The 48,376-nt window shown below is 72.1% G+C and carries 47 protein-coding genes; 21 read left to right on the forward strand and 26 right to left on the reverse strand.

Annotated features, from left to right (window positions below; all coding sequences use genetic code 11):
* Positions 1–256: 256 nt before the first annotated feature.
* Genes L2C96_RS35300 through L2C96_RS35315 form a run of 4 tightly spaced genes read right to left on the reverse strand, consistent with a single transcriptional unit; the run spans position 257 to position 5,298 of the window.
* Positions 257–583 (reverse strand): putative quinol monooxygenase, encoded by a 327-nt coding sequence (locus L2C96_RS35300; RefSeq protein WP_237339267.1) that lies wholly within the window; start codon positions 581–583, stop codon positions 257–259.
* On the reverse strand, positions 580–2,235 hold the full coding sequence (locus L2C96_RS35305) for a long-chain fatty acid--CoA ligase (RefSeq protein WP_237339268.1): 1,656 nt from the start codon (positions 2,233–2,235) through the stop codon (positions 580–582). The genes L2C96_RS35300 and L2C96_RS35305 overlap by 4 nt, the downstream gene beginning before the upstream one ends.
* Positions 2,236–2,268: 33 nt before the next feature.
* Positions 2,269–3,897 carry a tannase/feruloyl esterase family alpha/beta hydrolase gene (locus tag L2C96_RS35310; protein ID WP_237339269.1) on the reverse strand — a complete coding sequence of 543 codons (1,629 nt, stop codon included), beginning with the start codon at positions 3,895–3,897 and terminating at the stop codon, positions 2,269–2,271.
* A 12-nt stretch (positions 3,898–3,909) separates the two neighbouring features.
* The gene (locus L2C96_RS35315) at positions 3,910–5,298 is read right to left on the reverse strand and encodes an MFS transporter (protein ID WP_237339270.1); all 1,389 of its coding nucleotides are present in this window, start codon (positions 5,296–5,298) and stop codon (positions 3,910–3,912) included.
* A 141-nt stretch (positions 5,299–5,439) separates the two neighbouring features.
* Between L2C96_RS35315 and L2C96_RS35320 the strand changes: the two genes are divergently transcribed.
* Complete coding sequence (locus tag L2C96_RS35320; RefSeq protein ID WP_237339271.1) at positions 5,440–7,230, forward strand: helix-turn-helix domain-containing protein; 1,791 nt, start codon at positions 5,440–5,442, stop codon at positions 7,228–7,230.
* An 18-nt stretch (positions 7,231–7,248) separates the two neighbouring features.
* Here the strand turns inward: L2C96_RS35320 and L2C96_RS35325 are convergent, their stop codons facing one another.
* From L2C96_RS35325 to L2C96_RS35335, 3 genes are read right to left on the reverse strand one after another with little or no spacing between them, the layout of a single operon-like run.
* Positions 7,249–7,473 carry a hypothetical protein gene (locus L2C96_RS35325; protein ID WP_237339272.1) on the reverse strand — a complete coding sequence of 75 codons (225 nt, stop codon included), beginning with the start codon at positions 7,471–7,473 and terminating at the stop codon, positions 7,249–7,251.
* Positions 7,474–7,480: 7 nt separating this feature from the next.
* Positions 7,481–7,939: a cupin domain-containing protein gene (locus L2C96_RS35330; protein WP_237339273.1), complete on the reverse strand. Its 459-nt coding sequence runs from the start codon at positions 7,937–7,939 to the stop codon at positions 7,481–7,483.
* Entirely contained in the window at positions 7,939–8,601 is a 663-nt protein-coding gene (locus L2C96_RS35335; RefSeq protein ID WP_237339274.1) for a hypothetical protein, read from the reverse strand. The genes L2C96_RS35330 and L2C96_RS35335 overlap by 1 nt, the downstream gene beginning before the upstream one ends.
* A gap of 143 nt (positions 8,602–8,744) precedes the next feature.
* Between L2C96_RS35335 and L2C96_RS35340 the strand changes: the two genes are divergently transcribed.
* On the forward strand, positions 8,745–11,351 hold the full coding sequence (locus L2C96_RS35340) for a LuxR C-terminal-related transcriptional regulator (protein WP_237339275.1): 2,607 nt from the start codon (positions 8,745–8,747) through the stop codon (positions 11,349–11,351).
* A 20-nt stretch (positions 11,352–11,371) separates the two neighbouring features.
* Here L2C96_RS35340 and L2C96_RS35345 read toward each other — a convergent pair whose 3' ends face one another.
* The 10 genes from L2C96_RS35345 to srlA all read right to left on the reverse strand — a co-directional run bounded on the left by L2C96_RS35345 (position 11,372) and on the right by srlA (position 19,588).
* Positions 11,372–11,704: a hypothetical protein gene (locus L2C96_RS35345; RefSeq protein ID WP_237339276.1), complete on the reverse strand. Its 333-nt coding sequence runs from the start codon at positions 11,702–11,704 to the stop codon at positions 11,372–11,374.
* 7 nt (positions 11,705–11,711) lie between these two features.
* On the reverse strand, positions 11,712–12,440 hold the full coding sequence (locus tag L2C96_RS35350) for an IspD/TarI family cytidylyltransferase (protein WP_237339277.1): 729 nt from the start codon (positions 12,438–12,440) through the stop codon (positions 11,712–11,714).
* Positions 12,437–13,705 (reverse strand): dihydrolipoamide acetyltransferase family protein, encoded by a 1,269-nt coding sequence (locus tag L2C96_RS35355; RefSeq protein ID WP_237339278.1) that lies wholly within the window; start codon positions 13,703–13,705, stop codon positions 12,437–12,439. Before L2C96_RS35355 ends, L2C96_RS35350 begins: the two co-directional genes overlap by 4 nt.
* Positions 13,705–14,709, reverse strand: coding sequence for an alpha-ketoacid dehydrogenase subunit beta (locus L2C96_RS35360; RefSeq protein WP_237339279.1), 1,005 nt, complete (start codon positions 14,707–14,709; stop codon positions 13,705–13,707). Before L2C96_RS35360 ends, L2C96_RS35355 begins: the two co-directional genes overlap by 1 nt.
* Entirely contained in the window at positions 14,706–15,668 is a 963-nt protein-coding gene (locus tag L2C96_RS35365) for a thiamine pyrophosphate-dependent dehydrogenase E1 component subunit alpha (protein WP_237339280.1), read from the reverse strand. The genes L2C96_RS35360 and L2C96_RS35365 overlap by 4 nt, the downstream gene beginning before the upstream one ends.
* Positions 15,669–15,679: 11 nt before the next feature.
* Positions 15,680–16,981, reverse strand: a complete 1,302-nt coding sequence (locus tag L2C96_RS35370; protein ID WP_237339281.1) for an NAD(P)H-dependent oxidoreductase — start codon at positions 16,979–16,981, stop codon at positions 15,680–15,682.
* Positions 16,982–17,156: 175 nt separating this feature from the next.
* Positions 17,157–17,546: a transcriptional regulator GutM gene (locus tag L2C96_RS35375; protein ID WP_237339282.1), complete on the reverse strand. Its 390-nt coding sequence runs from the start codon at positions 17,544–17,546 to the stop codon at positions 17,157–17,159.
* Positions 17,543–17,920: a PTS glucitol/sorbitol transporter subunit IIA gene (locus tag L2C96_RS35380; protein WP_237339283.1), complete on the reverse strand. Its 378-nt coding sequence runs from the start codon at positions 17,918–17,920 to the stop codon at positions 17,543–17,545. The genes L2C96_RS35375 and L2C96_RS35380 overlap by 4 nt, the downstream gene beginning before the upstream one ends.
* Before the next feature lie 10 nt (positions 17,921–17,930).
* Positions 17,931–18,956 carry a PTS glucitol/sorbitol transporter subunit IIB gene (gene srlE, locus L2C96_RS35385; protein ID WP_237339284.1) on the reverse strand — a complete coding sequence of 342 codons (1,026 nt, stop codon included), beginning with the start codon at positions 18,954–18,956 and terminating at the stop codon, positions 17,931–17,933.
* Positions 18,953–19,588 (reverse strand): PTS glucitol/sorbitol transporter subunit IIC, encoded by a 636-nt coding sequence (gene srlA, locus L2C96_RS35390; RefSeq protein WP_223843126.1) that lies wholly within the window; start codon positions 19,586–19,588, stop codon positions 18,953–18,955. Before srlA ends, srlE begins: the two co-directional genes overlap by 4 nt.
* Before the next feature lie 128 nt (positions 19,589–19,716).
* Between srlA and L2C96_RS35395 the strand changes: the two genes are divergently transcribed.
* Genes L2C96_RS35395 through L2C96_RS45260 form a run of 4 tightly spaced genes read left to right on the forward strand, consistent with a single transcriptional unit; the run spans position 19,717 to position 23,315 of the window.
* On the forward strand, positions 19,717–19,980 hold the full coding sequence (locus L2C96_RS35395) for an HPr family phosphocarrier protein (protein ID WP_237339285.1): 264 nt from the start codon (positions 19,717–19,719) through the stop codon (positions 19,978–19,980).
* Complete coding sequence (locus L2C96_RS35400) at positions 19,980–20,921, forward strand: sugar-binding transcriptional regulator (RefSeq protein WP_237339286.1); 942 nt, start codon at positions 19,980–19,982, stop codon at positions 20,919–20,921. Before L2C96_RS35395 ends, L2C96_RS35400 begins: the two co-directional genes overlap by 1 nt.
* Before the next feature lie 12 nt (positions 20,922–20,933).
* Positions 20,934–22,535: a phosphoenolpyruvate--protein phosphotransferase gene (gene ptsP, locus L2C96_RS35405; protein ID WP_237339287.1), complete on the forward strand. Its 1,602-nt coding sequence runs from the start codon at positions 20,934–20,936 to the stop codon at positions 22,533–22,535.
* Positions 22,536–22,538: 3 nt separating this feature from the next.
* A complete protein-coding gene (locus L2C96_RS45260) occupies positions 22,539–23,315 on the forward strand; it encodes a colicin immunity domain-containing protein (RefSeq protein ID WP_237339288.1) in 777 nt (258 codons plus the stop codon).
* Between the two features lie 248 nt (positions 23,316–23,563).
* On the opposite strand, the gene L2C96_RS35420 is transcribed toward L2C96_RS45260, so the two are convergent.
* The gene (locus L2C96_RS35420; RefSeq protein ID WP_237339289.1) at positions 23,564–25,039 is read right to left on the reverse strand and encodes a glutamate-cysteine ligase family protein; all 1,476 of its coding nucleotides are present in this window, start codon (positions 25,037–25,039) and stop codon (positions 23,564–23,566) included.
* A gap of 121 nt (positions 25,040–25,160) precedes the next feature.
* On the reverse strand, positions 25,161–25,553 hold the full coding sequence (locus L2C96_RS35425) for a hypothetical protein (RefSeq protein WP_020418598.1): 393 nt from the start codon (positions 25,551–25,553) through the stop codon (positions 25,161–25,163).
* 240 nt (positions 25,554–25,793) lie between these two features.
* Between L2C96_RS35425 and L2C96_RS35430 the strand changes: the two genes are divergently transcribed.
* Together L2C96_RS35430 and L2C96_RS35435 are read left to right on the forward strand one after the other, a co-directional pair.
* Positions 25,794–27,038 (forward strand): molybdopterin-dependent oxidoreductase, encoded by a 1,245-nt coding sequence (locus L2C96_RS35430; protein WP_237339290.1) that lies wholly within the window; start codon positions 25,794–25,796, stop codon positions 27,036–27,038.
* Positions 27,035–27,436 (forward strand): hypothetical protein, encoded by a 402-nt coding sequence (locus L2C96_RS35435; RefSeq protein WP_237339291.1) that lies wholly within the window; start codon positions 27,035–27,037, stop codon positions 27,434–27,436. Before L2C96_RS35430 ends, L2C96_RS35435 begins: the two co-directional genes overlap by 4 nt.
* On the opposite strand, the gene L2C96_RS35440 is transcribed toward L2C96_RS35435, so the two are convergent.
* The 3 genes from L2C96_RS35440 to L2C96_RS35450 are packed head-to-tail and all read right to left on the reverse strand — an operon-like array spanning position 27,420 to position 29,325.
* Positions 27,420–28,028, reverse strand: a complete 609-nt coding sequence (locus L2C96_RS35440; protein WP_237339292.1) for a class I SAM-dependent methyltransferase — start codon at positions 28,026–28,028, stop codon at positions 27,420–27,422. The two genes, L2C96_RS35435 and L2C96_RS35440, sit on opposite strands and share 17 nt — an antisense overlap.
* The gene (locus L2C96_RS35445) at positions 28,025–28,687 is read right to left on the reverse strand and encodes a TIGR04282 family arsenosugar biosynthesis glycosyltransferase (protein WP_237339293.1); all 663 of its coding nucleotides are present in this window, start codon (positions 28,685–28,687) and stop codon (positions 28,025–28,027) included. The genes L2C96_RS35440 and L2C96_RS35445 overlap by 4 nt, the downstream gene beginning before the upstream one ends.
* Positions 28,684–29,325, reverse strand: coding sequence for a glycosyltransferase family 2 protein (locus L2C96_RS35450; protein WP_202961431.1), 642 nt, complete (start codon positions 29,323–29,325; stop codon positions 28,684–28,686). The genes L2C96_RS35445 and L2C96_RS35450 overlap by 4 nt, the downstream gene beginning before the upstream one ends.
* Positions 29,326–29,491: 166 nt before the next feature.
* On the opposite strand from L2C96_RS35450, the gene L2C96_RS35455 reads away from it, so the two are divergent.
* From L2C96_RS35455 to L2C96_RS35465, 3 genes are read left to right on the forward strand one after another with little or no spacing between them, the layout of a single operon-like run.
* Positions 29,492–30,844, forward strand: coding sequence for a hypothetical protein (locus tag L2C96_RS35455; protein WP_237339294.1), 1,353 nt, complete (start codon positions 29,492–29,494; stop codon positions 30,842–30,844).
* Positions 30,845–30,878: 34 nt separating this feature from the next.
* Positions 30,879–31,550 carry a response regulator transcription factor gene (locus L2C96_RS35460; RefSeq protein ID WP_372491301.1) on the forward strand — a complete coding sequence of 224 codons (672 nt, stop codon included), beginning with the start codon at positions 30,879–30,881 and terminating at the stop codon, positions 31,548–31,550.
* Entirely contained in the window at positions 31,547–32,593 is a 1,047-nt protein-coding gene (locus L2C96_RS35465) for a sensor histidine kinase (protein WP_020418606.1), read from the forward strand. Before L2C96_RS35460 ends, L2C96_RS35465 begins: the two co-directional genes overlap by 4 nt.
* Positions 32,594–32,595: 2 nt before the next feature.
* Here the strand turns inward: L2C96_RS35465 and L2C96_RS35470 are convergent, their stop codons facing one another.
* Positions 32,596–33,645, reverse strand: a complete 1,050-nt coding sequence (locus L2C96_RS35470) for an NAD-dependent epimerase/dehydratase family protein (RefSeq protein ID WP_237339296.1) — start codon at positions 33,643–33,645, stop codon at positions 32,596–32,598.
* Positions 33,646–33,994: 349 nt separating this feature from the next.
* Positions 33,995–35,620, reverse strand: coding sequence for an FAD-binding oxidoreductase (locus tag L2C96_RS35475; protein ID WP_237339297.1), 1,626 nt, complete (start codon positions 35,618–35,620; stop codon positions 33,995–33,997).
* A 136-nt stretch (positions 35,621–35,756) separates the two neighbouring features.
* Here L2C96_RS35475 and L2C96_RS35480 point away from each other — a divergent pair, with 136 nt between their 5' ends.
* Positions 35,757–36,455 (forward strand): response regulator transcription factor, encoded by a 699-nt coding sequence (locus L2C96_RS35480; RefSeq protein ID WP_237339298.1) that lies wholly within the window; start codon positions 35,757–35,759, stop codon positions 36,453–36,455.
* Positions 36,452–37,246, forward strand: coding sequence for a sensor histidine kinase (locus tag L2C96_RS35485; protein WP_237339299.1), 795 nt, complete (start codon positions 36,452–36,454; stop codon positions 37,244–37,246). Before L2C96_RS35480 ends, L2C96_RS35485 begins: the two co-directional genes overlap by 4 nt.
* Positions 37,247–37,249: 3 nt before the next feature.
* On the opposite strand, the gene L2C96_RS35490 is transcribed toward L2C96_RS35485, so the two are convergent.
* On the reverse strand, positions 37,250–38,683 hold the full coding sequence (locus L2C96_RS35490; RefSeq protein ID WP_237339300.1) for a carboxylesterase/lipase family protein: 1,434 nt from the start codon (positions 38,681–38,683) through the stop codon (positions 37,250–37,252).
* A 26-nt stretch (positions 38,684–38,709) separates the two neighbouring features.
* A complete protein-coding gene (locus tag L2C96_RS35495) occupies positions 38,710–39,627 on the reverse strand; it encodes an MBL fold metallo-hydrolase (protein WP_237339301.1) in 918 nt (305 codons plus the stop codon).
* Between the two features lie 101 nt (positions 39,628–39,728).
* Between L2C96_RS35495 and L2C96_RS35500 the strand changes: the two genes are divergently transcribed.
* The 8 genes from L2C96_RS35500 (at position 39,729) to L2C96_RS35535 (ending at position 48,321) form a co-directional block, all read left to right on the forward strand.
* On the forward strand, positions 39,729–40,655 hold the full coding sequence (locus L2C96_RS35500; RefSeq protein ID WP_237339302.1) for a helix-turn-helix transcriptional regulator: 927 nt from the start codon (positions 39,729–39,731) through the stop codon (positions 40,653–40,655).
* A gap of 1,061 nt (positions 40,656–41,716) precedes the next feature.
* Positions 41,717–42,802, forward strand: coding sequence for an LLM class flavin-dependent oxidoreductase (locus tag L2C96_RS35505; RefSeq protein WP_237339303.1), 1,086 nt, complete (start codon positions 41,717–41,719; stop codon positions 42,800–42,802).
* A 2-nt stretch (positions 42,803–42,804) separates the two neighbouring features.
* On the forward strand, positions 42,805–43,758 hold the full coding sequence (locus tag L2C96_RS35510) for a 3-carboxyethylcatechol 2,3-dioxygenase (RefSeq protein WP_237339304.1): 954 nt from the start codon (positions 42,805–42,807) through the stop codon (positions 43,756–43,758).
* An 8-nt stretch (positions 43,759–43,766) separates the two neighbouring features.
* Complete coding sequence (locus L2C96_RS35515) at positions 43,767–44,516, forward strand: dienelactone hydrolase family protein (protein WP_237339308.1); 750 nt, start codon at positions 43,767–43,769, stop codon at positions 44,514–44,516.
* Positions 44,517–44,548: 32 nt separating this feature from the next.
* On the forward strand, positions 44,549–45,358 hold the full coding sequence (locus tag L2C96_RS35520; protein ID WP_237339305.1) for an alpha/beta fold hydrolase: 810 nt from the start codon (positions 44,549–44,551) through the stop codon (positions 45,356–45,358).
* Between the two features lie 132 nt (positions 45,359–45,490).
* Positions 45,491–45,988, forward strand: a complete 498-nt coding sequence (locus tag L2C96_RS35525; protein WP_237339306.1) for a flavin reductase family protein — start codon at positions 45,491–45,493, stop codon at positions 45,986–45,988.
* Positions 45,988–47,082, forward strand: a complete 1,095-nt coding sequence (locus L2C96_RS35530; RefSeq protein WP_237339307.1) for a 3,4-dihydroxy-2-butanone-4-phosphate synthase — start codon at positions 45,988–45,990, stop codon at positions 47,080–47,082. The genes L2C96_RS35525 and L2C96_RS35530 overlap by 1 nt, the downstream gene beginning before the upstream one ends.
* A gap of 150 nt (positions 47,083–47,232) precedes the next feature.
* On the forward strand, positions 47,233–48,321 hold the full coding sequence (locus L2C96_RS35535; protein WP_020418623.1) for an AraC family transcriptional regulator: 1,089 nt from the start codon (positions 47,233–47,235) through the stop codon (positions 48,319–48,321).
* Positions 48,322–48,376: the final 55 nt, after the last annotated feature.

Consider the following 48,376-nt stretch of genomic DNA (forward strand, 5'->3'; position numbering starts at 1 on the left):
CGCCGCGGGTGAGGCCGGTTCTGCGTGGCTGCCGGGTCGAGCCGGTGTTGAGGTGGGGCGGCTTCGCGGGTGAGGCCGGTTCTGCGTGGCTGCCGGGTCGAGCCGGTGTTGAGGTGGGGCGGCTTCGCGGGTGAGGCCGGTTCTGCGTGGCTGCCCGGTCGAGCCGATGCTGAGCGCCGCTTCCGCCGGTGAGGCCGGTTCCGCGTGGCTGCCGGGTCGAGCCGATGCTGAGCTGAGTGCCGCCCCACCGGCAACGTCAGTCCCGCACGGCCATCTCGCCGAGCGGGGACCAGTCGTCCTGGTCCAGGACCGTGTTCACGATCCGCGGTGTCGCGGCGAGGTGCCGGGGAAGCGTCTCCTGAGCGGCCCGGAAGTGCGTGGACCGCACGTGCCTGGCCCCGGCGTCGGCGTCCCGGAACGCCTCCACCAGAACGTACTCGGCCGGGTCGTCGAGGCTGCGAGACCACTCGAACCACAGGCACCCCGGCTCGGCGCGGGTCGCCGCGGTGAACTCCCGCGCGATGTCCGGCCACCGGTCGGCGTGCTCATCCTTGACGCGGAACTTGGCTGTGATGAAGATCATTCGTTGCTCCTTCGTGCCACAGTGTCCCGGTTGGTGTAGCACCCGGAACTCCCGCGAGCTGTCTCGATCTGAGACCGGAGCCGTTGCTTGGCGAACTTCCCGGTCGCCGTCTTGGGGATCTCGTCGCAGAAGAACACCTCGTCGGGCAGCCACCAGGACGCCACGCGGCCCCGCAGGTGGTCCCGGACCTCCTCGGCGGTGAGCGTGGCCCCGGCGGCCGGCACCACGCAGGCCAGCGGGCGCTCGCCCCACTTGTCGTCGGGCACTCCGATCACCGCGGCTTCGGCGACCCCGGGGTGCGCCATGATCGCGTTCTCCAGCTCCACCGAGGAGATCCACTCGCCGCCCGACTTCACGAGGTCCTTGGTGCGGTCGACGATCCGCACGTAGCCGTGCCGGTCGATCGTCGCCACGTCCCCGGTGCGCAGCCACCCGTCGGCGGTGAAGGCGTCCGCCCCGTCGCGCGACCCGAAGTAGCTCGCGGCGATCGTCGGGCCGGCGGCCTGCAACTCGCCCGGCGTCTGCCCGTCCCACGGGGCCTCCTGCCCGTCGTCGCCGATGATGCGGACCTCCGTCAGCGGCACGGCGGGCCCCGGGGTGGCGAGCAGCGCCCGCCGCTGTTCGCCCGGGTCGTCGTCGTGCACGGTGGCGATCCGCGAGGTGGTGACCACCGGGCTGGTTTCGGTCATCCCCCAGGCGTTGGTCAGCGGCAGCCCGATCGCGTCCTGGTAGGCGCGGGTGAGCGCCTCGTCGACCGCGCCCCCGCCGGACACGATCTGGCGGACCGCGGAGAAGTCGTGCTCGCCGAGCAGGGGCACCAGGCCACGCCAGATCGTGGCGACCGCGGCCCCGAACGTGACCCGGTGGCGGGCGAGCATCCCCGCCAGTTCCGGCGGGGACATCGCCGGCCCGGGCAGCACCAGATCGGCCCCGCACAGCATGGCCGCGTAGGGCAGGCCCCACGCGTTGACGTGGAACATCGGCACGATCGGCATCACCACGTCCCGCTCGCTGATGCCGAAGGTGTCCACCATCAGCAACAGCGCGGCGTGCAGGACCACCGACCGGTGGCTGTAGAGCACGCCCTTGGGATCGCCGGTGGTGCCCGAGGTGTAGCACAACGCGGCCGCGGTGTTCTCGTCGTCCACAGTGAACTCGCGGCCGGTGTCGCCGGCCCGGGCCAGGAGCTCCTCGTAGTCGTGGATGCGGTCGTCGTCGGGGATTTCGGCGTCGCTCCCGTCGTCCATCACCACCACCGCCCGCACCGTGGTGAACGTGCCCACCAGCGGCCAGACGGCGGGCAGGATGGAGCGGTCGACGAACAGCACGTCGTCGGCGGCGTCGTTGACGATGTAGGTGATCTGCTCGCCGAACAGCCGGTGGTTGATCGTGTGCAGCACCCGCCCGGTGCAGGGCACGGCCAGGTAGAGCTCGACGTGCCGGTGGCTGTTCCACGCGAACGTGCCCACCCGGGCGCCGGCCGGGACGCCGAGCTCGTCGAGGGCGGCGGCCAGCCGCCGCGTCCGCGCGCACACCTGCGCCCAGGTCGTCGTGGTCTCGCCGCCGACCCGCCCGGACACCACGGTCTTGTGCCCGAAGAGGCGTTCGACGCGCCGGAACACGTGCGGCAGGGACAGGGGACGGTCTTGCATCAAGCCGAGCATGGGGATCTTCCTGTGTCGGGGTCAGCGGGTGCAGGCGAAACTCGACGCGCGGTCCGGGTCGCCCGCGCGGTACTCCGGCCACTCCGGGTACTCGCACAGGGGACGGGTGCGCTGGTGGCGTGTGTCGGTGACGACCGGGTCCACCGGCGACTGTCCTCTTTCGACCCAGCGTTCGAGCGCGGACAGCGAGTCCCAGCCCGCGGCGAACGCCGGCGTGCCCGCGTTCGCGTGGTTGGCTCCGGGCACCACGTAGTACCGCAGGAACCCGTCCGTGGTCCGCGGGCCGAGTTCCGCGCGCACCCGCCGGTAGTAATCGCTCGTCGACCGGTCCGAGACCAGCTCGTCCGCCGCGCCGTGCAGCAGGATCAGCTTGCCGCCGCGGGCCGCGAAGCGGCGCAGGTCCACGTCGTTGCGGTCCTGGATCGTCGACAGCCTGCTGATCCGGTCCAGCCACGGCCCGGGGTCGCGGGGGTCCACGGCGAGCGGGTCGTGGCCGGGGTCGCGGGTCAGGAAGTACTTGACCCACTGGTCCCAGTACTGCATGCCGTAACCGCTGGTCAGCGGCATCGGGTTGGCCGGCGCGGTGGTGCCGAACCCGAGGAACGGGGTGCGCATGTCCGCGCCGGAGAGGAACGGGAAACCGGGGTAGCCGGTTTCGCCGCTGGCGATCCGGTACGGCCACTCGAACCGGGTGGACATCGCGGTCACGGCGGCGATCTGCGCATCCGACAGGCACCCCGGCCCGGTGTCCGCGCCGTCCGGGCAGCGCAGCGTGCGCGGGTCGAAGTGACAGCCGCCCGGGTTCGACACGACCCCGTCCGCGACGCCGTCCAGGCCGTCGCACGCGCCGATGACGCTGGTGTAGAGGAGCGTCTGCTTGTCCGGCCCGGGAAACGCGCCGGGCCGGGACAGGATCTGCGTCAGGTGCCCCAGGTACAGGACCTCGGCGAGGTTGTTCCAGGCGGGGTAGGCGGAAATCACGCCGTCGAAGGCTTCCGGCCACCGTTGCGCGACGACGAGGGCTTCACGGCCGCCGGTGGAACCTCCGGCGAAGTAGACCTCGGCGGGCTTCGCGCGGTAGGCCTGCCGGATGAGGTACCGGCTGGCGTCGTGGGTCTTCTTCAGCGCGTCGCCGGCGGCGAAGTTGCGCAGCGCCTCGTCGTTGACGCCGAACGACCCGTCCAGCGACGGCAGCGCGGCCGGGCCCTGCTGGTGGCCGGAGTCGCTGGCGAACGTGGCGTACCGCCGCGCGAGTGGCGCCGGCTGGTCGGCGGGGCCGAACGGCACGTTCGCCGTCAGGTCCGGGATGGTGCCGTTGTAGCCGCCACCGCCGAACATGATCGCCTTGTGGTTCCAGCCGGACGGCAGGGCCACGCGCATCTTGATGGCGGGCGCGGCGGGGTCGACGGGGAAGATGTCGGCGTCGACCCGGCAGTACTCGATCGTCTCGCCGCTGACCACGCTGGTCGTGGCGGTTGCGGCCGTGACGCGCCCGCCGGAGGTCGGCAGGCTCATCGCCGAGGCCGGGATGTCCATTCCTGCCAGCGGCGCGCACACCGGCGTCGACGGCGGGGCGGCGGCCGCCGCGGGGGATCCGGTCGCCAGCAGCACGAGGGCCGCGGGCACGGCTGACCAACGCGAGGTTTTCATGCCGTCCTCGTTTCAGCGGTAGAGGTGCGCGCCGGGCACGGCGTGCGGATCTTCGCGGACCTGGGCGGGGTTCGTCTCGGGCAGGAACCACGCGCTGACGAAGGTGATCAGGCCCATGAGCGCGATGTAGGCGGCGACCGGCAGGGTGCTCCCGGTCTGCGCGATGAGCGCGGTCATGAGGAACGGCGTGCCACCGCTGACGATGATCGCGGAGAGCTGGTAGGCCAGCGACGCGCCGGAGTAGCGGACGTTGGGCGCGAACAGCTCGCCGAGGAAGCTCGCGATCGGGCCGTAGGTGAGGCACTGGAACACGAAACCCACCACCACCGCGACGAAGATCAGCGGCAGCGACGCGCTGTCGACGAGCCAGAAGTACGGGAAGGCCCAGACCGCGACCCCCAGCCCGCCGATCAGGATCAGCGGCCGCCGCCCCACCTTGTCCGAGAGGTGGCCGGACCACGGGATGGTCACCAGCATCGCCACCGAACTGGCCAGCACGACCGCGAGCAGGGGGTTGCGCTCCAGCCCGAGCGAGCCGGTGCCGTAGCTCAGCAGGCCGGAAATGCTGACGTAGAACAGGCTGTTGGTGGCCGAGAGGATCCCGCAGCCGAGCAGGATGGTCCCCCACTTGGTGCGCACCACCTGCGCCAGCGGCGCCCGGACCACCGCTTTTTCGGGCCGCGACGCCCGCTGCTGCAACTCGCGGAACTCCGGCGTGTCCTCCACTTTGGTCTGGATGTAGAGGACGACCACGAACATCACGACGCTCACCAGGAACGGGATGCGCCAGCCCCAGCTGAGGAAAGCGTCGTCCGGCATCAGGCTGCTGGCCGCCACGAAGATCAGGTTCGAGATGATCACCGCGACGGGCACGCTGGTCTGCCCGAAGGTCCCGGCGAAGCCGCGCCGCTTCGCGCCCGCGGATTCGGTGAGCAGCAGCACGATCCCGCCCCACTGGCCGCCCGCCGCGAGCCCCTGGACGAACCGCAGCACGACCAGCAGCGTCGGGGCCAGCGCGCCGATGCTGGCCGCGCTGGGCAGGCACCCGATCAGGAAGGTCGCCGCGCCCATCAGCGCGAGGCAGGTGACCACCACCGGTTTGCGCCCGTACTTGTCGCCGAGGTGCCCGGCGAGCACCCCGCCGATGGGGCGGGCCACGAAGCCGGCCCAGAAGGTGCTGAAGGCGAGGAGGGTTCCGGTCAGCGCCGAGGAGTGCGGGAAGAACACCTTGGGGAACACCAGCGCCGCCGCGGTGCCGTAGAGGAAGAAGTCGTACCACTCGATCGAGCTGCCGATGAGCCCCACCGCCAGCAGTTTGCGGAAGGACCGGCGCGGGGCCGTGGGCGTGCCGGAGCCGAGTTGTCCGGGCTGTCCGTCGGGTTGCGCGAGCGGGGTTGCCATACATGCCGCCTTCGTTGGGAGCACGGGTGATGGCGGTCAGGTTAGGTGCGTCACTGCCGGGTGGTTGAGGTGTGTATCATCCACACCTCACGCCGTTCTGGTGGTTCTTTCTTCCCTCTGGCGCGGAGGAGGTATGGCACTGTGGCCGGCGACCCCGCGGGCGAATCGCACCCGCTCATGCGCCGTCAGCGCGAACTGACGTCCCTGTACGCGACCGCCAAGTCGCTCACCGCGCTGGGCGAGCTCGACGAGGTGCTCCGCTCGATCGTCCGGCACGCCCACGACCTGATCGGCACGGACTTCACGTACCTGTCGCTGGTCGGCGCGGACGGGAGGCTGTCGGCCAGGGCGTCGGAGGGGACGATCTCCGCGTCGTTCCTGGCCGCGTCCATTCCCGCGAACGTGGGGCTGGGCGGCAAGGTGCTGGCGTCCCGGAGCCCGCACTGGGTGCGCGACTACGCCGCGGCCACCAGCATCGCCCACGACCCGGACTTCGACCGTGTGGTCGGCCCCGAGGGGCTCGTCGCGCTGCTCGGTGTGCCGCTGGTGATCCGGGGCGAGGCGGTGGGCGCCCTGTTCGCCGCGGACCGGTCCGAGCGGTCCTTCCAGGCCGAGGAGATCGCCCTGCTGAGCGCGTTCGCCGATCACGCCGCGGTCGCGCTGGACAACGCCCGGCTCTACGACGCCAGCCGGACCGCCCTGCAGGAGCTGCGGATCGCGTACCGGAAGATCGAGGAGCACGTGGCCGTCATGGAGCGGGCGCAGGCGAGCCACGAAGCCCTCACCGGCGTGGTGCTGGAGGGCGGGACGCCCGGCGACGTCGTTCAGCTCCTCGCCGATCAGCTCGGCGGCAGTGTCACGCTCCTCGACCGGGCCGGCGTCGCGGTCGTTCGCGGGGACTCGGCGGCGGACCCGTGCCGGGCTCCCGCCGGGGACGACCTGGCCGAGGCTTTCCGGAACGCACAGCGATCGGGCCGGTGCACCACGTCGGTCGACGGCGCGGGCGTCGCCCACAGCGTCGCGTCGATCCAGGCCGGCGACAGCTTCCTCGGCGCGCTGGCGTGGAGCCGGGCGGCAGGCGGCGACCGCGGTGTCCGGGACGACATGGACGTGCGCACCCTGGAACGGGCCACCCACATCCTGGGGCTGCTCATCCTCAAGGAACGGGCCGTCGCCGAGGCGAGCGAGCGGCTGAGCGGGGAGCTGCTGACCGAGCTGATGGTCGGCAGCCCCGGGACCAGCGCGGCCCAGCGCACCCGCGCCCGGGCCCGCAACATCGACGTCGACCGGCTGGACCTGGTCCTCGTCGCCGACTCCGCCGCGCTGTCGTCCACCGAGCTGTCGCGGCACCTGCACGACATCGCCAGGGACCGCGCCGGACTCGCCGGTGAGCACCTGGGCCGGGCCACCATGATCCTGCCCAGCGCCGACGACGACCGGACCGTCGAGGAGGTCCACCGGCGCCTGCGCCGCGCGGCGGGCGCGCCGGTCACGGTCGTGGGGGAGCGGGCGGTCAACCAGGACTGGGCCCGCGCCTTCTCACTGGCCGGCCGCTGCAGCGCGGTGGTGCGCGCGCTGGGGCACACGGACCTGGGCGCCACCACGGCGCGCTACGCCCTCTACGCCATGGTTTTCGACACCGAACGGGTCCGCGACCTCGACCGGTTCGTCGCGGGCACGATCGGCCCGCTGCTGGACTACGACCACCGGCGCGGCACGGACCTCGTCGGCACGCTCGACGCGTACTACGCCAACCGCGCCAACGTCGCGGCGACCGCGCGGGCGCTGCACCTGCACGTCAACACCCTGCTGAAGCGGCTGGACCGGGCCGGCGAGCTGCTCGGCGTCGACTGGCGCCAGGAGGACAACCTGGAACTCCAGCTCGGGCTGCGGCTGCACCGGCTGCGAGCGGTCACGCCCGGCCCGGCGTGAGGCGCCGCCGTTGGCGAGTCATGCGTCCTCGTCGAGCAACGTGCCGAGCTTCGCTTCCGCGATCACGAAGAGGGCGTCCAGCGACTGGGGTTCCACCCGCAACCGGGCAGCGATCCGTGACCGCGGAACGCCGGCGTCGCGCAGCCGCAGCGCCTGGGCGTAGACCTCCGGCAGCCGCGCGATCGCCGCGTCCCGTGTGGACGGTCGCCCGCCCGCACGGGATCCCCTCGCGGCGTTGTCCACTGCCGGCTCAGCTGCCCGGTTCGGCGATGCTCACGCCGTGCCGGCGGGTCACCTCCAGCAGCCGGGGCAGGACCTCCTCGAGGGGCCGGTCCGCCGGGACGGTCGCGGCGAAGTCGGCGAAGAACCGGCCCGCGCCGTCGCCGGTGGTGACCGCCAGCAGCCGCGCGTTCTCGGTGGTCACTTCGAAGGTGAAGGCGCACTGCGCGGGGATCGTGACGGCCGCGCCCGGCCCGAGGTCGTGGGTCTCGCCATCGGCGTGCACCGTGACCGCGCCGTCGAGGACGTACATCGTCCCCGCCCACGGCGACCGGTGCGGCGGCGCCGCGGGCGCCCGGGGTGCGTCGACCTCGAACACCTCGTACACACCACCGGTGTGTTCGGCTCCGGCTTTGACCGTGTGGATCCCGTCGCTCATGGCGAGGGGGAGGCCCTCACCGGGCCCGGACAGGTGGATCTTGCCGTTCATCACGCCTCCCGGCCGGTGATCAGTGCCAGGGCGCACCCGGCGAACCCCGCGGTCAGGACGAGCCAGGCGATCAGCGCCGCGACCCCGGAGCCGGAGAACCACGAGACCGGGATGGCCACCGCCGCCACGACGAGCGCGACACCGGCCCACGGCGGGGCCGCGTGCCCGCGCACGATGGCGGCGCCGAGCAGGATCAGCCCGAGGAGCCCGGCGAAGAAGACGAAACCGAGAATCCCCGACGGGATGTCGTCGGCCGTGTCCATCATGGTCACCGCGGTCGGCACCGGCACGCCGCTCTTGAGCGCGACGTAGGCCAGCGCCTCGGTGTCCAGAGCGCTCGGGATCGCCGTGCCGAACGCGAGCACCGTGCCCGCCAGTCCGAGCCTGGGCGAGTTGCGCCGGGCCACGCGGCCGGCGGTGAGCACGGCAGGCGCCCACAACAACGCCGACACCGCGCCCAGCCAGGCCTGCGTGGGGTAGCCGTCGAGGTCGGCGGCGATCCGCTGCGCGATGGCGGTGTTGCTGGTGCCGGTGATGTCCAGGTCCAGCGCCAGGCCGGCGGCGATCAGCAGCGGGGCCAGCACCGCGGCCACACCCATCAGGTACCTCGCCACCGGCGGCAGGTACAGGCCGAACCGGGGCTCGGTGTTCACCGCAACCATGACGTCCCTCCTTTCGGGAACGCGGAACCATGCCGCGCCCAGCCTGATCCCCGCGCCGGCGGAGCACACGAGTAGTGCGCTACTCGGATATCGCCCGCCGGGTGGAAGACGCCGGGGACGGTGAGCGTCTACCGTCCCGTGTCGTGGGCCTGAACTGGCCGTTGACCGGCCGGGCTGAGGAGCTGCGGTTCGTCGACGCCGTGGTGCGGCGCGGCGCGGGGAACGGCGTGGTGCTGGCCGGTGCGGCCGGGGTCGGCAAGACCCGCCTGGCACGGGAGGCGCTGGCCGCCGCCGGCAGGCGGCACGCCGGAACGGTGTGGATCGCGGCGACCGCATCGGCCCGTGCCGTGCCGCTCGGGGCGTTCGCCCCCGTGCTGACCGGGGTGCGCGGCGACGCGACCCAGCTGCTCCGCCAGGCCACGGAGGCGCTCACCGGGACCGGCCGTGGCGGTGTCGTGCTGGGCGTGGACGACGCCCATCTCCTGGACGCGCTGTCCGCGTCGCTGGTGCACCAGTTCGTGCTGCGCCGCGTCGCCACGGTGGTGCTCACGGTCCGCAGCGGTGAACCGGCGCCGGACGCGGTGACCGCGCTGTGGAAGGACGGTCACCTGGAGCGGCTGGAGGTCCAGCCGCTGTCGGAGGCCGAGACCGTGGCCCTGCTGGAGGCGGTGCTCGGCGGCCCGGTGGACAGCGCCGGCGCGGCCCGGCTGTGGACGCTGTGCCGCGGCAACGCGCTCTACCTGCGCCAGCTCGTCGACGGCGAGGTGGCCGGTGGTGGCCTGCGCGTGGTTCGCGGGGTGTGGCGCTGGTCGGGCCACCCCGCCCTGTCGCCGGGCCTGGCCGACCTGGTGACCACCCGCATGGGCCGGCTGTCCGGCGCGGTCCGCGACGTGGTGGACGTCCTCGCGCTCGGCGAGCCACTCGGCGTCCCCCTGCTCACCGCCTTGACCAGCGCCGCGGGCGTGGAGCAGGCCGAAGCGGAGGGCCTGGTCGCCGTGGAACCGGACGGGCGCCGGCTGGAGGCCAGGCTCGCGCACCCGCTCTACGGCGAGGTGCGCCGCGAGGCGCTGGGCGTGCTGCGGGCGCGGCGGCTGCGCGGCCGGATCGCCCAGGCGATCGAGGACACCGGAGCCCGGCGCGCCGACGACACGATGCGGCGGGCGGTGCTCGTCCTGGACTCCGACCTCGATCCGGACCCCCGGCTGCACACGCTCGCCGCGCAGCGGGCCATCGCGCTGCTCGACGTCCCGCTCGCCGCCCGGCTGGCCCAGACGGCCGTGGACGCCGGAGGCGGATTCGAGGCGCGGCTGACGCTCGGCTTCGCACTGTCCTGGCTGACCCGCGGGGACGAGGCGGAGGCCCGGTTGTCCGCGCTCGCCCCGCTCGCCGCCGACGACTCCCAGCGCAGCGTGGTCGCCGTGGCCCGCGCGGGGAACCTGTTCTTCTCCTGCCGCCGCCCGGCCGACGCCGAGGCCGTGCTGGACCGGGCGGAGGTCGCCGTCGGCCGGTCCGAGGCCCTGGCGCCGATCCTGGCGATCCGCGCGCTCTTCCGCGCGGCCGCGGGACGATCGCGGGAGGCGATCGAGACCGCGGCCGCGGCGCGGGCGGCCGGCGCGCTGCCGCCGCACGCGATCCTGCTCGCGGCGTGGGCGGCGGTCGGCGGGCTGGGACCCCTCGGCCGGGCGGGTGAGCTGGAGTCCGCCGCCGCACCCGGCTACGCCGCCGCCGAGCGGTCGTTCGACGCGGTCGTTCCGTCGTTCGGGCTGTGCGAAGCCCACCTGTTCGGCCTGCGGCTCGCCGGGGAGCTGCGCGGCGTGGAGGACCTCGCGCGGACCCGGTACCGGCAGGGCACCGAGATCCCCGGGCCGCTGCAACTGCTCGGCGTGGCGCTGCTCGGATACGCCGCGCTCTACCGGGGCCGGTTGCGCACGGCCATCCGCAGGCTCCGGGAGGCCGAGGCAGGCCTGGGGCCGGTCCGGCAGCAAGGGCCGGGTTTCGGCAACCTCCTCGCGCTGACGCAGGCGCTGGCCATGGCGGGGGAGGCCGGCCAAGCGGCGGTGGCGCTGGCCGCCGCGGAGGTCGAGCGGCACCCGTCGACCGCGTTGTTCGACCCCGAACTCCTGCTCGCCCGCGCGTGGGTGCGGGCGGCCGAAGGAGCGGTCAGCGCCGCGATCCGGGGCGCCCGCGAAGCCGCCCGCCTCGCGGCCGAGCGCGGCCAGCCCGCGTTCGAGGTCTACGCGCTCCACGTCGCCGTGTGCTTCGGCGACCGGGGCGCCGCGCCGCGGCTCGCCGAGCTGGCGGACCAGGTGGACGGTCCCCGGGCGGCGGCCGCCGCCACCCACGCCGCCGCGCTCGCCCACGACGACGCCGACGCGCTGCTCGCCGTCTCCCGGGCGCTGGAGGACATGGGGGATCAGCTGGCCGCCGCCGACGCCGCCGCCCAAGCCGCCGCCGCGCACACGCGGGGCGGTCGCACGGCGGCGGCCCGTGCCGCCGCCACACGCGCGCACCATCTGGCCCAGGCCTGCGAAGGCGCGCGAACACCCGCCCTGGCGTCAGCGGAGCAACCCTTGCCGCTCACCGATCGGGAGCGTGAGATCGTCACGCTGGCCGCGCACGGGCTGTCCAACCGCGAGATCGCCGACCGGCTCGTCGTCTCGGTCCGCACCGTGGAGGGCCACCTCTACCGGGCGGGCGCGAAGCTCGGCGTAACGGAGCGGAAGGCGTTCGCGGCGCTGCTCGGCATGTGAGTTCCCGCCCGCGACGAGGTTCAGTGGCCGCCCCGCGGCCGCCGGTTCTTCCCGGAGTGCCACACCACCCGGATCTCCGAGAGCAGTTCCAGCGGTTTGGCCGGCACGGTCTTCGGCAGTGAGCTCGCGAACCGCAGCGGGTCCTTGCGCAGGCGGCGCAGCATGCGCTTCGGCTTGCTGACCAGCCGCTGGCGCAGGTCGGCCAGGTAGTCGGCGCGCACGTCGCGGCCGTAGGTCCGCCCGCAGGCGGTGCAGGTGACCTCGGCGAGGAGCCGCCCGGCGTAGACGACCTCGTGCACGGTGTCCGTGCCGCACCGGGAGCAGGTCAGTTCCGCGTGCCGGACAGTGCCCATCGCTGCCTCATCTCCGGTAGTTCGCCGAGGCCAGGACCTGCTCGGCGATCACCAGGTCGTGTGCGTAGGTGACCTTGATGTTCTCCTGCTCCCCGGCCACCCAGTGGATGGGCAGCCCGGAGAAGCGCTCCATGACCGACGAGGTGTCGGTGCCCTCGAACCGCTGCCGGGCAGCCTCTTCGTAGGCGTCCAGCAGCGGGCGGGCGTGGAACGCCTGCGGGGTCTGCGCGCGGATCGCCGTGCCGCGCGGCAGGTTCGCCAGCCCGCCGTCCGCGACGGCCATGATGTCGTCGGCCGCGAGGCCGGGCACCGCGCCCCCGTGCCGCCGCGCCGCCTGCAGGACTCCGGCGATCAGCGCCGGGCTGGCCAGCGGACGGGCGCCGTCGTGCAGGAGCACCGTGTCGATCGCGCCGCTGTCGATGCGTTCGGCGAGGTGCCGCAACGCGCGCAGCTCGGACTCCTGCCTGCTGCGGCCGCCGTGCACCACCTCGGCCTCGGCGCCGTCGACCTCGCGTTCCAGCACCCACTCGACGAGTTCGTGGTCCTGCGGCCGGGTGACCAGGACGAGCACGCCGATCCCGGGCACCCGCGCGAACGCGCCGAGCGACCAGGACACCAGCCGCCGCCCGGCGAGCGGCAGGTAGACCTTGTTGACGTCGGCCCCGACCCGGGTCCCGGACCCGCTGGCCAGCACGACGGCGGCGGCGTGAGCACGTCGATCCATCCCGCCGATCATAACGTCAGCAGCTCCTGCACCGAGGCCAGCAACCGGGCGGCATCCGCGCCGTCGCCGACCCGGTGGTCGACCGTGAGACCGACCGTGCACCGCAGGGACAGGCCGATGCCGCCGGGCACCGGGACCACCTTCTCCTGCACCCGGCCGACGGCCAGCGCCGTCGCCTGCGGCGGGCTGAGCAGCGCGTGGAAGGCGTCCACCCCGAACCCGCCGAGGTTGGACAACGTGGTGGTGCCGCCGGACATCTCGGCGAGCGTGAGCTTCCCGGCGCGGGCGCGCCGGACCAGGTCGCGGACGCGCTCGGCCAGCCCGTCGTCGAGGTCCGGGTCCCGCAGCACCGGGGCGAGCAGCCCGCGCCCGGTGTCCACGGCGAGCGCGACGCCCACGTGGTCGTGCCGCCGCACGTCGCCGTCGGCCCATTCGGCGTTCAGCTCCGGGTGCCGTCGCAACGCTCCGGCGAGGGCGCGCAGGAACACCGTGGTCCAGTCGCCGCGCGCCGGCACGTCGAGGTCGCGGTAGACGACGAACTGGGGGACCTGCGCGCTCGCGGACATCCGCCGGGCGATCACCGCGCGCGGGCTGCGCCGCGGTGCCGGCGGCGGGAGGTCGGCGAGCCGGATGGTGGCGGCGGGCCCGGTGGGGGTGATGGTGGCCAGGTCGATGCCACGCTCGGCGGCAACCCGCCGGGCGGCGGGCACGGCGGCGACCCGCCTCGGTGGTGTGGCCGTGGGTGCGGTCGCGACGCGCGCTGGCGCCGCGAGCGCGGGTTCGGGTTCGGCCGCGACGCGCGTCGGCGCCGCGGGCCCCGGCTCGGATTCGGCCGCGATCCGCCTCGGCGCTGCGGCCGCGGGTGCGGGTTCAGCCGTGACGCGCGCTGGTGCCGCGGATGTGGGGCCGGGCTGTGGCTCGCGCGCTGCGGGCGCAGGCTTGGATTCGGCCGCGACCCGCATCGGCGCCGCGGGCACGGGTTCCGGTTCCGGTTCCGGTGCGGGACCGTCGAACAGGCCCGCCAGCAGGTCCTCGGCCGCGGTGGCGAGGTAGGCGATCGGCTCGCCGACGGCCACCACGTCGTCCGGCTGCGCGACGATCCGGGCGAGGGTGCCGTCGGCGGGCGCCTCGACCTCCATGTCGACCTTGTCGGTGGCCACCTCGCACACGACCTCGCCCGCGCGGACCTCGTCGCCCTCGGCCTTGTGCCACGTGACGAGCGTGCCCTCGGTCATCGTCATGGACATCTTCGGCATGACCAGCGGCGTTTCCTTCATCACCACCTCCGCACCAGGTCCGTCGCTTCCCGCACGATGTCGCCGGCCTGCGGCACCGCGGCCCGTTCCAGCTGGGGCGCGTAGGGGATCGGTACGTCGAGCCCGCAGAGCCGGGCGATCGGCGCGCGCAGGTGCCCGAACGCGGGGGACTCGCCGATCGTCGCGGCGATCTCGGCCATGAACCCGGCCGTCTTCGGCGCCTCCTGCACCAGCAACGCGCGCCCGGTGCGGATCACGTCGTCCACGATCGGCTGCGCGTCGAGCGGTTTGAGCGTGCGCGGGTCGATCACCGACACTTCGACCCCGTCCGCAGCCAGCTGCTCCGCCGCCTCCAGCGCACGCGACACCATCACCCCGGTGGCCACGATCGTCAGGTCCGCCCCGGTCCGGCGCACGGCTGCCTCGCCGAGCCGGGCGGGCGTGGCCGCCTCCGGCACGGGACCGCTCTGCTTGTAGAGCAGCTTGTGCTCCAGCACGATCACCGGGTTCGGATCGTCGATCGCCGCCAGCAGCAGGGTTTTCGCGTCGGCCGGGGTGGCCGGCATGACCACCTTCAGCCCGGGCACGTGCGCGAACCACGCCTCCAGGCTCTGCGAGTGCTGCGCGGCGGCGCCGGTGCCGGACCCGGTGGGCGCGCGCAGCACCATCGGCACGGTCGCCGCGCCGCCGAGCATGAAGTGGATCTTCGCGGCCTGGTTGACGATCTGGTCCATGGCCTGGGCGGTGAAGTCGGAGAACTGGATCTCCACCACCGGCCGCATCCCGGCGAGCGCGGCTCCCACCGCCGCGCCCACGATGCCCAGCTCGCTGATCGGGGTGTCCCGGATCCGCTCCACGCCGAAGCGGTGCACGAGATCGCCGGTGACGCCGAAGGCGCCGCCGTAGGTGCCGACGTCCTCCCCGAGCAGGAACACCCGCTCGTCGGCCGTCATCGCCTGGGCCAGCGCCTCCCGCACGGCCTCGGCGTAGGTCAGGGTGCGGGTCTGTTCCGCCACCGCGGTCATTTCGCGTACACCGCCTCGGTCAGCGAGTCCGCCGAGGCGTCCGGCGCGGCGTTGGCGGCGCGGATCGCCGCCCGCACCCGCTCGCGGGCTTCGTCCCGGCAGGCCTGGATTTCCTGGTCTCCCAGCGTGTTCGCGACCCGTTGCTCGAACCGGGCGATCGGGTCGCGTTCGCGCCACTGCTCGATCTCTTCGCGGGTGCGGTAGAGGTTCTTGTCGCTCTTGGAGTGGCCCTTCCAGCGGTAGGTGGTCGCCTCGACCAGTGTCGGGCCCTCGCCCGCGCGGGCCCGCGCCACCGCGTCGGCGACCGCGTCGTGCACGGCCTGCGGGTCGTTGCCGTCCACGGTCACCCCGGGGATGCCGTAGGCGGCGGCCCGTTCGGACAGCTGCTTGACCCGGAACGCGCGGCTCACCGACATCGACATCCCGTAGTGGTTGTTCTCGCACACGAACACCACCGGCAGGTCCCAGATCGCGGCCAGGTTGACGCCCTCGTGCCAGGCGCCCTCGTTGACCGCGCCGTCGCCGAAGAAGCTGACCACGACCTCCTGCCCGCCACGCATCCGCACCGCCAGCCCGGCGCCCGCCGCGATCGGCACCCCGCCGGCGACGATGCCGTTCGCGCCGAGGTTGCCGGTCGCCACGTCGGCGATGTGCATCGACCCGCCCCGGCCGCGGCAGTACCCGGTCTCCTTCGCCAGCAGCTCGGCCATCATCTCGTCCAGCCGCGCGCCCTTGGCGATGCAGTGCCCGTGGCCGCGGTGGGTGGAGGTGATGTAGTCCCCTTCGGACAGTGCCAGGCAGGCGCCCACCGGCACCGCCTCCTGTCCGATCGACAGGTGCATGGTGCCGTGCATGAGCCCGCGCGCGAACAGGTCGTCCACCGCTTCTTCGAAGCGCCGGATCGTCCACATGGTGACCAGTGCTTCGCGGGCCGGGCCGGCGTCGCCGATCAGATCCATGGTCGTCCCCCTCACGCCGGAACCAGGTCCCGCACCGGCTCGCCCTGCAGGAGCCGGTCCTGCAGGCGCCGCAGGGACGCGATCGTGGTGGTCTCGTCGACGGCGACGTCCGCGGCGGTCAGCACCGTGCCGGCGGCCACGTCGCGCAGCACGCGGGCGCCGCTGACCAGGCCGAGCGGCACGTGGCCGCCCGCGCGGGCGGCCTGGGCGGAGTCGGTGACGCCGTAGACGGTCTCGCCGCCGATGCCGTCGACCAGTTCGCCCTTCGCCAGGTCCCGCTTCGCCACCGCCAGCACCTCCGCGTTCCACGCCACGGGCGCGAGGCTCGGGGTGCGGTCGAGCACCGCCTGCGCGACGGACAGCGGCGCTTCCACGCTCGCCAGGTGGTAGGGCCGGTAGAAGGTGTAGTACGGGCCAGGTCCCATGCCCAGGTAAGCCATTTCCTCCACTACCACCGGGTCGTCGCTGTGGCCGACGACGAACACGCCCGGCGCGACCGGCCCGGTGCAGTAGTCGACCACGCCGGGTTCCGGCAGCTGCCCGCCGTCGGACTCCGGGCGGAAGATCCGGTTCAGATCGTCCACAGTGGAGTACGGTCCGGTCATGCCGCGGCGGCTCACCTTCAGGTCCACCCCGTTGGCGAGGGCGGCCATCTCGATCATGGTCTTCGAGCCGTCCACGAAACTGGCGAGCATGTGCGGATTCATGCCCTTCGCGGCGGCCTCCGCGGCGACCGAATCCGGCGTGGCGGCCGGGTCGAGCGGGTTGTTCTTGCCCTTCCCGGCGCACACGACGGTGAAGCCGATGTCGCGGGCGTAGTCGACGAGCGCCTTGCACTCCACGGGTTCGTCGCCGCGGCACACGGTGTAGACGCGGCCGAGTCCGGTGGCCATCTTCGACAGCAGCAAGCCGACCGTGACGTCGCATTCCACGTTGAGCAGCGCGATGTCCTTGCCCGCCAGCAGCCCGGCGAACGCGACCCGGGCGCCGACCTCGGGCACGCCGCTCGCGTCCACGATCACGTCGACCGGCAGGCGGGTCAGCGCCAGCGCGTCGTCCACCACGACCGCCTGTCCCAGCTCCACCGCGGCCGCCAGGTCCCCGCCGGTCCGGACGTCCGCGCGCCCGGCCCGCTCGAAGGCCCGCACCCCGCGCTCCGGGGCGATGTCGGCGATCGCGGCGACCTCCATGCCGTCGATCCGGGCGGCCTGCACGACGAAACCCAGCCCCATCTGGCCGGCGCCCACCAGTCCGATGCGCACCGGGCGGCCCAGTTCGCGTTCGCGGGCTCGCAGCCGATCGGCGTAGCTCATCTCGACACCTTCCCCGTCTGCACAAATGTGCACTCCATGTGCACTTCAGTGATTTCTTCGTACCACGCTGGCGATAACCAGCACAACCCTTCACGTTGTTTGCACATTTGTGCACGACGGAGAATGAAAAAGGGCCGGCTCCCACAATGGAAGCCGGCCCTTTCCGCGCCGGAATTCAGGCGGCCGCGCGTTGTCCCGCGGTCAGCCGGGACACCATCGTCAGCGCGTCGGCGGCGGCCTTGGCCACGGCCTTCGACGGCGCCCGTTCGGTGAGCGTGCCGAGTGGCCCGGCCAGCTCCGGGCGTTCCCGGAACCGGGCGAACACCGACGCGCCCTCCATGACCAGTGCCCTGGTCACCGCGTTCCGCCGCCGGTCGACCACCAGCAGCACCACCGCGCCGCGCAGCTTGCCCTTGGCCCGCCCGGTCACCAGCAGCACGCCGCCGCGGTTCTCCTCCGCCGCGACCTGGTTGACCACCCGGGCGTACCGCATGTGCTGGCGGTAGCTGAAGAAACCCGCCACCGCGAACCCGGCGACCAGGATCGCGGCGGCCTGCCAGGTCACGTCGTGCTCCCGCCGCTGAGCGTCAGCGTCGCCCCGGCGGCGGGCAGCGACACCGTCCCCCTGCCGTGCACCGCGCCGGGCAGCAGCGTGGTGCCCTCGTCCGGGTTGAGGTAGACCACGATGTGCCCCAGCGTCTGCAGGTTCTCGTGGGCGCGCTCGCCGACCGCGGTCAGTTCGACCTCCGCGTCGCCGAGCCGGAAGATGTCGCCGACGCGCACCTCCCGTTCCGGCTTCGCGGCGGGGGAATGCACGACGCTGACGCTTTCCAGCGCGTCCGGGATGGGATCGGCGTAGAGGATCACCACACCGCCGTCCACCATGTCCTGCGCCTCCTCGCCGGCCCGCAGGATCGTGCTCTCGTAGTACACCGTCATCGTCGACACCTCACAGTCCGAAGCTCGCGCCCCAGGCGATGATGACCGCCAGCGGCGCCGTGATCAACCGGCTGATCAGCACCGCGGGGGTGCCGACCGCGACGGTCTCGGGTTTCGCCTCGCCGAGCGCGAGGCCGACCGGGATGAAGTCGCAGCCCACCTGCCCGTTGATGGCGAACAACGTCGGCAGGGCGTACTGCACGGGCAGCGCGCCGATCGCGATCTGGCTGCCCATCAGCGTGCCGACCACCTGCGCGATCGCCGCGCCGGGCCCGAGGATGGGGGACAGGAACGGCAGCGACACCACGAGCGAGATCACGACCAGCCCGAGCGGGTTGCTCGCGATCGGGGACAGCACGTTCGCGATCCCGCGGGCGATCCCGGTGTAGTTCACGATGCCCAGCAGCAGGCTGACGTAGGCCATGAACGGCAGGATCGTGGTGAGCGTCAGCTCGACCGTCTGCCTGCCCGAGGCCAGCATCGTGTTCACGAACGAGCCGACGCCCGAGCCGAACTTCACGAACACCCCGGACACCGAGTCGAACGCGCGCCCGAACCCCGTCGACTGCCCGCCGGTGACCGTCGCCGCGACGTCCCGGGCCGACGGGCGTTCGTCCCGCGGCGGCACCTTCGGCGGCGCGGTGCCCGTCTCGCCGTCCGCCTCGGTCACCTCCTTGACGCCGACGGCGGAGACGAACAGCTCCTCGGTGATGAACTTCGCCAGCGGACCGCCCGGCGCGCCGGGGTAGACGTCCACAGTGGGCAGTCCCTTGCGCGGGTACACGCCGATGCGGGCGGTGCCACCGCAGTTGATCACCGCGGCGACCACCTCGTCGTCCGGCACGGAGGTGTGGAACCCGTCCACCGCCTCGGCGCCGGTGAGCTCCGCGATCCGCGCCGCCACCGGGTGGATGCCGCCGCCGGTCACGGACAGGACCTTGTCGCGCTTGCCGTCGACCCGCAGCAGCAGGCCCTTGCCCCAGCCGCCTTCGCCGGGGCGGACGAACACCGCGCGGGTGGTGTGGGTCTCGGTCATTTCGCACCCGCCTTGGCCGCCTCGAACTGCCGGTCGAAGTCCGCGAACACCTCGGTCCGCCCGGTCCGCTTGATCATGAACGCGGTGATCCGCTCGGTGACCACGCCGCGGATGAAGATCACCACGATGCCGACCAGGAAGTACCGCAGCGCCAGCGGCACCGTCGACTGCCCGAGCTGGGCCACGCCGTTGGCCACGCCCAGCCAGACGAACAGCTCGCCGGCGTTGGCGTAGGGGAAGAACGTCGTCACCGGGTGCACGAACGACACCGCGGAGTCGTAGAACGCCGGCTTGTGCCGCTCCGGCAGGAACCGGCCGAACGAGTAGGCCATCGGGTTGGTCAGCATGAGCACGGCCAGCACCGGCATGATCGTGTAGCGCGTGATCCACCACCGCGCCGACCACCGGACGGCTCTGGTGACGCGCTGCTCGCCGATGAACGTGGTGATCGCGTACATCGCGGTCAGCAGGACGATCAGGGTGGGCAGAATGCCGGTCACCAGGCTCACGAACTGCTCGCCGGAGGCGTTGAACAGCCCGATGAAGTGGCTGCCGAGCCACTCGAGGACACCGAGGGGACCGGAACTGGACCCGGTGTCCGCCTGCTGCGCCATTACAGCAAGCTCCTCCATATTTTCCTCCTTGTCGGCCCCCTGAGCCAAACGCGTCTGCACATAAGTGCAAAGCTTCTTCACGTTTGACAGTGATGTGTGTAACATGCCGGTCCAGCGGGTCACAACCCCCGACGCGAAGGAGCGACATGCCTGAGATCAGAGTCCGGATCGCCTCGCCGGTCGGCCTGCACGCCCGGCCCGCGAGCCAGTTCGTCAAGGCCGCGGCCCGGCACGGCGGACCGGTCTCCATCGCGCGGCCGGGCGCCGAACCCGTCGACGCCCGCAGCATGCTTTCGGTGCTGAGCCTGGCGATCGGGCACGGCGAGGAGGTCGTGATCAGCGCCGAAGGGGACGACGCCGACGCGACGCTCGCCGAGCTGTCCCGGCTGGTGTCCACCGCGGACGCCTGATGCCGCCGCCCCGCGAACAACAGCTGCTCGTCAAGGCGGCGCGGCTGTACTACGAGGAAGGCCGGTCGCAGCACCAGATCGCCGAGACACTGGGCGTCAGCCGTTCCAGCGTGTCCCGGATGCTGACCGCGGCGCGGGAGCGCGGCATCGTGCAGATCCGCATCAACGACCCCGCCGGGCGGGACCTGGACACCGAAGGCGAGCTGGCGGCGCGGTTCGGGTTGCGGGACTGCCGGGTCGCGGAGAACGCCGCGGGGGAGCGGCCGCTGCCGCGCGTCGGTGAGCTCGGCGCGCGGTGGCTGCTGGAGAACGTCCACTCCGGACAGCGGGTCGGGGTGTCGTGGGGCCGCAGCCTGCAGGCGGTCGTGCAGCACGTGCCCGAGGAGAGCGCGCTCGACGTCGAGGTGCTGCCGCTCGTCGGCGGCCTGTCGTCGGTGGAATCGGCGATCAGCGGCGAGGAGCTGGTCCGCGACCTGGCCGCGCGACTCGGCGGCCGGTTCCAGCTGCTGCACGCACCCGCGTTGCTGACTTCCCGGGCAGGTCGGGACATCCTGCTCGCCGAACCGTCCATCCGGGACGCTCTGGACCGGGCGCGCAAGGTGCACGTGGCGGTCGTCGGCATCGGCAGCGTCGGGGTCGGGTCCTCGGCGGCCCTGCTCACGGCGATGGAGCTGACGCCGGAGGAACGCGCGAAGTTCGAGGGACACCACCCGGTGGGGGACTTCTGCGCGCGGTTCTTCGACGCCGACGGGCGCCCGGTGCCGGGGCCGGTCGACGACCGGGTGATCAGCACGACGTTCGCCGACCTGGCAGGCATCCCCACGGTGGCGGGTGTCGCGGCCGGGGCGGAAAAGGCGCGCGGCACGCTGGGCGCGCTGCGCACCGGTGTCCTCGACGTCCTGATCTGCGACCAGTCGCTGGCCGGCGCCCTGCTCGACTGAAAGGTGTTGCGCATGCTGGGAACGAGGTTGTCCGGGGTCGCGGTGAGCCCGGGACGCGCGAGTGGCCCGGTGGTGCGGGTCGCCGAGCCGCTGGGCGAACCCCCGCGCACCCCGGCGCCCGCCGATCCCGCGGCCGACGCGGCGCGGATCGCGCCCGCCGCGGCGGCCGTCGCACGGCGGCTGGAGGAGCTTGCTGGCAGCGCGGAGGGCGAGGCGGCGGACATCCTGTTCACCACCGCGGCGATGGCGAACGACCCCGGGCTGGTCGCCGAGGCCGAGCGGCTGGTCACCGTCGAAGGCGTGCCCGCGCCGCGCGCGGTGCACGAGGCCGCGGACGGGTTCGCCCGCTCGCTGGCCGCCGCCGGCGGGTACCTCGCCGAGCGCGTGCGGGACATTCAGGACGTGCGGGACCGCATCGTGGCCGAACTGCTCGGCGTCGAGCCGCCTGGGGTGCCGGAGCTGGCGTCGCCGAGCGTGCTGGTCGCCCGCGATCTCGCGCCTGCCGACACCGCCGGGCTCGACCCGGCGAAGGTGCTGGCGCTGGTGACCGAGCAGGGCGGGCCGACCAGCCACACCGCGATCCTGGCGCGGGCGCTGGGAATCCCCGCCGTCGTCGCGGTGCGCGGCCTGTTGGCCTGCGAGGCCGAGGCGCTTGTCGTCGACGGCGACACCGGCGTCGTCGAGCCGGCCGACCCGCGCGGGCCGGTGGTGGCCGCGGACCGGCGGGCGGCGGCGGAGTGGAACGGGGTGGGCGCGACGGCGGACGGGCGCCGGGTCCGGATCCTCGGCAACGTCGGTTCGGTGGCCGACGCCCGCGCTGCCGCGGAAGCGGGCGCCGAGGGGATCGGCTTGTTCCGCACGGAGTTCTGTTACCTGGACGCGCCGTCCGAGCCTTCGGTGACCGAGCAGCGTGCGGCGTATGCGGCAGTGCTCGCGCCGTTCGCCGGGAAGCCCGTGGTGGTGCGGACGCTGGACGCGGGGGCGGACAAGCCGCTGGCGTTCCTGGCCCCGGAGCCCGAACCGAACCCCGCGCTGGGGGTGCGGGGCGTGCGCGTCGCGTTCGCCCGGCCGGAGGTGCTGGACCGCCAGCTCGAAGCGATCGCCGCCGCGGCCGCCGAGTCGGGTGCGGAAGTGTCGGTGATGGCGCCGATGGTGGCGACGGCCGCGGAGGCGGCGTGGTTCGCGGAGCGGGCGCGGGCCGCCGGGATCGCGCGGGCCGGGGTGATGATCGAGGTGCCCGCGGCGGCGCTGGCCGCGCGGGAGATCCTGGAGGTGGCAGATTTCGTGTCGGTGGGCACCAACGACCTCGCGCAGTACACGTTCGCCGCCGACCGCCAGCTCGGCGCGGTGGCCGCGTTGAACGATCCGTGGCAGCCGGCGCTGCTCCGGCTGTTGGCCCTGGTCGGCGAGGCGGCGCGGGATGCCGGCAAACCGGCCGGAGTGTGCGGGGAGGCGGCGGCGGACCCGCGCCTGGCGCGCGTGCTGACCGGCCTCGGGATGACGAGCCTGTCGATGACCGCGGCCGCCATTCGCCCGGTCGGAGCCACCCTGGCAACGGCGACGTTCGCCGACTGCGAGGCGGAGGCCCGCCGCGCGCTGGGGTCTGGTGCCTGAGCCGTGGCCCGATCGCCGGAGGCCGGCCGGCTGCTGACCGCCGATGGCCGCTGGTTCAGCGCGGCGTGGCTCCACTCCAAGGCGGTCGTGCCCTTCGCCACTCCGTTCGGCGCCGACGACCAGGTGCTGGAGAGGTTCCGGGACGGCGCGCGTGCGGTCGGTGCGGCATCGGTGTTCGTCTTTCCCCTCGGCGATGAGCGCCCGCGGGTGCTCGGCGACGTAGATCCTCTCGGTGTGCGCGGTGAGGTCCTGCTCGCTGTGCCCAACCGGGACGGGGCGTTGCTCATCACGGACGCGCGGTACTCCCTCCTGGCGGGTACCGGGGAGTTCCTCGCCGCCGCAGTGCCGTGGGGCGTCGATCGGGCGCGTGCGCATTTCGGCCGAGACGCCCGGCGGCTGGCGGAGGTGTATCCGGAGCTGCTCGAAGTGGCGACGCGACTACCGCCCGCCCGGCCGGTGCTGGCGTCGCCGAGTGAGGTCGAGCCTGGCTCCGCGCTCGCCGGGAAAGTGCGGCTGATGGAATCGTTCGCGGAAGGCTCGATCGCGGCGCCCGATTTCGCGCGAGCCTGGCTGACCGCGCGCCGTCGGAGACCGCGCCAGGAGGAGCTGCTCGACGAGCCGTTCGAACGCCTGCTCGCGGAGGTGTTCTTCCTGCTCGAGGACTACGTGATCGATCCCGCGCTGCGCGACCCTGGCGACCTGACGGACGAAGACCTCCTCCACGGAGTGCAAGCCGTCGTGCAACGACTCCGGCTGTTGGAGGCACCTGATCGCGGCTAGTGTCCTGAGTGGTTAGTTCGTCGGCAGTAGGCGGCGAGGGAGTCGAGGATCTGGTCGGCGGTGCGGGTCCAGACGCAGGGCCTGGGGTGGTGTTCCATTGCCGGATCCAGCCGCGGATGTCGCGTTCGAGGGCGGTGACTGAGCGTTGAACGCCGCGCGGTGTTCGATCCACCCTCGGCGCAGGCCGCCGGGTCCGGCCCTTCAGCGTTCGACGTTCGTCGTCGGACAGGTCAGTGGCGCCAAGACCCTTAATCCGGCCAGCTGTGCACCGGCTCGTTCGTGTGCATGTGCTCCCGGTACTCGCCGACCAGGGTGCGCAGCGTGTCGAACCTGTCGAGGCCCGTCGTGTCGAACAGGCGGTGGAAACGTCGTTGCTGCCAGCCCGCGCCGGTGGTGCCGGTCAGGCAGCGCTGCTCGATCACGCCCAGCAGCCGGTCGCGTTCGGCGGCGTCGACGTCCCACTTGCGCAGCCCCTCGTCGGCCATCGGCAGCAGCCGTCGCAGGACCAGTTCCGCGACCGGGACGGTGCCCAGCCCCGGCCAGTAGATCGAGGCGTCGATGCCGTTGCGCGCGCAGGCGTGGAAGTTCTCCTCCGCCGCGCTGAACGACATCCGGGTCCAAATCGGACGCTCGTCCTCGGCCAGGGTGCGCACGAGTCCGAAGTAGAACGCACCGTTGGCCATCGTGTCGATGACCGTGGGACCGGCGGGCAGGACCCGGTTCTCCACCCGGAGGTGCGCCCGGTCGCGGGTGACCGCGTAGATCGGCCGGTTCCAGCGGTAGATCGTGCCGTTGTGCAGCCGCAACTCCTGCAGCGACGGCGTGTCGCCCCGGTCGAGCACCTCGAACGGGTCCTCCTCGGAGCAAATCGGCAGCAGCGCGGAGAAGTACCGCGCGTTCTCCTCGAACAGGTCGAAGATCGAGGTGATCCACCGCTCGCCGAACCACACGCGCGGCCGCACGCCCTGTGCCTTCAGCTCCTCGCGGCGGGTGTCGGTGGCCTGCTCGAACAGGGCGATGCGCGTCTCGGCCCACAGGTGCTTGCCCAGCAGGAACGGCGAGTTCGCGCCGACCGCGACCTGCACCCCGGCGATCGCCTGCGCGGCGTTCCAGTAGGCGGGGAACTGCGCGGGACTCACCTGCAGGTGGAACTGGGTGCTCGTGCACGCCGCCTCGGGCACGATCGTGTCGCACGTGGCCCGCAGGCGTTCGACGCCGTCGATGGCGATGTGCAGGTCCTCGCCCCGCTCGGCCAGGATCTGGTCGTTGAGCAGCTCGTACCGCGGGTTCAGCGACAGCGACGCGCCGGTCAGGTGGTCCTGCCGCAGGGTGGGCAGGATGCCGACCATGATCAGGTGCGCGCCGATGCGGTTGGCGTTCGCTTCGGCGGAGTTCAGGCTGGCGCGCACGTCGTCCTCGAACGTCTTCGCGCCGTCGCCGTTGAGCCGGCGGGGCGAGACGTTGATCTCGAGGTTCCACTGGCCCAGCTCGGTCTGGAAGTCCGGGTCGGCGATGGCCTCCAGCGTCCTGGCGTTGCACATCGTCGGCTCGCCGCGCTCGTCGACCAGGTTGAGCTCGATCTCCAGCCCGGTCATCGGCCGCTCGAACTCGAAGTGCGACTCCCGCAGCATGCGTGCGAACGCCTCCAGGCAGCGCCGCAACCGGGCCCGGTACCTCGTGCGGTCGGCCCTCGTGAAGGTGTGCTGCCCGACTTCCTCGCCCATGCGACCCTCCGGATCCCTGCATTGTCCCACCGGACGACCGGCGGCACAGCGGATACGAGGAGTGACGGGGTGGGCCGCGAGCGGCGCTACCGCTCGCGGCCCCGGAGACCCGGCGAGCGCGTCAGTTGTCGTTGTACCACTGCGCGGTGCGCTGGTAGGCGTAGGGCGTGCCGGACTTGTGCAGGTAGACGCGGAAGTTGATGTAGGCGTTCTCCGGCAGGTTGTGCCCGGGTTCGCTGGCGTCCGCGAGGTCGCAGTTCCCGCTGCCGCCCGCGCTGAGCGTGTAGGAGCCGCCGTTCCAGTACACGTCGAGGCCGACGGCCCAGCCGTCCGCTTCCCTGTCGCAGGCGTAGACGTAGTCACCGTGCTCGGTGAACCAGGCGACGCCGCCCGGGTCGCCGTCGGCGGTGAAGACCTCGTGGTCGATGGCGGCGGCTTCCGGGGCGAACAGCAGCGTGGACACGGCGAGGGCGCCGGCAGTGGTCAGCCCGGCGAGTTTGCGTGAGTGTTTCATCGCACCTTCGTATTCGCTGGCAACGACGGCCGCGCTCGGCGAGGCGGCCCGAATCGAAAGGATCTTCGCATTCGTGGCGTGCGTGGCGGCGACGTTCCGCTGACACTGTCCGCGCCCCTTCCCCGCGCGGTGTGCGGTTCCGGTGCGGGCCGGGTACGGGCGGCCGCGGATCTTACGAGAGTCTCAACGCAACGCCCAGGAACGGCCGGACGGCGCGGGCGCGGACCTAGCATCGCCTGCGTGACAACGCCACCGCCGCGCGTGTTGCGGCACATCCGGTTCCGCAGCCCGCTGCGCGGCCCCTGGCTCACCTCCGTCCTCGGCGTGGTGCTGCTGGCCTGCCTGCCGCTGGTCATCGTCACCGGCCTGCTGGACCACGCCGCCTACGGGCCGGGACAGGGGATTCCCGCGGACGTCGGCTGGCTGCGCCTGCCGGCGTTCGACTGGCCGACGCGCCCGGCGTGGCTGTTCCAGCTGACGCAGGGCCTGCACGTCGGGCTCGGGCTGGTGCTCGCACCGGTCGTGCTGGCGAAGCTGTGGTCGGTCATCCCGAAGCTGTTCGCCTGGCCACCGGTCCGCTCGCTCACCCACGCGCTGGAACGGATTTCCCTGCTGCTCCTGGTCGGCAGCACCCTGTTCGAGTTCGCCACCGGGATCCTCAACATCCAGTACGACTACGTCTTCGGGTTCAGCTTCTACACCGGGCACTACATCGGCGCGTGGGTCTTCCTCGCCTCCTTCGTCACGCACGTCGCGCTCAAACTCCCCACCACGGTGCGCGCGCTGCGATCCCGCTCCCTGCGCCGCGAACTGGCCACCTCGCGTGAGGACACGGTGCCCGAGCCACCCGACGACACCGGGCTCGTCGCCGCCGACCCCGCACCCCCGACCATGAGCCGCCGCGGGCTGCTCGGCACCGTCGGCGGCGGAGCCCTGCTCGTCGGCCTCCTCACCGCGGGACAGTCGACCGGAGGCCCGTTGCGGGACCTCGCACTGCTCCTGCCGCGCGGCAGGCAATCGGGGGAGGGGTTCCCCGTCAACAGAACCGCCGTCGCGGCCGGGATCACCGCCGAGAGCACCGGCACGGGCTGGCGGCTGACCCTCACCGGCGAGCACGAGCGCGTCCTCACCCGCGACGACCTGCTCGCCCTGCCCCAGCACACCGCGCGCCTGCCCATCGCCTGCGTCGAGGGGTGGTCGACCGTGCAGACCTGGACCGGGGTGCGGCTGCGCGACCTGGCCGCGCTCGCCGGGATCCCGCACCCCGCCTCGGCGTCGGTGACGTCGCTGGAACGGGGACCGTTCGCCCAGGCGACCCTCAACTCCGGCCAGGCGACCGATCCCGACTCGCTGCTCGCGCTGCGGGTCAACGGCGAAGACCTCAGCCCCGACCACGGCTTCCCGGCCCGGATCATCGTCCCCGCGCTGCCTGGCGTGCACTGCACGAAGTGGGTGCGCTCGATCGCCTTCCGGAGCGCCCCGTGAAACGGCTCATCGCCCTGCTCGCGGGCCTCGCGCTCGCCGCCTACGCCGGATCCTTCCTGCTGGGCGAGCCGGATCTGCCGACGATACTGGTCTGGTTCGCCGGCGCCGCCGTCGTGCACGACCTCGTGGTGTTCCCGCTGTGCGCGGTGGCCGGACGGGCACTGGCGCGGCTGCCCGTCCGGATCGTCAACCACGTCCGCCTGCCCCTGCTCGGCGCCGGGCTGACCTTCCTGCTGTTCCTGCCCGGCATCATCCGCCAGGGCGAGGCCACCCACCTCGCCGCCACCGGCCTGGACCAGCAGCCCTACCTCGGCCGCTGGCTCTGGCTGGTCCTGGGCATGTTCGTGGTCTCCGGACTCGCCTACGGGGTGCGCCTGATCCTCAGCCGGCGCGCCTGAGCTCGGCGAAGTGCCGCCCGCCGTGCGCCGCGGTCCACGACACCGCCAGTGCGGCGGCCGCGGCGACGCCGGCGAGTGCGTCGGCGCCCAGCCAGGCCCACGGGAACCACGGGCTCCCGTCGACCCGCACCCGCTCCCGCCGCACGGCCGCGCCGGGCGGGTCCAGTTCGACGAGCGCCCGGCCGCCGGGACCGAGCAGTTCGAACACCCGCCGCAGCAACACCACCGGATCACCGCCGATGCCGATGTTGCCGTCCGCCAGGAGAGCGTGCCGCCACCGGCCGGCCCCGGGAACGCGGTCGAACACGTCGCGCCGCAGCGCCACCCCGCCCCGGCGGCGGGTCAGGCGGACCGCGGTGCCGGACACGTCGATGCCCAGCGACGGGACACCCCGCCGCGCGAGCGCGGCCGTGAGACGACCGGGACCGCACCCGATGTCCAGGGTCGGACCCCAGCAGCGGCCGAGCAGCAGCTCGTCGGCGGCGCCGGGATCGCGCAGCCAGCGCCCAGCGGGCAGCTCGATCCGGCTGCCGTCGGCCAGTTCCAGGCGGCAGTGCCCGCCCAGGAGCGCGCTGTCGAAGTGCCCGCTCACCGCGTCACCGCCGCCACCGCGACGGGAAACCGGCCATCGCACACCGAAGCCACCGCACGGGCGTCCGCCATCGTGTCCACATCGGACAGTTCGGTGAGCTCGCGCGGCACCACGCCACGCTGGGACAGGGCCGCGTGCGTGCGGTCGCCGGTGTCCGATCGCGACATGGGCACGTCTTCGAGCACGCGGGCGGCGGCAGGATCCCGCAGGCCCAGGGTCCACCAGCCGCCGTCGGGTGCGCGGCCCAGCACCGCCTCGTGCGCGGTGAGGTCCGCGGCCGCCGCCGCGAGCAGCTCCGGACGGACCTGCGGGGTGTCCATGCCGATCTGCAGCACGGGCAGCCCCGGGTGCCGGGCGGCGGTGTCGGCGTGCGCGTTCGCCAGCCGCTCCCCGAAGGGCCCGCCGCGCTGATCCAGGACCGTCGTCCGCGCCAGCGCGTGCCGGATCTCGGCCGACCGCGCGGCCGCGGCGAAGTCCCCGGTCACGGCGACCACGGGCACCGCCCCGGGGGTCGCGGCGACCGCGTCGAGCGTGTCCAGCAACGCGGCGGCGGCGATCTCGGCGGCCTGCTCCGGCGACGCGGGCGGGCACAACCGGGTCTTCGCGAACCCGGGCACCGGCGCCTTGGCGACCACCAGCAGGCAGAACCGGGCGGTCATCCGAGCAGCACCCGCGCCATGTCGCGGACCGCGCCCACGGTTCCGCGCACCGAACCCGACACCTTCGACCGGCCCGCGGACCGCGGCCGGTAGACCACGTCGCACTCGCGCACCACCCACCCGGCGCGTCCCGCCCGGATCAGCAGTTCCAGCGGATAGCCGGACGCTCGGTCGGTCACGCCGAGCCCGAGCAGCGCTTCCCGGCGGGCCACGCGGACCGGCGCGATGTCGTGCACCGGCACGCCCTGCAGCCGCAGCAGCGCCGACAACACGGCGTTGGCCACGCGGGCGTGCCACGGCCAGGCGCCGGGAACCGGACGGCGCCGCCCGGCCGCCAGGTCCGCCTCACCGCGCTCGACCACCCCGGCGAGCACGGTCAGCGCGGCGGGGTCGAGCGAGCCGTCGGCGTCCAGGACGGCGACGAGGTCGCTGGTCGCGTGCTCCAGACCGGTGTGCACGGCCGCGCCGTAGCCGCGGCGCGGTTCGCTGACCACCTTGGCGCCCGCGGCGGCGGCGACCTCGGCCGAGCCGTCGGTCGAGCCGTTGTCGACCACGATCGCCCGGCACCCGGGCGGCAGCGCCGACAGCACGCCGGGCAGGGAACCGGCTTCGTCGAGACAGGGCAGGATCACATCCACGACACCGGACGGTATGTCCACGGTGGAGAGTTGAGAACCGTTGCCGCCCTTACCGAATCGTGACGCCTTGACAATTCTTACCGACTCCTGACGGATCGGCGCGACCGCCGCCGTCGGCGTGCGCGACGGGCTACGGTGCGCGAAGCCGGCGCGGAAGGGGACAGAGGTGCGGGTGGACGCGGTGCGGGCGCCGGAGCGCAGCGGCCGCCGGGCGGACCTGGTGACCGTGGTGTGCGCGTGCGCGCTGGTCGCGGTGGCTGTCGCGGTCGGCGCCTACCTCAACCGGCCCGGTTCCGGGGTCACCCTCCTCGCACCGGCCGCGCCGCTGTTCGGGGTCTGGTCGCCGCACGCCGGACCGGGCACGGTTCTCGCCGTCATGGTGGCGTTCGCGGTGGTCGGCTGGGGGCCGTCGCTCACGCGGACGACGGCGTGGCGGCCACTGCTGGCCGGGTCCTACCTCGCGGCGCTGGCCTGGACGTTCGCGCTCGCGCTCGTCGACGGCTGGCAACGCGGCCTCGCCGGGCGCCTGACCAACCCGAACGAGTACCTGCGCGAGGTTCCGGGCATCCAGGACATTCCGGCCATGCTGCGCGGGTTCACCGCGCGGATCCTCGACTTCCAGCCGGACTCGTGGACCACCCACGTGTCCGGGCACCCGCCGGGCGCGACCCTGGTGTTCGTGTGGCTCGACCGCCTCGGCCTGTCCGGCGGGGGATGGGCCGCCGTGGTGTGCGTGCTCGCCGGGTGCCTCGTCGTGCCCGCGGTCGCGGTGACGCTGTCCGCGCTGGGCCGGGCCGACGCGGCGCGCGCGACCCTGCCGTTCCTGGTGCTCTTCCCGGGCGCGGTGTGGATCGGCGCCTCCGCGGACGGGCTGTTCGCCGGGGTCACCGCGGTGGGCATCGCCCTGCTCGCGCACGCGACGCCGGCCTTCCGGACCGGGCGGCGTTCGGCGGTCCCGGCCGCGTTGTCCGGTGGCGTGGTGCTGGGGTTCGGGATCTTCCTGTCCTACGGGCTCGTCCTGCTCGGGGTGGTCGCGCTGGCGGTGGCGGTTGCCGGGCGGAGCGTCACCCGAGCGTTGCCGCTGGCGCTGGCCGGCGCGCTCGCTGTCACCGGCGTGTTCGCGCTCGCCGGGTTCTGGTGGCCCGACGGCTACCACCTCGTCGTCGAGCGGTACTACCAGGGCATCGCCGCCGAGCGGCCGTACGCCTACTGGGTGTGGGCGAACCTGGCGTGCCTGGTGATCGCGTCCGGGCCCGCGGTGGTCGCCGGGGTGCGGCGCGCGGTGCTGGTCCGGCGGTGGCGCGACCCGGTGCTGTTGCTGGTCGCCGCCGCGGCGCTGGCCGTCGTACTGGCGGATCTGTCCGGGTTGTCCAAGGCCGAGACCGAGCGGATCTGGCTACCATTCCTGGTGTGGCTGGTGCCCGCGGTGTCGCTGCTGCCGGGCCGGCGCCGGGTCTGGCTGGCCGGCCAGGCCGTCACGGCGCTCGCGGTGAACCACCTCGTGCTGACGTACTGGTAGGGCGGACGTGACTGGAACAGGCCACATCCTCGTCGTGGACGACGACGAGACGGTGCGCGACGTCGTGCGGCGTTACCTCGAAGCGGGCGGCTTCACCGTCGAACTCGCCGGGAACGGCGACGAGGCGCTGCGCCGCTTCGCCGGGCGCGAACCCGACCTGGTCGTGCTCGACGTGATGATGCCCGGCATGAGCGGCCTGGAAGTGTGCCGCCGGATGCGGGAACGCACCGCGGTGCCGGTGGTCCTGCTGACCGCGCTCGGCGAGGAGGAGGACCGCATCGCCGGCCTGCGCCTGGGCGCCGACGACTACGTGACGAAACCGTTCAGCCCGCGCGAACTCGCGCTGCGGGTGATGTCGGTGCTGCGGCGGGCGCGGCTGCCGGCGCGCGAACCCGCGCCCGACGTGCTCACCGACGGCGGGCTGCGGCTGCGGCTCAGCGCACACCAGGCGACCCTCGACGGGCGGCCGCTGTCCCTGACCACCCGCGAGTTCGACCTGCTCGCGTTCTTCCTCGCCCAGCCCGGCACCGCGTTCTCCCGCGAGGAGCTGCTGGAGAAGGTGTGGGGCTGGAACTTTGGCGACCAGTCCACCGTGACCGTCCACGTGCGCCGGTTGCGCGAGAAGATCGAGGACGACCCGGCCAAGCCCACCCGGATCGCGACCGTGTGGGGTGTCGGCTACCGCTACGACCCGGTGCGGCCATGATCGAACCCACCGAACCGTGGCGGGACATGCTCCTGCACGCCTGGCACATCCTTCCGGTGGCGCTGCTGTTCGCCCTGCCGGTCGCGCTCGCCGGCGGGCTGGTCCTGTACGTCCTGCGGCGCCGTTCGCTCGCCACCACGCTGACGGTGCTCGTGCTGATCCCGGTGCTGGCGACGCTGACCGGCGTGCTCGGCGTCAGCGGTTTCATGTTCACCCCGGCGATGACCACGATGATGCTGGTGTGCCTGCTCGTCGGGCTGGTCACCGTGCCCGCCGCGATCGTGCTGGGCCGCACCATCGCGCGGCGCACGGTGTGGGAGCGCGAGGCGCGCGAGCGTGAGCGGATGGCCGAGGCCGCGCGGCGCGACCTGGTGGCGTGGATCAGCCACGACCTGCGCAGCCCGCTGGCGGGAATCCGGGCGATGGCCGAGGCGCTGGCCGACGGCATCGTCTCCGACCAGCGCGAGGTCGCCGGTTACGCGCAGCGGATCAGCGGCGAGAGCGAACGGCTCTCCGGCATGGTGACCGACCTGTTCGAGCTGTCCCGCATCACGGCGGGCGCGCTGCGGCTGTCGATGTCCGCGGTGCCGCTGCGCGACGTCGTGAGCGACGCGGTCGCCACGCAGGCGCCGATCGCGCGACGGAAGCAGGTGTGCGTGCGCGCCGAGTCCGAGTCGTGGCCGGTCGTGTTCGGCAGCGACCCGGAACTGGCGCGGATCGTGCAGAACCTGGTCTCCAACGCGATCCGGCACACGCCCCCGGACGGCACGGTGTCCGTGCGGGTGGCCGTCGAGGGCGGCGACGCGCTCCTCGCCGTGGACGACGGGTGCGGCGGCATCCCGGACGACGAGCTGGCCCGGGTGTTCGACGTCGCCTTCCGCGGCACGGCGGCCCGCACCCCGGACCCGTCCGGCGCGACCGGCGCCGGGCTCGGGCTCGCGATCACGAAGGGGCTGGTGGAGGCGCACCACGGCCGGATCGGGGTGCGCAACCACGGCGCGGGCTGCCGGTTCGAGGTCCGCCTCCCGCTCGCCGCGCACTGACTTCAGGCACGTAGCGGCGCGGCGGCGAAGGACGCGATCCCCTCGGCGAACGGGATCTTCGCGGTGAACCCCAGCAGGTCGCGCGCGCGGGCCGGGTCGGCCACGACGTGCCGGACGTCGGCGGGCCGCGCGCCCCCGGCCACCACCGGGGGCGGACCGCCGAAGGCCCGGGCCAGCTCGGTGGCCAGCTCGCCGACGGTGTGCGGGGTGCCGGAGCAGACGTTGACCGGAGTCAGCTCGCCCGGCGCGCCCGGAGTGGTCAGCGCGCGCAGGTTCGCGTCGGCGACGTCCTCGACGTGCACGAAGTCCCGCCGCTGCCGCCCGTCTTCGAGGACGGTCGGCGCTTCACCGCGTTCCAGCGCGGAGCGGAACAACGCAGCGACGCCCGCGTACGGGGTGTCGCGCGGCATCCGCGGCCCGTACACGTTGTGGTAGCGCAGGGCCCACACGCTGCCGCCGGTCTGCCGCGCCCAGGCAGCGGCCAGGTGTTCCTGCGCGAGCTTCGTGGCGGCGTACGTGCTGCGCGGCCGCAGGGGCGCGTCCTCCGGCACGAGGAGCGGTTCGAGGTCGGCCCCGCAGCGCGGACAAGGCGGCTCGAACCGGCCGGCGTCGAGCGCTGCCGGTGTGCGAGCGGCGGGATCGACCAGGCCGTGAGCCGGGCACCGGTAGCGCCCCTCGCCGTAGACGACCATCGAGGAGGCCAGCACCAGCCGCCCGACCCCGGCGGTGTGCATCTGGGCCAGCAGCACCGCGGTGCCGTAGTCGTTGTGCCACGCGTAGAGCGGAGCGTCCGCCGGATCGAGCCCATGCCCCACGACGGCCGCCTGATGACACACGGCGTCCACCTCGTCCAAGAGATCACGCACGATTTCGGCGTCGGCGAGGGTGCCCCGGACGAACCGATGCCCCACGAGGTAGGCCGGCACCGTGTCGCTGTCGTGCGCCTGGGGAAGGAGGTCGTCGAGCACCAGAACGTCATGCCCCTCGGCGGCCAGGAGATCAGCAACGCACGAACCGATGAACCCGGCGCCCCCGGTGAGAAGAACCCGCATGGCGGCCACCCTAGGGGCGTCTCGGCAACCACCCAGCCGCCGCGGCGCACACGTCAGACTTCGGTAATGCCGGGAGCGCCTCGCTGCTCCGCGAGCGATCGCGGGCAGTGAGGCTGAATCCCGGTAGGTTCGTATCGGGAGGCTGAGTGATGGACAACGCCAGCCGGCCTCGCTGGTGACCAGGATGATCGACCGGCATCCAGGCGAATCCGGACGAGGCGACGTGGACGAGGAGAGCCTGAACCTGTTCTTCGGCCTGGTGCGGGGCTTTCTGGACGAGCGGCGGAAGATGTGGGCGGATCCCACTCCCGGGAAGTTCGAACCTCGTGGGCCGTAATTGGCGGGGGCCTCAGCCGGACACAGCCTGGTCCGGCAGCCTGACCGACATGGCGTGGTGGAACACGTCCCGCGGGTCCCAGCGTGCCTTGACCTGCTGGAGCCTCCGGTAGTTGTCCTTGTAGTACAGGGTGTGCCAGGGGACTCCGGACCTGTTCCACTCCGGATCGGTGGTGTCGACGTCCGGGTAGTTGATGTACGAGCCGTCGGTCACGCTGCCCGGCACCGGCACCCCTCCGGTGTCCTGGTACATCGCGCGGTACCAGCGCCGGATCCAGTCCAGGTTCGCCTGCTCGCCGTCCGGGTCGGTCCAGGTGACGGTGTAGATCGCCTTCATGATGCTGTCCCGCTGGGCCAGCGCGGTCGCGTCCGGCGCGACGGTGTTGACCTTGCCGCCGTAGGGCACCAGCAGCAGCACCGCCCGCTCGTTGTGGTGGTCCGTGCTCGTCAGGTAGCGGTAGGCGGTGCCGATCTGCGCGTCGGTGAACCGCTTGCGCAGGTAGGCGGCTTTGGCCTTGAACATCCCGGATTCGTCTTCCTGGCTGAGCGATCCGGCCTTCACCGCCGCCAGCCAGGGCAGCCGGTGCGGCGGCTCCACCGTGATCGTGCCCTGGACTCCGGCGGTGATCTCCTGCACGTATTCACTCAGCAGCCGGTCCGCGTCGGGCAGCGTCCCGTCCATTGTGGCCACCATGACGAACGCGCCGGGGTCGGCGCCGGTGTTGCGCCGGGTGATCAGCATCGGGCTGAAGAGGCTGGCGTAGGGGGAGCCGGGTGCGCTGTGGTGCTCGTGCCATTCGCCGTAGTTGCGCAGCAGCCGGTGGAACGACTCCTCGGTGGTGTCCTGCCAGCGCCACCCGATCGTCGTGCCGAGTGTCACCGCGGGTGGTTTCGGCAGGAGGCGGGCGGGATCGTCACCGGTCGCGCCGGGCGAGCGCATCCAGTACCGGGTGACCACGCCGAAGTTCCCGCCGCCACCACCGGTGTGCGCCCACCACAGGTCCCGGTTCTCGTCGTCCTGCTCACGGGTCGCGACCACCGCGCGTGCCCGTCCGGACCGGTCCACCACCACGACTTCCACCGCGTACAGGTAATCCACGACCGACCCGAGACTCCGGGACAGCGGCCCGTAACCGCCACCCTGGATGTGCCCGCCCGCGGCCACACCGCCGCACTGGCCGCCGGGGATCGTGACACCCCAGCCGAGGTAGAGCCGCTCGAACACCTCCCACAGGGTCGCGCCCGGCTCGATCATGAAGGCGTTGCGCCGCCGGTCGAACGTGACCTGCCGCATCGCGGACATGTCGATGATCACCTCCGCGCCGTCGCCGACGAAGTTCTCGTAGCAGTGCCCACCGCTTCGCACGGTCACCCGTTTGCCCTCGCGCGTCGCGTCCGCGACCGCCGGCACGACCTGCTCGGTGGTGGTGGGCAGGCGGAAGGAACCGGGACGGGGGAAGAACCGCTCGCTCGTCCGGCGCAGCACGAGGTCTTCGTACCGGGGATCACCCGGCCGGATCGTGACCGGATCCGGCGCCTGACCGAGCGGAATCCCCTCCGCCTTCGCCGGAGCGACCAGTGCCGCGCCGCCCAGCGCTGCTGTGCCGGCAAGAAATCCACGACGTGTCGGCATTTTCATTTCTCCCCACTGTTTTCCGGTGTGCCGGCAGGAACGTTAGGACCGGCCGCTCCGGTGGCACCAGTGGTTCGGACCAACCGTCAGGCAACCCTCAGCGAACCGTCAGATTCGCGGCAGCCACGCGGGACGTGGTGTGATGGGCAACGTGGACAAGGTTCTCGTGGTGGACGACGACCCGGGCTTGCGGGAGCTGCTGTTGTCCGCGCTGCGGTTCGCCGGCTTCGAGGTCGAGGCCGCCGCCGACGTACCGGCCGCACTGGCCGCGATCGAGGCGCGCCCACCGGACGCGATCGTGCTGGACGTGATGCTGCCCGGCACGGACGGGTTCGACCTGCTGCAGCTGCTGCGCTCGCGGGGCGTCGACGTGCCGGTGATGTTCCTGACCGCGCGCGACGAGCTGGACGACCGGGTGCGCGGGCTGCGCATGGGCGGCGACGACTACCTCACCAAGCCGTTCGACGTGGTGGAGGTAGCCGCGCGGCTGGAGGCGCTGCTGCGGCGTGCCCGCCGCGTGCCGTCCGCGGCGCCGGAGGGCGTGTTGTCGTGCGGCGACCTGGAGGTGGACGAATCGAGGCACCTGGTGACCAGGGGCGGGCGCCCCGTCGAGCTGTCGCCCACCGAATTCCGGCTGCTGCGTTACCTGATGATCAACTCCGGGCGGGTGGTGTCCAAGGCGCAGATCCTGGACCACGTCTGGCAGTACGACTTCGGCGGCGACGCGGGTGTGGTCGAGCGGTTCGTCTCCAACCTGCGCCGCAAGATCGACTTCGGTGGCCCGTCGCTGATCCGCACCGTGCGGGGCTTCGGGTACAGCCTGCGTGCGGAGCAGCGGTGAACTGGCGCTCCCGGTGGCGGCCCGCCCTCGTCGCGCTGCTCGCCGGCCCGCGCGCCGCCGTGCTCAGCGCCAGGCTGCAGAAGGCGTACGACGCCCAGCAGCGGGCCCAGGACCGGCTGCGGAGCTTCGTCGCGGACGCCAGCCACGAGCTGCGCACGCCGCTGACGACCATGCACGGCTGGATCGACCTGTACGTCCAGGGCGGCCTGCGCGATCGCGACGAGCTCGACCACGCCATGGCGCGGATGCAGGCCGAGGTGGGCCGGATGCGGCTGCTCGTCGACGAGCTGGCACTGCTGGCCCGGCTCGACGCGGCCCAGCCGCTGAACCGCGCGCCGGTGGACGTGGTCGAGCTGGCCGCCGAGGTGGTGGACGACGCCCGGATCGTCAGCACCGACCGGAAGATCACCCTGGAGGGGGCGGCGGAAGCGGTCGTCGACGGTGACGGTCCCCGCATCCAGCAGGTCCTGCGCAACCTCGTCGGCAACGCGGTGCAGCACACCCGGCCCGGCACACCGGTCACCGTCACGGTCAGCTCCCGTGAGCGTGACGTGCTGATCGCGGTGCGGGACGAGGGCGACGGGATCGCGCCGGAGCACCTGCAGCACGTGTTCGAGCGCTTCTACCGCGCCGACCCCAGCCGAAGCCGCGACGGTGGCGGCTCGTCCGGGCTGGGCCTGGCCATCGTCGAGGGAATCGTGACCGCACACGGCGGCACGGTCGACGTCACCTCGGCGCCTCGGCAGGGCACCACGGTCCGGGTCACCTTCCCCGTCGACAGCCCCGCCTGACCGTCAGCGCGCGGTGCCGAGCGTCTCCACTGCCGGTCGTCGCGGGTCGTAGGCGGCCCAGCCCGGGTTCCCGGTCCGGGCGAAGGAGACCCAGGCGGCGTGCATCCGGTTGGCGAGGCCGTCCGGGACGGGGTCCGGGCCGAGCAGGCCGGTGTCACCGTGCAGCCACGGCTCGTCGGCGATGTCGAAGACGAACGGCAATTCGACGGTGTGGGCGGCGCCGAGCCGTCCATTCAGGGCGGTCGAGCGGTACCCGAACGAGTAGACGTGGGTGCGGCCGCCCGAAAGCCGCGCATGGGCCTGCGCCAAGCGTTGCGTCCCGGAGCCGAACAGGGCCTCCCCGAGCAGTGCCGAGCGCAGTTCGCCCGGGGACGCGTCCGGTAGTGCGGCGAGCGCCGTCTCCGGGTCCGGGTGCACCTGCGCGGCGAGGGCGCGCACGTCCGCCTCCGTGGTGGTCTCCAGTCTGCCTTGCGGCACGAGGTAGAGGCGGCCTTCTTCGGTGTTGGTGCCGATCAGCAGGTCGACGTCGCGGGCCGGACCGTCGGCGAGAGCGTCGGCGGGCTGCACCGCGCGGACGACGCTGAACTGGCTGAGGCCGGCCAGCGGGTCCCTGGCGGTGCTGGTGCGCAGGTCGAGTCCGGCCAACGCGGGCAGGATCTCCACGAAACGCTCGTCCGGGATCGCGGCGAACGCCTCGGCGGTCGGTTCGGCACCCAGCGCGGCAGCGGCCGCGGCGGTGACGCGTCGCGCCTGTTCCGGGGTGAAGGCGCCAGTTCCGCTGCCGCTCTGCATGATCGCCCGCCGGAAGAGGCCGCCCGCCTCCGGTGTCGCGAGCAGCGCCCCGACGAGCGTGGCGCCCGCGGACTGGCCGCAGATCGTAACGTTGTCCGGGTCACCACCGAATGTCGCGATGGTGGCGTGCACCCAGCCGAGCGCGGCGAGCACGTCGAGCAGGCCGCGGTTGGCCGGCGCGCCGTCCAGGTCGAGGAACCCGGGGATGCCGAGGCGGTAGTTCACCGTCACGAGGACGATGCCGTCGCGGGCGAACGCGCGGCCGTCGTAGAGCGCGGCGCGGGTCGAGCCGGTGACGAATCCGCCGCCGTGCACGAAGACCAGGACGGGTCGCTTGCCACCGTCCGCGGCGGGTGTGCGGACGTCGACGGTCAGGTACTCCTCGCCCCGGATCCAGCCCGGCCCGAAGTACGGGGTCATGTCGAGCTTGCCGAAGTCGCGGGCGGGCTGGGGCGCTGTGGGCGAGGGCCGCGTGCCGTCGCGGACGCCCGGCCAGCGGGGGTGTGGCTCGGGCGCGGCGAACCGGCGGGCGCCGATCGGTGCTGCCGCGTAGGGGATGGCACGGTAGAACTCACCGGAGTCGTCGCGGACGCCGCGCACGGCGCCCGCCGGGGTTTCGACCACGGGATGCGCGTTGCAGGTCATCGGAAAACGCTTCCTTTCCAGGCGAGTCAGCGGATGCGGGAGAAGGCCGCCCACTCCTTGATCGCGAACTTCGATCCGTCGCGCTCGACCTCGGCGGCGCCCGCGCCGGCGAAGTGCGCGGGGAACACGAGCGCGTTGGTCTCGGCGGCGTGGCCGAGCAGCTTGTGCCGGGTGGCCCGGGATTCGGCCGGGTCCTCGCAGAAGCAGGAGTTGGTGTCCGGCTCCGGGATCTGCAGCGGGGTGTGCACGAGATCCCCGACGAACAGGGCCCGGTCGCCGCCGGACTCCAGAACGAGCACGGACGAGCCGGGGGTGTGCCCGGGAGCGAGGTCGAGCCTGAGGTTCTTGTCGATCCGGTAGGAGCCGTCCCACAGCCGGGTCAGGCCGGCTTCGTGGACCGGCGTGACGCTGTCCTCGAAGACGTTCTGGTTCCCCCGGCCGAACACGGTTTCGTTGTCGTTGGCGGGATTCCAGAAGTCGAAGTCCCGCTTCGGCATCAGGTATGTGGCGTTGGGGAAGGTCGGCACCCAGACCCGGCCGTCGAGCCGGGTGTTCCAGCCCACGTGGTCGATGTGCAGATGGGTGTTGACGACCAGGTCGACGTCCTCGGGCCGCACTCCGGCGGCGGCGAGGTTGTCGAGGTAGCTCGTGTCCAGGCGGCTCCAGACCGGGGCGTACGGCCGGTCCTTGTGGTTGCCCACACCGGTGTCGACGAGGATCGTGCGCCCCTCGCTGCGCAGCAGCCAGGACTGGATCGCCGACCGGCACTGGCCGGTTTCGGGGTCCCAGAAGTCGGGCACCAGCCAGTCGCGGTGCTCGTCCCACGCGCCGTCCGGACTGTCCGGGAAGAATTGGTCCGGGCTCATCTCGACCGGACCGTAGAACTCCTTGATGCGGGTGACGGTGACCTCGCCCAGTGCGATCTGTTCGGGGTTGTGCTCCATGACGCCGAGTCTGGGAACGCGGGCGGGTGCGGACCACTCCCGCGTTGTCCTACCCCTCGCAGGGTGTGGCTGGGACCGGCCGTGCACTGGATACTGGGTGCATGGACGGACCCGGCCCACTCGGCGATTTCCTGCAGGCCCGGCGGGCGCTGCTGCGACCGGAGGACGTCGGTCTGCGCGACGTCGGACCCCGCAGGCGGGTGGCCGGGTTGCGGCGTGAGGAACTGGCGCGGCTGGCGGGGGTCAGCGTGTCGTACTACACCAGGTTGGAGCAGGGCTTGTCCCGCGGGGCCTCGGCCGAAGTGCTCGAGGCGATCGGTTCCGCCCTGCGGCTCGACGACCACGAGCGCGAGCACCTCGTCCGGCTCGCCGAGGCCGCCCGCCGCGCCCCGCGAGCACGCCGCCCCCGGCCCGAGAAGCTCGCTGATGAGACGCGGGACCTGCTGCGCGCCGTGGACGGCGTCCCGGCGCTGGTGCTCGGCAGGCGCACGGACGTGCTGGCGTGGAACGCTCTCGGGCACAGCCTGCTGGCCGGCCACCTGGACTTCGACAGCCCGGACGACCCGGCGCGGCGGCCGAACATGACCCGGATGCTGTTCCTCGACCCGCACTGCCGGGAGCTGTACACCGACTGGAGGCGCAAGGCCAGCGCGGTTGTCGGCAACCTGCGGATCACCGCCGGAAAGCACCCGCAGGACCCGCTGCTCGCGGAGCTGATCGGCGAACTGACCATGCGGAGCCCGGAGTTCGTGGAGCTCTGGCGGGACCACCGCGTGGCACCCTGCGACGCCGCGTCCTACGACCTGCACCACCCCGTCGTCGGCGCGGTGACGGTGACCCAGCAGACGCTGTCGATCGCCCGTTCGCCCGACCAGGTGCTCATCGTGTGCACGACGCCCGCCGGTTCTCCCTCCGAAGAGGCGCTCGCACTTCTCCGCCAGACGAGCGGCGGTGAGCACGCCCTTGGTGCCATGGAGGTATCCGCCGATGGACGGGATCGGGCACGGTCGCATCCGGCCCGCGCTTGACTGGTGGGAATCGGGTGGCCGGCCCGGTGCGGACAAGGGGGTGAACCATTGGTCCGGTCTGGTGCAGACGGTGGTGGCGGAGTTCAGGGCGGAGCTGAACCGGTCTCTGTCCGCTGATCGGCGGTCCCTGGCGGGGGTCGAGTTGGACTGGTACCTCCGCAATCTGGACGGTGTAGCCGTTTCGACGCGGACCGGCTGTTTCCGCTGCTTTCGGCGGAGATCACGGACGAACGTATCGCCAAGGCGAAGCGGCTGAAGCATCTCCTCGCCCTGGCCGCCATGGTGCAACCGCGGCTGACCGACCACAGTGACGTGGAAAGAGTGGACCGCTGGCGTTCGGTGTACGAATTGTTGCCAGTGGCCGGGAGGCGGAGGGTGGGCATGGCTCATGCGGTAAGGCTCTACTGTGCATTGGGTGAAAGTGACGCTGCCGGAGGGCTTGACGCCTTGGTGGCAGCGGCTCGCGAGCAGGGGGCTGACCTTCGGCCGGGTGCTCGTGAGTCTGGCGGCTCCTGGGTGTCGGCGATACTCGACCGGGCTGGCGAACCCGCCGGTGCCGGCGGCTGTCACATCGAGATCCACGCGCAGTCACCCTTGACCGCGGTGATGATCGCCGAGGTCGCTGACGCAGAACCATCCGGCCGAATCAGGTCGGCGAACGCGGTGGTGACTCTCACTCTGACCGGCTCCGACGTGGACTGGTCAGTGGTCAGAGCCACTTGGAAAGCCGCCAAGTCACTCTGGAACGCAGTCCCTTACGACGGTGGCTGGGGCTTCGACATCGACTTGGATGAATTGTAATTCCCGCGCCCCGGTGCCGAGGGCGATGCCCGGGTCGCCTTGGGCCTCCGCCGATACCCGATCGGGGATGATCGTTCTCACTGCCGGTAGCGCGCCGTCGCTACCGCGTCTTCGCCCGCGACCGGTGCGAAAAGTGGACAGACTCGAGCGAAGAACGGCTCGTCGAACAGTGGCACTCCGCCCTAACGTCATCGGCACCGGATCCGGTCGTGAACCGTGACGCGGACACCGGCCGAATGTCAGAGTGGACGGAGAATCAAGTGGTCAAGTCCTGGCTCTTTGAGATTTTCAGCTACCCGTACGATCCCGACCCCGCGAAGTTCGACCCGCGGTTGTGCAAGGATCTCTACGACTGGAAGCTGGAATCGTGGGTCGCCGCCGAGGACCTGGGGTTCGATGGGGTCTTCTTCTCCGAGCACCACTTCACGCCGTACAGCATCAGCCCCTCGCCCAACCTGCTGGTGGCGACCCTGGCCCAGCGGACCAGCCGGATGAACATCGGGGTGATGGCGAACATCACCGCGTTCCACAACCCGCGCCGGCTTGCCGAAGAGGGCGCGATGCTCGACTACCTCACCGGCGGCCGGCTCGAGGTCGGCCTGGGACGTGGCGTGGACGAGCCCGAGTTCATCCGCGAAGGCGTCAAGATGGAGGAGACGCGCGCCCGGTTCGAGGAGTCCGTCGCGCTCATCCAGTCCGCTTGGAAGGAACACACCTTCACCTTCAAGGGCGAGTTCTACAACTACGACAACGTGAGTCTTTGGCCCCGGCCCTTGCGGTCCGAGCTGCCGATCTGGGTCACGGCGCTGAGCCCGCAGACAGTGAGCTGGGCGGCCCGGCAGGGCTTCCGGTTCACTTCGGTCTTCTCACCGACCGACAACATGCGGACGATTTTCGAGCAGTACAAGAAGGCGGCTGCGGAAGCCGGCCGCGAAGCCGAACCCACTGACATGGGCGTGTGCCGCAACGTGTTCATCGCGGACTCCGAACAGGAGGCGCGCGATCTCGCCGAGCCCGCCTTCGACGCGCTGTTCGCGGCGTTCAAGGAAGCGGCTGTGTTCGACGATCTCGACAACGTGCCCGCCGGCTACGAGCACTACCAGTCCTTCTTCCGCCCCTTCGCCGGGGAGGACGTGTCGTTCGACGCTCTCATCGACATCGGGGCGATCTGCGTGGGGAGGCCGGAGACCGTCCGCGACCAGATCGTGAGCCAGATGGAGCACATCGGCTGCGGGAACTTCCTCAACTGGGGGTCGTTCGGCACCCTCACCAAGGAACAGACGATGCGCTCCTACCAGTTGTTCGGCGAGCACGTGGTGCCGGCTCTGCGCTCCCTGAAGGTGTAGTCGTGACGTCCGAGCTGGCCTTGTGCTGCATGTCGCACACGCCGTTGCTGGGGTCGGGCGACCCGGGCGAGTCGGTCGTGCAGCGGGTCGACGGCGCTCTCCGCGACGCCAGGCAGTTCGTGGAAGCTTTCGACCCGGACCTCGTCGTGATCTTCGGCCCTGACCACTACCAGGGCTTCCGATATGAACTCATGCCACCGTTCTGCGTCGGGCTGTCGGCTACGGCCATCGGTGACTACAACACCAGTCCCGGTGAGCTCGACGTGCCACAGGCACTCGCCGACGATCTGGTCGTCCACCTGCTGGCGGCGGATCTCGACGTCGCCATGTCGGAGAAGATGGTCGTCGATCACGGCATCGCCCAGCCGCTGGAAAATTTGTTCGGCTCGAGCGCGGCCAAACCCGTGATCCCCGTCTTCATCAACTCGGTCGCCGAGCCGCTGGGACCTCTGCGCCGGATCAGGCGCCTCGGCGCGGCGGTGGGCGAGTTCGTCCGGGACTTGGATCAGAAGGTCCTGCTCGTCGGCTCGGGCGGCTTGTCACACGATGTGCCGGTCCCGCGGCTGCGCCAGTCTCCACCGGAAGACGTCGCGTACATCGTGGACAAACGCCGGACGCCCGAGGAGCAGGCGGCGCGCGAGGAGGCGGTGTTCGAGGCCGGCCAGGCCTTCGCGCGCGGTGAGTCCCCGCTGCTGCCACTGAACCCAGATCTCGACGAGCAGATCCTTCAGCAGTTCGAGAAAGGCGACCTGCCCTGGTTCGACGCGATGAGCGTCGAGTGGCTCGGCAAACAGGGCGGCAGTTCGATCCACGAAGTACGTTCGTGGATCGCGGCCCACGCCGCGCTGCAAACCGCAGGTCCTTACCGGACCGAGTCTTCGTTCTACCAACCGGTCCCCGAGTGGATCATCGGCTTCGCGGTGACCACGGCGCGACCACGAGAAACGACCAGGTGAGAGAATTGGTGGAAAAGGAAGAAGTCGTGCCGACCGATGACGGGCCGATGACGGTCACGGTTCGCCATCCCGACGACAGTGGCCCGTTTCCGGTGGTCATCGTTTACCACGACGGGCCGGGGCTGCGCGAGGACATCCACGACGTCAGCCGCAAATTGGCGGGTGCCGGCTATTACGCCGTTCTGCCGGATCTCTACCACCGGCTCGGCCATCGGATTTCCTTCGACCTGGCCGGTATCGGTCAAGGGCCGGGATCACCGGAATTCGATCGCCTGATGGCGGCGGTCACCTCGCTCAGTGACGACATGGTGCTAGCCGACACGGCCGCGATGCTGGAGGTCACCGCGAAGGACCCCGCAGCCGACATGAACGCCAAAGCCGCCATGGGGTTCTGCATGGGCGCGCGCTTCACCCTGCGGTTGCTCGCCTCCGACCCCGCGGGATACGCGGCAGGCTCGGCGCTGCACCCGTCGAACTGCGTCACGGATGACCCGGACTCGCCCCATCGGAGCGTCGGGAAGATCTCCGCCGAGCTGTTCGTCGGACTCGGCGCGGCCGACAGGCTCTCCCCGCTCGAGCTGAACAAGCCGCTCCGGGACGAGCTGAGCAGGCCCCCGGTGAACGCGACTGTCGAGATCTTCGACGGTGCCGATCACGGCTTCATGTTCCCGCAGCTGCCCGCCTACCAGCAGCACGCGGCGTCCGTTTCGTGGGACCGCACGCTCGAGTTGTTCCACCGAACCCTGGGGAAGAGGTAGCGCCGATCATGCGATCTGCGGAGCTTGCTCCCGTGCGGACGGAAGACCTGGCCACCGGCGCGGACACGACGCACGTCGCGACGGCGGGAGACCCCGGTGGCGAACCGCTGCTGCTCCTGCACGGGACCGGACCGGGCGCGACGGGAGCGCTGAGCTTCCGGCCGCTCCTGCCCGGCATCGCGAAGTACCGGTGCATCATGCCCGATCTGGTGGGATTCGGCCGCAGCAGTCATCCGGAAACCCTGCCCCCGGGCCCGGGGCCGTGGTTCCGGCGGCGCGTCGACGCGGTGCTCCGGCTGCTGGACGAGCTCGGACTGGATCGGGTTCACGTGGCAGGACACTCCTACGGCGCCCGCGTGGCGCTCGATCTGGCCGTGCACGCACCCGAGCGGCTCGGGCGGATCGTCCTGATGGGCGCGGGCGGAACCCCGGTCAAGGCCAAGCTGGGGACGCTCACCGCGTTCTACGAGAGCCCGAGTGAGGAGGCGATGCACGCGCTCGTGACCGCCCAGCTGTCCCGAGGCGGCGGCATCGACGACTACGTGAGGGAGCGTTTCGCGGTCGCGATCAGGCCGGAGGTGCGGCGGTCGTTCGAGGCCGCCATGGCGGCCGGCGAGCCCGCACCGGTCTACGACGAGCCGGTGCTCGCCGGCATACCGCACCCGGTCCTGGCGGTGCACGGGAAGGACGACGGGACGATCTCGCCCGCCGCGGGGCTCTTCCTGGCCGAGCACCTTCCGCACGCGGACCTGCACCTGTTCGCGGATTGCGGGCACCTGCTCCAGTTCGAGGTGCCGGCCCGGCTCGGTGCTCTGATCCGTGAGTTCCTGGCAGCGGCGTAGGCCGGGGAACGCCGAACCCGCTGAACCGCTGACGAGGAGAAAACAATGCCATCGGTCGAGACCGTCGGTGCACAGTGCCGTGCCACGGTCACTCCTGAGACTGAACCCCGCGGCCGTGACAGGAGGCCCGCGTTGATCGTTCCCGATCCGGACGAGACCGGCCCGCTGCGGCAGGTCTACGGAACCTTTCCCAGCGGGGTGGTGGCCGTGTGCGCGCTGCGCGACGCCGCTCCGGTCGGCATCGTCGCGAGTTCGTTCGTCGCGGTCTCGATGAACCCGCCGCTGGTGTCGGTGTGCGTGCAGCACACCTCCACGACCTGGCCGCTTCTGGCCGACCGGCCCCGGCTCGGGCTGTCGGTGCTCGGGACGACGCATGACCGGGTCTGCCGGCAGATCGCCTCGAAGACGGGGGACCGGTTCGCCGGCATCGGCTACACCACCACCGGCGAGGGTGCGGTGCTCCTGCACGGCGCGGCCGCCTGGCTGGACTGTTCGATCGACAGGGTCATCAGCGCGGGGGACCACGACCTGGTGCTGCTCCGCGTCGAGGGCATGCAGCCACACGACAAGGTCGCCCCGCTGGTCTTCCACGGCAGCCGGCTGCACGCGCTGTCCACGTTGGCGTCCTGATGTCCGCCCAGCCGGCCCCCCTTTTCACGGACGACCGAGTAGCCAACGCCGTGGCCGCATTGCGCGCCGGACGCCCGGTTCTCGTGGGTGGCGGCACCGAGTACGACGTCGTCCTCCCCGCGGCACTGGCCGAGCCGCGGTGGACCGCATGGACGGTCCGCCACACGTCGGGGGTTCTCTGCGCACCCCTTCCGGCGGAGCGCGCCGGCGCACTCGGCCTGCCCCCGATGGCCCATGACAACCAGGATCCACGAAGTCCTCTGTATACCGTCTCGGTCGACGCGGCACACGGCATCACCACCGGTATCAGCGCGGCCGACCGCGCGCGCACCGCGCGGGTGCTCGCCGATCCGGCCAGCGGCCCCGCCGACCTCATACGGCCCGGTCATCTGCTGCCGCTGAGGGTCCATGCCAATGGTGTCGTCGGACGGCCCGGGCACGCCGAGGCAGGCGTGGACCTGTGCCGCCTCGCAGGGCTTCCGCCAGTGGCGCTGACTGCCCGGCTGGTCGGCGACGGCGTGGGGACGGCCGGCGACGAGGACGCGGCCCTGCTCGCGGCCCGGCACGACCTGCCTGTCATTCACATACCGGAGGTGGTCGAGCACCGGTTGCGCTTCGGCGACGGGGAACGAGGACGCGTCACCCGGGTCACCAACGCTCGGTTGCCGACCGTGCACGGCCAGCTCGACGCCGTCGGATACCGCGACGAGGTCACGGGCGCCGAGCACATCGCGCTGGTCGGACGTCCGCGGACGAGTGTGCCGCTCGTGGCGGTGCACGCCGAGTGCGTCACCGGCGACATCTTCAAGACTACGCGCTGTGATTGTGCTCGCCGTATCGCGGAGTCGGCGGCCGTCATCGCCCAGGAGGGTGGTGTGCTGGTCTACCTGCGCAGGCCGGGAGCGCGGGTGCTCGGCGCGCGCGACGGGCACACCTGGACGACCGTCGACGACGGCGCTGCCGGCGCGATCGTCGCTGACCTCGGGTACCGGTCTGTCCGGCTGCTCACCGGGCCGGGGACGGCGGTGCAGCTTGCCCGGCCCGGCCTCACCGTCCTCGCGGTGCAGAATCGACCTGTGAGCCCGCTGACCTGAACCGCCGGCTTGGGGTCCCGGTCGAACTCCGGCTGATGCGGTTCGTTTTCCGGACTGTCGACCGGAGTGCGAAGCACTACCATGTTGCCGAAGGGTGATCACCGACCATCCTTGCTGTGCCACCCGAAGCCGAGTGGGAGGTGCTCGACGATGACGTCGAGGCACGCGTCCGAGGCCTACGCGCTCGCGAAACAGATCGCGAAGGGGCAACGAGCCACTTCGGGAGGCCTCCTGCGCACCGACGATCTCGATGAGGCCCGCGGCTTCCTCACCAGCGTGTACGCACCCCACCACATGACGGCGGTCGACCGAGGCCGATTCGGATTCAGCATGCGGGTGCTGAACGCCGAGCGGCTCAGGATCGGGTACAGCAACTTCAATTCCGACGTCCGGCTGGAAGTTCCGCCGCCGTCGTTCTACGTGTTCTGCTACGCGCCATCGGGATCCGTCGACGTCGTTTCGGGCCGCCGGTCCGCATCCGTTTCCCGTACCACTGCTGCTGTCCTGTCGCCGAGCGCGCCGTGGCGGTTCGAACGCTGGACCGACGACAGCACGTTGATGGCGATGCGGATCGACCGCGCCGATCTGGAGGACGATCTGTCTGCCATCCTCGGCAGGAGGGTTGTCGAGCCGATCGAGTTCGGCGACAAACTGGACCTCACCAAGGGACGAGGCGCCGACTTCGCCCGCGTGCTGCGACTCCTGCAAGACGACGTCGGACAGCCGAGCCAGCTCGCCCAGCAGCATCCGGTCATGGCATCGCACCTGGGACAACTGGTGCGGTCGGCGCTGCTCATGTCGCAACCGCACAACTACTCGGACAAGCTCGACGAAGACCGGGGCTTGCGCCTGCCCTCCGCCATACAGCGGGTCGTCGACGTGATCGAAGACGACCCGATGCAGGTCGGCAGCGCGGCTGACATCGCGAGGATCGCCTGTATCAGCCTGCGAGCGCTCGAGAAGGCGTTCGTCCGGGAGTTCGGCATCCCGCCGATGGCGTACCTTCGGCAGGTCAGGCTCGCCCGCGCACGAGACGACCTGATCAACGGGGACCCCGATGTCCTCACCGTGTCCGCGGTGGCGCTCCGCTGGGGTTTCGGCCACCTCGGCCGGTTCGGGGCCGCGTATCAGGAGCGGTACGGGGAGCCACCGTCGCACACCTTGCGGCGCGGAAAGCGAGGACTCGAATTCGTGGTTTCGCGACCGCCCTGGTTCGAAGGCGAACTCGGCAACGGTTAGCCCTGCAACGGCAGTTAGGCGAGTTGATAGCCGCGTCGTTTGTAGTGGCTGAGGC

The organism is Amycolatopsis tucumanensis (assembly GCF_021654135.1).
GTDB lineage: Bacteria > Actinomycetota > Actinomycetes > Mycobacteriales > Pseudonocardiaceae > Amycolatopsis_E > Amycolatopsis_E tucumanensis.

Excerpts from the sequence above, each read along its gene's own strand:
- L2C96_RS35380 (WP_237339283.1), bottom strand. The coding sequence starts at position 17,920 with ATGACGGTGTACTACGAGAGCACGATCCTGCGGGCCGGCGAGGAGGCG.
- L2C96_RS35490 (WP_237339300.1), bottom strand. The coding sequence starts at position 38,683 with ATGACCTGCAACGCGCATCCCGTGGTCGAAACCCCGGCGGGCGCCGTG.
- L2C96_RS35365 (WP_237339280.1), bottom strand. The coding sequence starts at position 15,668 with ATGGATCTGATCGGCGACGCCGGCCCGGCCCGCGAAGCACTGGTCACC.
- L2C96_RS35480 (WP_237339298.1), top strand. The coding sequence starts at position 35,757 with ATGGGCAACGTGGACAAGGTTCTCGTGGTGGACGACGACCCGGGCTTG.
- L2C96_RS35355 (WP_237339278.1), bottom strand. The coding sequence starts at position 13,705 with ATGAAGGAAACGCCGCTGGTCATGCCGAAGATGTCCATGACGATGACC.
- L2C96_RS35425 (WP_020418598.1), bottom strand. The coding sequence starts at position 25,553 with ATGAAACACTCACGCAAACTCGCCGGGCTGACCACTGCCGGCGCCCTC.
- srlA (WP_223843126.1), bottom strand. The coding sequence starts at position 19,588 with ATGGAGGAGCTTGCTGTAATGGCGCAGCAGGCGGACACCGGGTCCAGT.
- L2C96_RS35395 (WP_237339285.1), top strand. The coding sequence starts at position 19,717 with ATGCCTGAGATCAGAGTCCGGATCGCCTCGCCGGTCGGCCTGCACGCC.
- L2C96_RS35310 (WP_237339269.1), bottom strand. The coding sequence starts at position 3,897 with ATGAAAACCTCGCGTTGGTCAGCCGTGCCCGCGGCCCTCGTGCTGCTG.
- L2C96_RS35500 (WP_237339302.1), top strand. The coding sequence starts at position 39,729 with ATGGACGGACCCGGCCCACTCGGCGATTTCCTGCAGGCCCGGCGGGCG.
- L2C96_RS35470 (WP_237339296.1), bottom strand. The coding sequence starts at position 33,645 with ATGCGGGTTCTTCTCACCGGGGGCGCCGGGTTCATCGGTTCGTGCGTT.
- L2C96_RS35360 (WP_237339279.1), bottom strand. The coding sequence starts at position 14,709 with ATGACCGCGGTGGCGGAACAGACCCGCACCCTGACCTACGCCGAGGCC.
- L2C96_RS35350 (WP_237339277.1), bottom strand. The coding sequence starts at position 12,440 with ATGATCGGCGGGATGGATCGACGTGCTCACGCCGCCGCCGTCGTGCTG.
- L2C96_RS35465 (WP_020418606.1), top strand. The coding sequence starts at position 31,547 with ATGATCGAACCCACCGAACCGTGGCGGGACATGCTCCTGCACGCCTGG.
- srlE (WP_237339284.1), bottom strand. The coding sequence starts at position 18,956 with ATGACCGAGACCCACACCACCCGCGCGGTGTTCGTCCGCCCCGGCGAA.
- L2C96_RS35475 (WP_237339297.1), bottom strand. The coding sequence starts at position 35,620 with ATGAAAATGCCGACACGTCGTGGATTTCTTGCCGGCACAGCAGCGCTG.
- L2C96_RS35535 (WP_020418623.1), top strand. The coding sequence starts at position 47,233 with ATGACGTCGAGGCACGCGTCCGAGGCCTACGCGCTCGCGAAACAGATC.
- L2C96_RS35305 (WP_237339268.1), bottom strand. The coding sequence starts at position 2,235 with ATGCAAGACCGTCCCCTGTCCCTGCCGCACGTGTTCCGGCGCGTCGAA.
- L2C96_RS35420 (WP_237339289.1), bottom strand. The coding sequence starts at position 25,039 with ATGGGCGAGGAAGTCGGGCAGCACACCTTCACGAGGGCCGACCGCACG.
- L2C96_RS35335 (WP_237339274.1), bottom strand. The coding sequence starts at position 8,601 with ATGGTTGCGGTGAACACCGAGCCCCGGTTCGGCCTGTACCTGCCGCCG.
- L2C96_RS35330 (WP_237339273.1), bottom strand. The coding sequence starts at position 7,939 with ATGAACGGCAAGATCCACCTGTCCGGGCCCGGTGAGGGCCTCCCCCTC.
- ptsP (WP_237339287.1), top strand. The coding sequence starts at position 20,934 with ATGCTGGGAACGAGGTTGTCCGGGGTCGCGGTGAGCCCGGGACGCGCG.
- L2C96_RS35495 (WP_237339301.1), bottom strand. The coding sequence starts at position 39,627 with ATGGAGCACAACCCCGAACAGATCGCACTGGGCGAGGTCACCGTCACC.
- L2C96_RS35300 (WP_237339267.1), bottom strand. The coding sequence starts at position 583 with ATGATCTTCATCACAGCCAAGTTCCGCGTCAAGGATGAGCACGCCGAC.
- L2C96_RS35345 (WP_237339276.1), bottom strand. The coding sequence starts at position 11,704 with ATGGGCACTGTCCGGCACGCGGAACTGACCTGCTCCCGGTGCGGCACG.
- L2C96_RS35400 (WP_237339286.1), top strand. The coding sequence starts at position 19,980 with ATGCCGCCGCCCCGCGAACAACAGCTGCTCGTCAAGGCGGCGCGGCTG.
- L2C96_RS35315 (WP_237339270.1), bottom strand. The coding sequence starts at position 5,298 with ATGGCAACCCCGCTCGCGCAACCCGACGGACAGCCCGGACAACTCGGC.
- L2C96_RS35370 (WP_237339281.1), bottom strand. The coding sequence starts at position 16,981 with ATGAGCTACGCCGATCGGCTGCGAGCCCGCGAACGCGAACTGGGCCGC.
- L2C96_RS35445 (WP_237339293.1), bottom strand. The coding sequence starts at position 28,687 with ATGACCGCCCGGTTCTGCCTGCTGGTGGTCGCCAAGGCGCCGGTGCCC.
- L2C96_RS35530 (WP_237339307.1), top strand. The coding sequence starts at position 45,988 with ATGTCCGCCCAGCCGGCCCCCCTTTTCACGGACGACCGAGTAGCCAAC.